Raw genomic sequence first — 44452 nt, 5'->3', positions numbered from 1 at the left:
TAGTTACAGTTCCTAAACCACACTCATCTAAGTCTGAGCTATCCACATATGTTAAGCTAACTTGGCTGTCACATGCATCAGAAGCACTTGGTGTGCTGAATACTGCTGCTGTTGGACATTCTACTGTATAAGCTGCTCCAACTCCTGAAATTGCAGGTGCTGTAGTATCTTGAAATGTAATCACTTGTTTGTGGTACACATGATTTGTACAACGGTCAGATATTTTCCAAGTTCTTTGTAAAAGATAAACACCCGGACAGTCACCCGGATATTCGAAATCACCTAAAAATTGAACAAAAACAGTCCCACAATTGTCAGTAGCCACAATTTCACCCGGAGGTGGAATAGGCATACCACATTCTAAAATTAAATCAGTTGGTCCTGAAACTACTACCGGATCTTCTTTATCCACAATTGTTACTTGATAAGAACAATTTGACACACAACCTTCCGGCGTTGTTACCGTTAGTTTCACTGTATATGAAGTTCCACAAGATAGCCCAGCATTTACTGAAACTTGTTGTTGATTGGAAGGCCCAACTATTGTTCCGTTCCCTACGATAGACCAACTATATTGATATCCGTTTCCACTAGGAGCACTGTAAATATTTCCTTGAGAACCAGGACAAACGGCTAAATCTCCTTTAATTGCACATTCTGATTGCGTCACCTTAATGGTTTGTGAACATTGGGTAACGATACCAGAATTATTTGTCATTGTTAAGTGAATCGTATAGGTACCCGCTGAAGTGGCTACTACCCCAACATTTTGTGATGTTGAAGATCCAGAAATTGTTGCACCGGTTGTTCCAGGCTCAATTTTCCAAGAAAAACTAGTAGCACCTGAACCATTTGGAACACCAAAATAATTGATTGAACCAGCACAAACTGATTCCGGACATGGAATAGGTTGATTGGCTTGGTTAGTACATAAAGAAACCGGTGTTGGAAAATCTCCCGGACAAATTGGTGCAGATAATGCAATTTGCAATGATCTGTCTTGATTTCCCAGATTACCAATATTCCAATTGATTGTTCTCATGTGATAAGGAGAACCATTTATACCCCCTGCAGAAAGAATTGGATCAATTCCCCAATTTTGTCTTAAAGCAATATGCCCACCCCACGCTAGAGTAGCTGTAGACTGGGTAGGTGTAAATTTAAAAGTAAACTGAACTTTTTTGTCATTTCCGGTTAAGCTCAAAACGTCAGCTGCTGTGACCAAGCTATTCCCTTCAAAATATTGATAAGTTACACCATAAGCTTGGTTGAAACTTCCGCCCCAAATAGAAATGAACGTTTTGTTTGCGGCTTGAAGTGCTAAAAATTCGTTTCTAGCATTTGCAACACCCAAAATGCCATCATTTGCAGGACTTAAATAAGCCGGCATTGTAACAGGCAAAGTACTGGAAGGCGGTGCTAATGCACCAGGCAATAATGGATTAACCACTTCGTCGCCATTGTGACTCTGAAAAGTATGCGGTTCTAATTGTTGGTAATGCGTAATGAAGTCTAACGCATATTTACTACCATTTACAAAGTCATAGCCTAAAGTAATTTCTACTTCTTGGCCAACCGGCAAACCTGTCATAACAAGTCTGTAAGGTATTGAATGACCTTCAATATAATGCGATTGTTGCGCATTTAAATTTCCGTTTCGCCATGCCATCGGATTGAGTACGTTATTCAACGGACCATTTTCTCCTTGACTAAGACTCGCACCCGGATTTTGTGCGGTTATACTACTTGTGACAAGTATTAAAAAAAAGCTTAAAATTAATACAAACGATTTTTTACTCGACTCAATTACATATTGAATCTTATTACTTTTTTCACTTGACTTCCTACAACAACTGTAAGAAAGCAGATAACTCGGATTAAAAAAAATAGTTTTTTTCATGAGTATAGTGTTAAGTTAACACCATACATTAATGGGAAAATTAGAGCAGATAGGGTTTAGGGACGTAGAGAATAATTACTTTTTCAAATGCACAGTTTTTTTTAAAAATTACACGATTAAGATTGGTTTAATACACTTTCAGATGCTCAATAATTCTTGGTAAACAAATTATTAAACAAATTTAAATTTCAATAATATATCTTTGGAAATTGAATTTTTTCTACATTAACGAGTACTAAATTCATAATATTTTATTAAAGAAAAGCCAAAAATCGTTAAACTGCACATAAAATCGATAAAAACAAAAAAAGAGGCTAATCGCCTCTTTTAAAAAATAATATCAATTAATTCTTATAATTTTTTCACAACATTTCGTTCACTTAAACCTAACGTTGTCATTACATCTTCATAGTTTGAAAAATCCATTCTAGCTGAACCGAAATATCCCGGAACTAAAACAATTCTGAACGTTTGGTTTTGTGTCCATTGCGGACCAAGTATATCTAAATTGAAATCGGCTGAATCTAAAAACAAGTTTACATCAAAGCGAGTAAAATCATAATTATACTGTAAATCACCCTCAATTAACTGCACTGTTTGAGGCATTAATCGCCAAATAGGGGTATTTCCATCAACATCCCATAACAGATAAACTAAAACTACATCTGAATCTAAAATAGGTGGATTTAACGGAATTAAGCTACTGTAATTGTTTGAAGCAGAAAAATTTCTTGTTACTTCAAAAACCTCAGCTTCGACTGAATAACCATCTCTTCCCGGAATTCCTTGCGGACCTTCACAACTTTGTAACGTTATCATCCCGATAACAGTTAAAATCAACGTAATTCTTTTCATACTTTTTTTCTTTATGATTCTTACTAAATTTACTTTTTCAATACTCATGCCAAAGTTATCTTTTTTGAATGATTTCTACTCAATTTATTTTTCTACTTTTGGTTTATGGAAGAAAAACACAATTTATTTATGGTAATGCTAGGAGCTAAACCAACAGGTAGAGTAACTGAACAACACGATATTTTTTTTGGAATTGGAAAATCTCTTACTGATTTAATTCCTGAAATGAATTCTTTTTGGCCTGAGGCTAAAGGAAATATTCACATAGATGCTTGGAGAAGAATTTCAAAAGTTGAAAATTACAGTGTTAAAATCTCACCCCGAAATGAAGGTGTTACGATGAATGAAAAATTATTCTTCATCAACCTTGGTGGTTACAAGCCGAATGAATTTGAAGAGTTTCATTATAAAGTTGTTACTATTGCAACCAATAAAGCTACAGCAATTAAAAAAGCAAAACAAACTTCTTTTTACAAGCATTGTGGCTTTACAGGAGCTACCTCTCACATTGATGACAAATATGGTATTGATGTAGATGATATTTATAACATTGAAGAACTTTTATCACACGAAACAAAAAACAAGTTTCAACTAGTTTTTAAATTGAATGAATCGCGAGAAGAAGACATTCTCAACATAGGCTATCTAAAAATAAAGAAGCCGTCAATATAAAAATTGACGGCTCCTTCCTGCAAAACCAACCTTACTTTCTGGCTTTAATTATTGTTTTTGTTGTTGATTCTTTGTCTGTGGTCACACGCACCATAAACAATTGTCCTTCGTTTCGAGCAAAATGCATATTTATACTTTCCTCTTTATTAGTATAACCATTACTATCTTGGTATTTATAAACCAAAATACCTCTATAATCAAAAATCTCAATGGTTACTTTTGATTTATAATCAAAATTATATTTGATTGAAATCTCTTCTTGGAAAGGAACCGGATAAATATCAAACAAATCTCTTCCTATAGTTGCCTCAGTTCTAAATTGAATTGGATCTATAGGATTGTTATGTGCATCTATTGAACAACCTGCATTGTTTAAATCATCTAATGCTGTAGCTAAATTTCCTGTAGCATTTCCGTTGGAAGCAAATGCATTGTTTACTGTGGTAATCAATAACTGTGTATTATTTAAATAAGGTTCTCCATAATTCACAAATGCATGACAAATATTAAGTAAAGCCGCTACTGATTGTCTTCCCAGATTAGCTGGACCTCCCCCACCTAAATTTAACACTTCCATAAAGGTTTTGTTTTTGATATTATTAGGTGCACTTGTAAATACCGTTCCATATTTTGTACCAGGACTATAATTACCGCACCAGCTACCCGGATGATTTTTCCAGTAACCAATAGTACAACCATCAAAGAATTCACATTCCGGTCTTGTAACCACTACCTCATCTTGTGTCGTACATCCATTTGATAAATCGGTAACTGTAAGAACATATGTTCCTTCCATATCCACAGTTGGAGTCGCTGTATCTGCACCGGAAACTATGTTTCCATCTAATGTAGACCAAGAGAAACTAACATTCACAGTAGTTGAAGATCCTGATAACTGTACTGTAGAAGTATCACACGAAATTTGAGCATCATCTCCCGCATTTGCATTTGGTGGTGTGTTATTTAAAGTAACCAATGCAACATCAGTAGCGGTACATCCATTATCAGGATTAGTAACTGTTAATGTATACGTTCCAGCTGCATCTACGGTAGGCGTTGCCGTATCAGCTCCAAAAGCGATATTACCTCCATTACTTGCTACCCATGCAAACGTTGCACCAGGTGTTGTTGAAGAGCCACTTAAACTTACTGATTTTGAAGTACAATTCAATTCCTTATCCGCTCCTGCATTTGCGTTTGGCGGTGTGTTATTTAAAGTAACTAAGGCTACATCAGTAGCTGTACATCCATTTGCAGGGTTTGTTACTGTTAAAGTATATGTACCTGCTGCATTCACTGTTGGTGTAGCTGTGTTAGCTCCTGAAACAATGTTTCCTCCGTTACTAGCCACCCAAGCAAAAGTTGCTCCCGGTGTTGTTGAAGAACCGCTTAATGCAATTGAGGTTACTGTACATGTTAGTTCTTTATCCGCTCCTGCATTTGCGTTTGGCGGTGTGTTATTTATAGTAACCAAAGCTACATCTGTAGCTGTACAACCATTTGCCGGGTTTGTTACCGTTAAAGTATAGGTTCCAGCTGCATTCACTGTTGGTGTAGCTGTGTTAGCTCCTGAAACAATGTTTCCGCCATTGCTGGCTATCCAAGCAAATGTTGCTCCCGGTGTAGTTGAAGAACCGCTTAATGCAATTGATGCAACTGTACAAGTAAGTTCTTTATCAGCTCCCGCATTAGCGTTTGGTGGTGTGTTATCTAGGGTAACTAATGCCACATCAGTAGCCGTACATCCATTTGCAGGGTTTGTTACTGTTAAAGTATATGTACCTGCCCCATTCACGGTTGGTGTAGCTGTATTAGCTCCTGAAACGATATTCCCTCCATTACTAGCCACCCAAGCAAAAGTTGCTCCCGGCGTAGTTGAAGAACCGCTTAATGCAATTGAGGTTACTGTACAAGTAAGTTCCTTATCCGCTCCAGCATTTGCATTAGGAAGATTACCATCAAGTGTTACCAATGCTACATCTGTAGCCGTACAACCGTTAGCCGGATTTGTTACTGTTAAAGTATATGTACCCGCCGCATTCACTGTTGGTGTCGCTGTATTTGCTCCTGAAACAATGTTTCCGCCATTGCTAGCTATCCAAGCAAATGTTGCTCCAGGCGTGGTTGAAGAACCGCTTAATGCAATTGAAGTTACTATACAAGTTAGTTCTTTGTCCGCACCCGCATTTGCGTTTGGTGGTGTGTTATTTAAAGTAACTAGAGCTATATCAGTAGCCGTACATCCATTTGCCGGGTTTGTTACTGTTAAAGTATAGGTTCCTGCTGCATTCACGGTTGGTGTAGCTGTATTTGCACCTGAAACAATGTTTCCTCCGTTACTAGCCACCCAAGCAAAAGTTGCTCCCGGTGTTGTTGAAGAACCGCTTAGTGCAATTGATGTTACTGTACAAGTAAGTTCTTTATCCGCTCCAGCATTTGCGTTTGGCGGTGTGTTGTTCAAAGTAACTAATGCCACATCAGTAGCCGTACATCCATTTGCCGGGTTTGTTACCGTTAAAGTATAGGTTCCAGCTGCATTCACGGTTGGTGTAGCCGTATTAGCTCCTGAAACAATGTTTCCTCCATTACTAGCCACCCAAGCAAATGTTGCTCCCGGTGTGGTTGAAGAACCGCTTAGTGCAATTGACGTTACTGTACACGTTAGTTCTTTATCCGCTCCTGCATTTGCGTTAGGAGGTGTGTTATCTAGGGTAACTAATGCTACATCAGTAGCCGTACATCCATTTGCAGGGTTTGTTACCGTTAAAGTATATGTACCTGCTGCATTCACGGTTGGTGTAGCTGTATTAGCTCCTGAAACAATGTTTCCACCATTACTTGCTACCCAAGCAAATGTTGCTCCAGGGGTTGTTGAAGAACCGCTTAATGCAATTGAGGTTACTGTACATGTTAGTTCTTTATCCGCTCCTGCATTTGCATTAGGAAGATTACCATCAAATGTTACCAATGCAACATCTGTAGCCGTACAACCGTTAGCCGGATTTGTTACCGTTAAGGTATAGGTACCCGCCGCATTCACTGTTGGTGTCGCTGTATTTGCTCCTGAAACAATGTTTCCGCCATTGCTAGCTATCCAAGCAAATGTTGCTCCCGGTGTGGTTGAAGAACCACTCAATGCAATTGAAGTTACTATACAAGTTAGTTCTTTGTCAGCACCCGCATTAGCGTTTGGTGGTGTGTTATTTAAAGTAACTAGAGCTATATCAGTAGCCGTACATCCATTTGCAGGGTTTGTTACTGTTAAAGTATATGTTCCCGCTGCATTCACAGTTGGTGTAGCTGTATTTGCACCAGAAACAATGTTTCCTCCGTTACTAGCCACCCAAGCAAAAGTTGCTCCCGGTGTGGTTGAAGCACCGCTTAATGCAATTGAGGTTACTGTACATGTTAGTTCTTTATCCGCTCCAGCATTTGCGTTTGGTGGTGTGTTATTTAAAGTAACTAGAGCTATATCAGTAGTCGTACATCCATTTGCAGGGTTTGTTACTGTTAAAGTATAGGTTCCTGCTGCATTCACGGTTGGTGTAGCTGTATTAGCTCCTGAAACAATGTTTCCGCCATCGCTAGCTACCCAAGCAAATGTTGCTCCAGGGGTTGTTGAAGAACCACTCAATGCAATTGAAGTTACAGTACAAGTAAGTTCTTTATCAGCTCCCGCATTAGCGTTTGGCGGTGTGTTATTCATAGTAACCAAAGCTACATCTGTAGCTGTACAACCATTTGCAGGGTTTGTTACCGTTAAGGTATACGTTCCAGCCGCATTTACTGTTGGCGTAGCTGTGTTAGCTCCTGAAACAATGTTTCCGCCATTGCTGGCTATCCAAGCAAATGTTGCTCCCGGTGTGGTTGAAGCACCACTCAGTGCAATTGATGTCACTGTACATGTTAGTTCTTTATCCGCTCCTGCATTTGCGTTTGGCGGTGTGTTATCTAAGGTAACTAATGCCACATCAGTAGCCGTACAACCGTTTGCTGGGTTTGTTACTGTTAAAGTATAGGTTCCCGCTGCATTCACGGTTGGTGTAGCTGTATTAGCTCCTGAAACAATGTTTCCGCCATTGCTAGCCACCCAAGCAAAAGTTGCTCCAGGGGTTGTTGAAGCACCGCTTAATGCAATTGAGGTTACTGTACAAGTTAGTTCTTTATCCGCTCCTGCATTTGCGTTTGGCGGTGTCTTATTTTCTGTAACCGTCACTGTATCTTCTGCAAAACAGCCAACAGGACCTGCACTTGCTCTAACCGTATAAACTCCGGGATTAGAAACTACAGGAGCATTTCCAACTAATTCAGGTCCTAATTGACCCGGACCAGGTGAAGGCCCATACCACTTAATAGAAGCTCCCGGCGGAGTAACATTTGTTGCTGTTAAAGTAGCCGTTGGATTGGTACACGTTACTTCATTACTTGCGTTTGCCGTAACATCAACATCCGTTATGTTTCCAAATAAAAATGGTCCGGAAAAGTCTTTTAATTCTGCCGTAAAAGAAGCAGAAGATCTCGTTTTCACTAATAAACTACCTAGTAAATTATTACAAGGTCCATCATCGTTTGATCTACTATCAAGACCTAAAGCAGTTAAGTTAATTCCAAATTCCGCAAACTGTAACGCTTTCATGTCATCAAAATAAGCTGCATTTCCTTCTTGGCTTCCCCAAGGAGCTCCGAGCGTTGGAGCGGTTACATTTACAACAGCAAATACTGTAGCTTCTGCTGTTGGATCTTTTGTGGTTATACCTGCGTATCCAAATACACCTGAACCATTCCCTTGATCAAAAGTTCCTGTAAGACTAAATGGTCGATTTGGTCGTGAATTAAAATTTGCAATATCTGCACTCGACATCCAAATTCGTACACTTGCTTGTGGATTAGCCCCCCCATTTGCAAAATCAACGGCAACTAAAATATCACCCGGAATATCGATACTTCCATCAGGTTCAAAAACCCAAGCTGTATGACCGGCATTTGGACCTGCGTTAACTAAAGCGTTCCCATTATAAGTAACTTCTCTTCTAAAAAATTCAAAATCTGTATGCGAATTACCATCTGCAGATACTGTTGTTGCACCACCAAACCCCCATAAAATTCCGGTAGGTGATTGAGCCAATGCTGCCGGAGAGATGTCTCTTCTCAAATAACCAAACACATCGATTAAGTCATTTTTTGGAGGAGATCCACCACTACCTAGTGACCAAGTTGTAGGATCATCGCCATTTTTATTTGAGTTACCACTAAAAGAGGTCGCATCACTATTACCTTGCGATGAATTATTATCTCTAGCATAAACGGCATCAATCCATATGTTGGTACCCAGAATTGTATTATAAGGTACTGACATTCTTTTCTCAAAAGAGAAATTGTTATTTGCAAGAATAGATGCTTTAATACCTGCGGCATTTGTGACATCAATTACTCCGAGACCTGAACCAGGCCATAATGAAGGGTTCGCAAACCAGTCATCTGTTCCAATCGGACCGGCTAAATTTCCAAATTGAAGCCTGTTGGCATAGACGTCAGCATCAATACCGAAATTGGCTTTTAAAGCTGCTCCCGAAACAATTTGTGCTTTTGTTTCATGAGTTGCCATGAGTGTAATAACTACAATAAGTGTAGTACAAATTGTTTTCATCGTTAAGAAAGCCGATTGAAAACGAGAATTAGTTGTTAACCAATTTTTTATTGGTATCACATGACGTAATTCATTCTGAAATTGTCTTTTTTGTTTCATAATAATAGGGTTTAGATACACCATATTATTAGTGGAAATAATAAGTAGGAGAGGCAGTAAATTTTTAATTCTTTTGATTAAAAATTTTAAATTAAACAATAGTTAAATACAGAAGTTTTCACTTAATAAAGTGAGAATTATCTAATAATTTGTTAAATTGTTTCAGGAAAGGGCAATAAAATTAACAAATAAATTAACATACGCAAATAAATTTGTTATTTTTTAGCATTATTTATAATTAAAATTGAATTTTTCTTACGAAATTATATTTATATTTATATCCAATTAAACACTTCACAAATGGGAAGAAATAATCCGAAAAATATCAAAATACACAACGACAAGTTGCACAAGGAACAAGCCAAAAAGAAACAAAAGGAAATGGCGAGAAAAGAGAAATTGAAAGCCATTGTTCGGAAGTTTACTAGTGATGAGAATGAAACCACTAACTAATTAAATCATTGCTATGAAAAATTTACTTTTGATTACGTTTGTATTCTTCAGTGTATCTTATGCTGTAGCCCAAGACAAATCCTCCATAGAAAAAGAAGCCACTGCCCTAGCCCAAGAACAATTGGATGGTTACAACAAACGTGACATTGAAGCTTTTTTGAAACCTTACAGTGAAAATGTAAAAGTATATACTTTTCCCGATCAACTTTTGTATGAAGGAAAGGCGAAGATGCGAGAAGAATATACGGCGATGTTCAATCAATTACCCGATTTGCATTGTAAATTAGTAAACCGAATTGTGTTGAACAACAAAGTCATCGACCATGAAGAAGTTGTCTTTATGAAATCGGAACCCAAACTGTATGCGATTGCGGTTTATACCATTACGGATGGTAAGATTAGTGAGGTGCGGTTTATGCAGTAGAAATTAATAATTGGTTTTATTAACATAACTCTTTAGGTGGAATAAAACAAATTTGATTGTTTTCATAATCGTAATAATTTAACCACATAGATACATAGATTTTCATAGTTCTTTAAAGACGCTTCGCTCAATTAAAGAAACACATAGCTATGTTTCCTAAAACTAAGCGAAGCGTCTCCTGTAAGTTTATAAAACTATGTGTCTATGTGGTAAAAAAAATCTAGTTTTATTAAGCTTTTACAATCATTTACTAATTCCCCCACAACCTCACCCATAATTTCCCCAACAATTTCTTAGCTTGTTCTCGATTTTTATTTGGTAATTCCATCGCTTTGACCTCCCCTTTTTCTTCAGTAATTTGATAACTGAATGAAAATTGAAAATCAGTTGAATCTGTATTCATCACACCAAACCGCAAATCATTGAAAAGGAGTTGGTTTTCTTTTTGGGTGATGCAGTACCAACCTTCTGAGATTCGTTTTAATTGTTTGATAACGGCGGCATCTTCGATGTTGTCAATCATTTCTTTTTGCGTAGGGATGAATTGAAATTGGATGGGTTTTGTATCAAAAAACGAATAATCGCCAATGTAATAACCGTTAGTAACTTTGACATTGGTTGTCCACAAAATAATGTTGAATGGCGATGGTTTCACCACAATTTCCTGATAACTAATCTTGTTTTGCTCTAGTTGTTTTTCAAATTTTTGCAAGACAATGGATTGTACTATTAAGGTCAAAAACAGATAGGATGTACTCACAATTAATCCCGTTCTATTCCAAAACATTCTTTTTGTGTCTTGTTTCTTTTTCTTCATCGAAAGAATTAGAAAGAACAAAAACGGTAAGGTATAAAGCGGATCTATCACAAAAATAGATTGCAATGAAAATCGTGTTTCCAACGGCCAAAGTAGCTGGGTCCCCCATGTAGTAAACAAATCCAGCAATGCATGTGTCTGTAAAATTAAATAGGAGAACAACGTTGCTTCTTTGAAATTCACTTTCTGTTTATGTTCTACTTTTTGTAAAATCCATCCTAAAATGGGTGAAAGAATTAGAAAAAACACTAGTGAATGACTAAATCCACGATGAATATCAGTAGCGGTCAACGGATCTATAAACTTACCATAAAGCACATCTAAATCAGGTATCGTTCCAATGATGGCACCGTATAGAATGGCTTTGTTGCCCATCTTTTTGCCGAGCAATTGGTTTCCGACTGCGGCACCGAGAACGATTTGACTGAGTGAATCCATTTAAAAAAGTTTACACAAAAATAGGCATTCTGATTGTGTAAATTATGTAATGATATCACTTAATCTTATAACACAAAAGTTAAAATTTAATCGAACTTTATAGTTATAATTTTAAATTTATTTATAATGGAAAAGTCTCATTCAACTCTCAATAGCACAATCGAAGTGAACAGCATCAATTTATCGTATAACGATGTTGGAATTGGAAAAATTCCGGTTGTTTTTTTACATGGTTTTCCTTTCAATAAATCAATGTGGGATAATCAATTAGCAACTTTTAAGGATACGCATCGCTTTATCTCTTTAGATTTTAGAAGTTTCGGACAGTCGTCGAATGATGGTTCGGAATTGAGCATGGATTTATTGGCAGATGATTTGATTGGTTTTTTGAATGCGTTGCGATTGCGAAAAGTGATTATTTGCGGTCTTTCAATGGGTGGATTTGTGACCTTGAATGCTGTTAAACGTTTTCCGGAACGCTTTGCTGCTTTGATTTTGTGTGATACCAATTGTGTTGCCGACACTTCAGAGCAAAGAGAAAAAAGGGATGAAGTTATCGAAGAAATTGAGAAAAACGATACGTCGAAATTCTCGGCTACGTTTTTGGATTCGCTTTTTTATGATGATACCTATTCGACGAAAAAACAATTAGTAGGAAAAATAAATTCTGATATTTTGGCCAATACACCGGAAGTCATAACAGCCGGTTTGAAAGCGTTGGCAACCCGAACGGAAACATGTTCTTCTTTGGAAAAAATTGCTGTTCCTACGTTAATCATTTGTGGTCGTGAAGATGAGGTGACTCCGTTGGAACAATCGGAATTTATGAATAAACACATTAAAGATTCGACGTTGAAAGTGATTAATAATGCCGGACATTTATCCAATATGGAGCAACCTCAAGACTTTAACACAGAGCTTTTAGAGTTTTTATCTTCGGAACCGATTATCACGATGGTGAATTCGATTAAAGAACCGAATGCGAATTTGTTTGTGTAGGTTTATTGGTAAACGTTCTTACCTTTTATATATAGCCCCTTTATTAAGTTTTATGACTTGGTGAAGGGGTTTTTACTTTCATCTTTGCACAGAGCATTAAGCTTCCTTTGAGATAACCTAAATAAAGAGTGACTAAAGGGTTTCTTTGCCCTATTCTTTTATTTAGCGATTACTGAAAGGAAACACAGTGTATGGTTTAATTTAAGAAGACTATAGTTGAAGAGCAAATGAGGTTCTAGAAAATCTGTCACGTTTGATGCTTTATCCATACACTATCTATACTCTATCTATACTTTATCTATGCTTTATCTATACAGTTGTTGGTTGTCTGACCCGTCCTAAAATAACTTTACATATTATTAAATAAATCCTATTATAGTTATACAAATATAATTCTTAATCCTAAACTTGCTATACAGTTGTTTTTCATTTTAAAAAATGACTTGACTTATGAAAGTATTTAAGGCAAATCTTTAAGGGTTTTGTCTTCGGAACCGATTATCACGATGGTGAATTCGATTAAAGAACCGAATGCGAATTTGTTTGTGTGAAAAAAGAGGCAAAAATTAAAATTTGCCTCTCTTTCTTATTTATGGTATCTACATATTCCTCCTATACTGCCCACCCACTTCAAACAACGCACTCGTAATTTGACCAAGCGAACAATATTTAGTGGCTTCCATCAAACGTTCAAAGATATTTTGGTTGTTGATGGCGGCTTCTTGTAAACCGTTTAGTTGTTCGTTCACTTTTTGCTCATGCAATTGGTGTAAGGTTTCTAAGGTTTTAATTTGAAATTGTTTTTCGTCTTCGGTGGCACGAATTACTTCTCTTGGCACAACCGTTGGCGAACCTTTTGAACTTAAAAACGTGTTTACCCCAATAATCGGGAAATCGCCATTGTGTTTTAAGGTTTCATAATACAACGATTCTTCTTGAATTTTGGAACGTTGGTACATGGTTTCCATTGCACCTAAAACGCCGCCACGTTCTGTGATTCGGTCGAATTCTTGTAAAACGGCTTCTTCCACTAAATCGGTTAATTCTTCGATGATGAACGAACCTTGAATTGGATTTTCGTTTTTGGCTAAACCTAATTCTTTGTTGATAATCAATTGAATGGCCATCGCACGACGAACGGATTCTTCGGTTGGTGTGGTAATGGCTTCGTCATACGCATTCGTATGCAACGAGTTACAGTTATCGTAAATGGCATACAAAGCTTGCAGCGTAGTTCGGATGTCATTGAAATCAATTTCCTGAGCGTGCAACGAACGTCCCGACGTTTGAATATGGTATTTCAACATCTGAGCTCTTTCGTTTGCTCCGTATTTATTTTTTAATGCTTTAGCCCAAATTTTTCTTGCCACACGACCAATCACGGCATATTCCGGATCGATTCCGTTCGAGAAAAAGAAGGATAAATTAGGTCCGAAATCGTTGATGTTCATTCCGCGACTCAAATAATATTCCACGTAAGTGAAACCATTGGCCAACGTAAACGCTAATTGCGTGATTGGGTTTGCCCCTGCTTCCGCAATATGATAACCCGAAATGGAAACCGAATAGAAGTTACGAACGTTCTTTTTAATGAAATATTCTTGTACGTCGCCCATTAATCGGAGAGCGAATTCGGTGGAGAAAATACAGGTGTTTTGTGCCTGATCTTCTTTTAAAATATCGGCTTGAACAGTTCCGCGAACTTGTGCTAATGTTTTAATTTTAATGTCTTGGTACACGTCTTGCGGTAGCACTTGGTCTCCGGTAACGCCTAACAACATCAAACCTAAACCGTTATTTCCTTTTGGAAGTTCGCCGTTGTAAGTTGGACGAACGAAACCGTTTTTCTTATAGATTTCGTTGATTTTTTCTTCTACCTCAACTTGTAAATTATTTTCGATGATGTATTTTTCACAATTCTGATCGATGGCGGCATTCATAAAAAAGCCAAGCAACATCGGAGCCGGACCGTTGATGGTCATACTCACAGACGTTAACGGATGACTTAAATCGAAACCGGAATATAATTTTTTAGCATCGTCTAAACAGCAAATAGAAACTCCGGCATTACCGATTTTCCCGTAAATATCCGGACGTAAATCAGGGTCGTTTCCGTATAACGTTACCGAGTCAAACGCCGTTGACAAACGTTTTGCGGGTAAACCTGCACTCACGTAGTGAAAACGTTTGTTGGTTCGCTCCGGTCCGCCTTCTCCGGCAAACATTCTGGATGGATCTTCGCCTTCTCGTTTGAACGGGTACAATCCAGATGCAAAAGGGAATTCTCCGGGAACGTTTTCCTGTAAATTCCACTTTAAAATATCACCCCACGCTTGGTATTTTGGTAACGCTACTTTTGGTATTTGCGAGTGCGAAAGTGATTCGGTATGGGTTTGAATTTTGATTTCTTTGTCGCGAACTTTGAACGAATAAATCGGGTTTTTGTATTTATTTACTTTTTCGTCCCACGTTAAAATGATTTCCCAGTTGAATGGGTCGAGGTTCATTTTTACACGGTCGAATTCTTTAGTTAATAAATTTAAAAACTCTTTATTGGTGGTTGATTCTGCGTTGGAAAGTTCTTCTTCGTTGATTCCGAATTTGGTTAAACCTAATTTGTTAATATGTCCAACTGATTCAATGGTTTTGTAAATTCCGTATAATTTTTGAGCGACATCTACTTGTGATAAAACGGTTTCGTCGTACTTGCGGTTATTCTCTGAAATTTCAGAAAGATAACGAGTTCGGTGTGGTGGAATGACGAAAATTTTCTCGCTCATTTCACGCGTGATTTCGAAGGTAGATTGCAAATCCGCTTCTGTTTTTTCGACGATTTTGTCCATCACTTTTTTGTAAAGTGTGTTCATTCCGGGATCATTAAATTGTGAAGCAATTGTTCCGAAAACGGGTAGCGAATCTAAATCGGCATCCCAAAGGTTATGATTGCGTTGGTATTGTTTTTTCACATCACGAAGAGCATCAAGTGAACCTCTTTTGTCGAATTTGTTGATGGCAACTAAATCGGCAAAATCAAGCATATCGATTTTTTCCAATTGGGTTGCCGCTCCGAATTCAGGTGTCATTACGTATAATGAAACATCGGAATGTTCGATGATTTCGGTATCACTTTGACCAATTCCGGAGGTTTCCAGAATAATGATGTCATATTTTGCTGCTTTAAGTACTTGAATCGCTTCGGCAACATATTTTGATAAGGCTAAATTGGATTGACGAGTGGCCAACGAACGCATATAAACGCGAGGATTATTAATGGCATTCATTCGGATTCTGTCACCTAACAAAGCTCCGCCCGTTTTTCTTTTGGATGGATCGACGGAAATTAAACCGATTGTTTTTTCAGGGAAATCGATTAGAAAACGACGCACTAATTCATCTACTAACGATGATTTTCCTGCTCCGCCTGTTCCGGTGATTCCGAGAACTGGAATTTTGGAGGTTTCATTTTCTTTGTGAATAGTGTCTAACGTTTCTTTAGCAATATCCGGAAAATTCTCTGCTGCAGAAATTACGCGAGCGATTGAACGTGGATTTTTTTTGTATAATTCTTTGGCTTCACCGTTCAAATTATCGCCAATTGGGTAATCGGATTGTTGCACCAAATCATTAATCATTCCTTGTAAGCCCATTGCACGACCGTCATCGGGCGAATAAATTCTGGTGATTCCGTAGTCGTGAAGGTCTTTAATTTCTTCGGGAAGGATTACGCCTCCTCCACCGCCAAATATTTTGATGTGACCGGCTCCTTTTTCTTTGAGCAAATCGTGCATGTATTTGAAATATTCGTTGTGACCCCCTTGGTAGGATGTCATTGCAATTGCATTGGCGTCTTCTTGAATGGCTGTATTTACGACCTCTTCAACGCTTCTGTCGTGGCCGAGGTGAATGACTTCCACACCGGTTGATTGGATGATGCGACGCATGATGTTGATGGCGGCATCGTGTCCGTCAAAAAGGGATGCGGCTGTTACAATTCTTACTTTATTTTTAGGAATATAAGGAGTTGCTTGTTCCATTGATAAAAAAATGATGTTTTTGAGGGTGCAATTTACGGAATTAATAAAAATATCTTGGTTTTTTTTTGTTGTGGTTTTTGGTTTTCTGTTGTTGGTTTTCTGTTGCTGAATATTTTGAACACGGATTTTAAAAATTGGAGAAATTTTAATATTATAAGTTTTGAAAAAATAGGACTCTTAACTTGAAAGAATATTTTTTTGCCACAAAGATTGAAAGGCACAAAGCTTTTGAAACTGAAACTTTTAACTTGTAGCAAATTAATCTTTTTTGCTACGAAGAAAAAAGCACGAAGTTTTTGAAACTTGAAACCCAAAACTTTTAGTTAATAGAAACAAAAAGGCATGCTATTTGTTTACTTTTGAACCATTAAATTTATTCTACTATGAAAAAAACTATTTTATTTTTGTGTGCCTTTTCTTTTTTCAGTTGTGCCGAGATGCAACAAATTGCCAATCAATTTCCTCAAACCGGAGGGATGTTAGGAAATGCTGACATTTCAAACGGACTGAAAGAAGCGTTAAACAATGGTATTGACAAACAAGTTTCTACGTTAACCAAAGTGGATGGTTTTTTTAAAAATGAAGCGGTAAAGATTTTGTTGCCGGACGAATTGAAAGTAGTCGATACGAGATTACGAGCAATTGGCTTATCAAGTTTGGCGGATGAAGGTTTAAAAGTATTGAATCGTGCTGCTGAAGATGCCGTAAAAGAAGCTACACCAATTTTTGTTGATGCTGTGAGACAAATGTCTTTTAATGATGCCAAAAATATTTTGATGGGCAATCAAACTGCTGCAACTTCTTATTTGCAGAACACCACCTCCAATGCGTTGTATTCTAAATTTAATCCCGTGATTAAAAATTCTTTTGCGAAAGTTGGTGCAGATCAAGTTTGGACTAACATCATTACTAAATACAATGCCATTCCATTGGTTACTAAAGTGAATCCTGATTTAACTGATTATACTACTAACAAAGCGATGGAAGGGGTTTTTAAAATGATTGCTGTGGAGGAAAAAGAGATTCGTACGAATTTGAATGCCAGAAGTTCTGATTTGTTGAAAAGGGTTTTTGCGATGCAGGATGTTAAGTAAGGTGATAGGTTAAAGGTACTAGGTGATAGGTTTTCACTTCATGCTAAAATTTTAATAATCAATAACATATATATAACAAATGCTTAACACAACAAACTGAAAATTCTGCCGATATTTGCAGTATAAATTTAAGGTTTGTTTGGTTAGAGTTAGTTAGTAAAAAGAAAGTCAGTGTTTGAGACCACTGACTTTCTTATTTTTTAGCCTTTAGAAACGCAATTACCGCTGCATTAAAATGAGCTGCTTTTTCTACATTTACAACATGTCCGCAGTTTTTTATCACAAACAATTCGGATGATTTATAGTGTTTTTCCACTACTTGACGAACCGATGGTAAAAACATATAATCTTCTTCTCCCATAACATATAAGGTTGGAATATTAATTTCCACTTGTCGGAACCATCTTAAAACAGGATTGATTTCGGCGGTAAGTTTAAACCATTTTATAAATTCTTTTTGGTATAATTTTTTAGCTTCATTGATAAAAAGCAGACGTGACTGTTTGTGGTTTTTCTTTGGCATAATTACGAAAGCAAAAAAGCGGTACAACACTAAATACGGTAAAACGTATTTGAAAATGTTTCCTAATTTCATTAAAATCTGCGAGCGGAAATTCATTTTCAGAATGGCACCACCCATAATCATTGATTTAACTCTGGTGGGATGCATTTCTGCTAATTGTCTGATAACGATGGTTCCGAGTGAGATGCCTACAAAATGTGACGTTTCAATTTTTAAATAGTCGATTACTTCGTAAACATCTTGTGCGATGGATTGAAAAGTGTATTTTTTTTGAAAACCGTTTTTTAACGTTGGTTTCGAATTACCGTGACCCCTCAAATCCAATAACAACACATTAAAATGTTTTTGAAATTCTCGAATTTGTTTGAACCAAATGGATGAACTCCCTCCTGCTCCATGAACAAAAGTTACCCATTCTGAGCTTGATTCATTTTTATAAATTGTGTAGGCTATCACGTAAATTTGGTTTTCAACAAAAGTACTCTTTTTATCAACATTAGCAATCTTAACAATTCTTAATGAAAATTTAATGTTTCAATAATGTATCTTTGCCAAAACAAAATTTCACCCCAATGAAAGGCGTATTTAAAGAAAACAAAGATTTGATTTTTATTAAAGAAGAATTCAATACTTTTTTGAAAAAGAAAAAACAACCTATTGCTGAAAAGCAGGAAGAAGCTCAAACAGAAAACCAAGAAACGCTGATTTTGGAAGAAGTTGAACTATAACTTTTCGTGCATCTTCGTGAAATAATCAAAAGCTTTTAAAAGTCGGCTTCCGTACCAAGAGAACATTTCCCCATCTACAAAAATGGTTTTGGCATGATGTGTACATCGTCCAATTTCAAAAGCATGATTGTCTTTAAACGGAAAAGGTTCGGAAGATAAAAAAACTATTTCTGGATCACCTTCTTGTCTGATTTTTTCCAATTCAATTTCGGGATATCTTCCTTTTGCTTCATATATATTTTGAAAATGATTCAATTGTAGCATTTCGTTGATAAAAGTATCTTTCCCAGCTACCATATATGGATTTGCCCAAATAAAATAAGCTACTTTTCGAATGGGTTTATCTTTGATACATTTTTGAAAATCGAGGTAAGCAAAATTGATTTTATCGATCCATTTTTGAGCAGTTGTTCGCTTGTTGAACAACTTTCCAAAATCGGAAATCATTTGCAAATTATCTTCAACAGTTATTATGTTGGTTACCCAAACCGGACAAATTTGGCTCAATTCTTCAACAATTTCTTTGGTATTTTCTTCTTTATTTGCAATAATGATATTGGGTTGTAGTTCCTTAATTTTATCAAAATTAACTTGTTTTGTTCCGCCAACTATTTTTTTGGTGGCTTTCAAATGAATGGGATGAACACAAAATTTTGTGATACCAACCAGTTCCTCCTCCAAACCTAAATCATATATCAATTCGGTTTGTGAGGGAACGAGTGATACAATTCTTCTTGGAGTGGTAGTAAAAGAATGTATTATTCCGAGTTGGTCTTGAAGCTGAATCATTTTTTTAAACTATCATTTTCCCAAATTCCTTCTTTCTTCAATTTATTGCTTTTTGTATATAATTTACCTTCGCCGTTTCGTTGATCATTTTTCCAATAGCCTTTATAAACTTCACCGTTTTTCCATTGGTATATGCCATAACCTTCTCTTTTATCGGCAACAAATTCTCCTTCGTATTGCTCGTTGTCTTTCCAAGTGAAAATTCCTTTTCCATGGCGGAGATTGTTTTGCCAGTATCCTTTATAAATACTTCCAGTTTCAAAAATTCCCACACCAAAACCTTCTGCAACTCCATTTTTGGTTTGTCCTATGTATTGAAATTTTTTACCTTTTGAGCTGGTTAGATTTAAAATACCACTTGCCATTTGAAGTTCGTTCAACTTCGATTTAGCCACTTCTAAATCACTTTTAGTTTTTACTAAATCCATAGCTGTAGCTTCATCAAAGGCAATTATAGTATCATGTACTATCTTTTCTTTTTGACTTAAAACCATTTTTGAGGAAGCCATATTCATTCTGTTTTGCAACAAATCGAATGTATTAACAAAGAGGGAATCTGAGAACGGAATTGCTTCAAACAATGCATTGGCTTCCTCTTCAAATCCTTCCAAATATAAATGTTGGGCCTGAAAATATTTTTTAAAAATTGCTAAAGAATCTGATTTTTCAGTGTGACTTTCTTTCCACTTTTCTAATTCCCTAGTTTGTTTCTCCATTTTAGCGTTATACATAAAATAGAAACAAATCCCCGTTAAAAAGATGCTACCTAGAATTGCTATATAATTTACTTTTTTAGTCATACTATTTTCTTTTAATCGGAGTATCTTACTTGCTGTTCATCTGATTTCCAAAGACCACTTAACTGATCGATATACAATCCAACCATAAATCCTCTTCCGTGGTCAAACTCAAATCCGGTTGCTCCACGAGTTCGAAATCGATCCACATATCTTAATTCAACTCGGGCAACATCTAAGAATCGATAACCTAAACCAACATATAATCTATTTTGATTAAAGGTGTTGTAGACCACATTTTTACCAATATTTAAACCAATTTCATTTGAGACTGCGGCATAAAGTGTTTTGTTCTCATAAAAATCATTGGAATTAATCATGTATCTAATTCTATATCGAAATCGAAAACGAGTGAAGAAACGATAATCCTCTGAATTGGCTTGTTCTTGCCAACGCAATTCGTATCGATATCGCCAGGTATGCATCCATTTTCCGTTGTCGTGTTTGTAATGGTGGAAAAACTGAAAAGTTGTTCTTAATTCATGATAGGAAGGTCGTTCCAAATCTTCCGGTTTTCCAATATATTCATTGGTATACATATATCCGATAGGTGAAACTGAAAGCCGGGAATTTTTAGTAAATTGATAATTCACCCAAGGTCGGATGCTTGTTCGCAGATGACTATCGAACATGCTCCCTGAGTTTAATTCATTTTTACTACGATATACATAATCAACACCAACGCCCCAATTTTCATTGAAAAACTCATTAATTTCTGTTTTATGCCAAAAAACAGCATGCGGATAAACAATTTTACTCTCTTGAGAATAATTTAGGAGTGGAGCAATTAATAAAAGGGCTAATACTAATTTATTTTTCAAATCTTTGTCATTTATCAAAAAAACAAAAATAGGTTTCTCCCTAAAAATTAAAAAATTAAACTCGTTAATTTCCTGCTAATTTTTAACATTCTCGAAGGATTTCTTCCATCTCCATTTGTAATTTCAACGCTTCTTCTCTTGCTTTTTCAGCAAAATCTTCTCCATTGGAAGCATAAATAATTCCGCGTGAAGAATTGATTAACAATCCAACATTGGCATTTAATCCATATTTGCAAACTTCCTGCAAACTTCCACCTTGTGCTCCAACTCCGGGAACCAAAAGAAAACTATCGGGAACAATCTTTCTGATTTCCGTAAAATATTCTGCTTTGGTTGCTCCAACTACGTACATTAAATTCTCGCTGTTTTTCCACTTTTTGGAAGTTTCTAAAACGTGTTTATAGATTTCTGTTTCACCGGAAAGTTTTGTTTGAAAATCAAAAGCACCTTCGTTGGAAGTTAATGCCAGCAAAATGGTGTGTTTATTATCAAAAGCCAAAAATGGTTCCACGGAATCTTTCCCCATGTAAGGTGCAACGGTAACTGAATCAAAATTTAAATCTTCCAAAAAAGCTTTGGCATACATGGATGAAGTGTTGCCAATATCACCCCGTTTGGCGTCGGCAATGGTAAATAGTTCAGGAAAGTTTTGATTGATATAATCAATGGTTTTTTGAAGCGATTGCCAACCTTTTAATCCGTAGGCTTCATAAAAGGCAGTATTGGGTTTATAGGAAACACATAAATCATGAGTAGCATCTATAATGGCTTTGTTGAATTCAAATATCGGGTCTTCCGTTGTTAAAAAATGTTGTGGAACTTTGTTTAAATCCACATCCAAACCAATACATAAAAACGATTTTTTCAGATGAATTTGTTCAATAAGTTGTGTTGTAGTCAAAGCGATAGTTATTTGTTGTTGGCAAATTTACAAAGATGATTCTACACTTTTTGTAGAATTATATAACAATCTCAAAAAATTGTATAACTCCTTTATAATGCTTACTAGTTAACTTTGTACATATAAAAATAGTATTAATTTAAAAATCAAACTATCATGGACACGAAAGAAATGAAAGGTAAATGGAATGAGTTAAAAGGTAAGTTAAAACAAAAATATGCGGATTTAACGGATGATGATTTACTTTATATTGAAGGAAAAGAAGAAGAACTTTATGGGAGAATTCAACAAAGAGTTGGTAAATCAAAAGAAGAAGTTAAAGATTTAATCGATAAACTTTAAAAAAAAACAATATCTTTAAAAGAGGAATTATAGCGATTCCTCTTTTTTTAACTAACCAATAATTTTTGTATGATAACCAGTGCAAAAAAAGAAAATTCTAATGCCCTAAACCTAATTTATATAATAAGTTTGGTTTTTGTTTTATATGTGCTTAAACCCGTTGTTGTTCCAATAATTATTGCAATAATTTTGAGTGTTTCTGTATTTCCTTTTGTCAATCTGTTGGAAAAAAAATTTCATTTTAATAGAGTAGTTTCAGCAATTTTTGCTGTATTCCTGCTCTCCTTTTTGGTGTTTTTATTAATTACTTTTATAGGATTTCAACTTTCAGATATACTAGAAAAAGGCGAATTATATGCCACCAAGTTAAGTGAAGTTTACAACAAGCTTGCCGGAAATTTTGAAAAATATTTAGGCATAAGTAAGAATGAATTATCACTAAAAAAAATCAATCTTGGTGACACTTTAAAAGATAATTTTTCTAGTGTTATTGGATTTTTATCTTTATCAGGTAGTTTTTTTACTGATGTTGTCCTAATTCCGCTTTATATATTTTTCTTTCTGATTTACCGTAAATTTTTTAAAAGTTTCATTTATAGAGCATTTTCAAAAGATGGTAACACTTTAAAAGCAAAAGAAGTATTATTCAAACTCTATGAAGTACAACAAAACTATTTATTAGGATTATTTACTGTAATGGGTATTGTGGGTATTCTGAATTCCATTGGACTATTGCTTCTCGGAATTGACAATGCCATTTTCTTTGGTTTTTTGGCTGCTTTATTACTTTTAATACCGTACATCGGAATTATTATTGGTTCGTTACTTCCGGCTTTAGTTGCTTTGGCTACAAAAGATTCGCTACTATATCCTTTAGGTGTAATTGCGATTTTTGGTTTCATTCAGTTTATAGAAGGAAATTTCATCACTCCAAAAATTACCGGCTCAAAAGTAAGCATCAATGCATTTGTTGCCATTTTATCAATCATTCTATTTTCTATGCTTTGGGGAACCGCCGGAATGATTATTGCACTTCCTGTTATTGCTAGTTTAAAGGTTATTTTTGATGCAAATCCGGCACTTAAACACTACGGGTTTTTGATTGGCGAACCTCTTGATGAACATTTGAGAAGTGATGCAAGAATCCGATTGAAAATTTGGAAAGAAATCAGAAAAGAAAAACAGAGAAAAAGATATATAAAATTCTAGTATAGATAAATTTTAAAGAACACTTTTAAAAAAGAATTAATTACTTTTACTGAATAAATTACCTCTAATGAAAGCAATTTTAAAATTTGATTATCCTGTTTTTACCAAGAAAATTATTGAAGAAAAACTTGCTCCATTTGGTTTTAAATTCTCGGTTGTTGGCTTTGGTGAAATTGAGTTTCATGAAGATTTACCTTCTGAAAAATATGAAGAAATAACCTCTATGCTTACTGACCTTGGAATTGAAGTTCTTGAAAATCAAAAAAATATTTTAGTTCAAAAAATAAAAGATACAATAATTGAAATGGTATCAAATGAAGAACCTCTGAATGTGAAAAGTTCGGTTTACCTAACTGAAAAATTAGATCACAGTTATGGTTATCTATCCAACTTATTTTCTGAAGTCACTTATACATCAGTTGAAAATTTTATTATTATTCAGAAAATCGAAATTGCCAAACAATTAATTATCAATGACCAATTATCATTAACTGAAATTGCTTATAAACTTAATTACTCCAGTGTGGCTCATTTGAGTACTCAGTTTAAAAACTGCACCGGAATTACCCCATCTGCCTTTCATCGAATAATTACTAAACGAAAAAACAAAACATTAAACAATTAAATCCTTTATGCAAAAAGAATATATCTCGATAGCCCTAGCCGATGATGATGTAGATGACCGCCTTTTTTTTAAAGATGCTTTTGACGAATTGAAAATCAATACTATTGTTGACACCTATTGTGATGGTGAAGAATTGATGACTTTTTTGAACAATGAAAATTCAAAATTACCAAACATTATTTTTTTGGATTTAAATATGCCTAGAAAAAATGGCTTTGAATGTTTATTAGAAATCAAAAAAAATAAAAAATTTGATTCTATTGCAATTGCCATTTATTCGACCTCTTCATCTGAAGAAGACATTGAAAATACTTTTATAAATGGAGCCAATATTTATATAAAAAAACCAAGTGATTTTGCTACTTTAAAAAAGATAATTAGTGAAGTTGTGACGCTAAATTGGCAATACCACACATCGGGTTTAAACAAAGAAAATTTCTTGTTGCGACTATAACACATGACATCAAACAGTTTACATAAATCAACTTTATTACTGCGAATAGCCTTTGTTATTTCGTTAGCAGTTATATTGTTTACCGCTTCAATTTCCTATAAACATATCATAACCCTTAATAAATCAAGAGCTTTAGTAATTCATTCTTATGAAGTGCAAATTGAACTCGAGCGAATTATATCCTATATAAAAGATGCAGAAACTGGCTATAGAGGTTATTTGCTTTATGGCGATACTTCTTTTTTAGATTCTTATACCAATTCGAGAGAAAAAGTGAATAATTCTTTTTTCAACCTTAAAAAATTAACGGAAGACAATCAATCACAACAAAAAAAACTAAAGGAACTCTACCATTTAATTGTTTTGCGATATACTTATTTTAATAAAAGTTATGAAGATAAAGATCTTTATAAAAAATATTATGAAGCCAATGGCAAAAAAGTTATGGATGATATAAGAAGTAAAGTAGATGAAATGACTTCTTTAGAAAATAGCATTTTGAAAGAAAGGGAATATACTTTTCAAGACAATGTTTCCTACACTCCAATTTATACATTATTAGTCATTTTCATCACGTTGCTATTTATGATTTTAGCTTATTTGAAAATAAATAGTGATTTCAATAAAATTCAACTTTCAAACTCAAGATTAAAAGTCTCTCAAGAATCTTTGCGTCAAGCAGAAATATTAGGAAACTACAGCAGTTGGTTTTGGAATTTAGAAAAAAAAGAAGCACAATATTCTGATAACCAATTTCTGATGCACGGTTTAGAACCGCAAGTTTTTGAAGCTACACAAGATAGTTTCTTAAAATTTGTTCATCCTGATGATTTAGAAATTGTTACTAAAGCAATGGAGGATATTCTGACAAAAGAGAGTTTACCGACCATTAATTACAGAATTATCAGAAATGATGATGAAATGAGACATTTGCGTTCAGTTGGAAAACTATTCATTAATCGTTTTGATGAAAAAATTATAATAGGAACAACACAAGACATAACTTCCGATGTTCAAAAAGAGCAAATACTAAGACAAAAAAACACTGACTTAGAACGAAGCAATAAAGAATTAACCGAATTCAACTATGCTGCAAGTCACGATTTACAGGAACCATTGAGAAAAATTCAAACCTTTATTTCAAGAATTGATGAAAAGGAAAAAGATAATCTTTCCCCTTTAGGAAAAGAATATTTAGATCGAATTGTAGTTGCTGCAACAAGAATGCGGGTTTTGATTGACGATTTATTGCAATATTCAAGAACAAATAAAACCGAAAACAGTTTTGAAGAAGTTAACTTAAATGAAACAGCATCTGCGGCTGTTCAAGAATTATCGCAATTGATTGAAGAAACCAATGCTACGATTGATTTTGAAGAATTACCCACTATTGATGGAATCCCATTTCAACTTCGACAATTGTTTATCAACTTGATTAACAATTCTATTAAGTATAAAAAATTGAATTGTGATCCCGTTATTAAGGTTTCCTATGAAAAAATTAAAGCGAAAGATGACGATCTAATTGATGACAACTCCAATAGAATTTATCATAAAATTTCAGTATTAGATAACGGAATTGGTTTTCAACCTGACGATTCTAAAAAAATATTCCAACTTTTTAATCGTCTTCATGCCAAAGACAGTTATCCGGGGACGGGTGTAGGATTAGCAATTTGTAAAAAAATTGTCAAAAACCATTATGGTTTTATTTGTGCCCATGGACAACCTGATGAAGGTGCACTTATCACTGTTTATTTGCCAACAGAATACTAATACATTACTAATGCCTCTAATTCAGCCCTATATTAAATCCTTTTATGAAGTTGTCAAAGATACAATTGATGGCTTTTCTGAATTCAAAATACTTAAAATGAGTGCCTCCTTGGCCTATATAACAGTATTTGCTTTAGCACCACTCCTACTGGTTATTCTTTTCATTTGTGATGTTTTTTTGGGCAGAGAAGCCATTGAAGGTGCAATTTATTCTCAAATGAAAGATTTTCTTGGACCCTCGGCAGCTACACAAATTCAATCGATGATTCAAAATTTGGCATTATCACCAAACAGCACCATTGCTGCTATTGTTGGAATTGGAACCTTAATTTTTGCAGCAACATCCGTTTTTGCAGAAATTCAAGATTCTATAAATACCATTTGGAGTTTAAGACCAAAAAAGAGATCGGGTATTTGGCTTTTTATCAAAGCTAGATTATTGTCGTTTGGTGTGATTGGAAGTCTTGGTTTTATTATGTTAGTGGCTCTTGGTTTTTCTACATTACTTGACGGAATTAGCTATCAATTAACTCAAACTTATCCTGCACTCAACCTTGAATTTATCTATTTTTCAAATATTTTAGTAACATTTTTAATTACATCTTTGCTTTTTGGTGCCATTTTTACAATTCTTCCTGATGCGGAAATTTCTTGGAAACAAGTTCGTGTAGCTGCATTTACTACAACAATCCTGTTTATGTTTGGAAAATTTTTAATTACATTTTATATCTCCAATTCAAATATTGGTGATGTTTATGGTGCTGCAGGTTCTATTGTAGTTTTAATGGTTTGGGTGTATTATTCTTCTGTTATTCTCTATTTAGGAGCAACATTTGCTAAATGTTATGCCCTAAAATTTGCTGAACCTATCAAACCTTCTAAATATGCAGAAATTGTTCAATATATAGCTGTAACCACAGAAGCAGAAACAATTCAATTGGCAGATAATGAAATAAAAGAACTTAAAAAGGAAGATGAAATCTCTGTTAATAACATAAAAACTTAATTATTAGAATATAATTTACCATTTATAAATTAAAAAATCTCATGTAATAATGAGATTTTTTTTTTGCTAAAAACGATTTAAAACCTTCAAAATCAATGAATGTGGTAATTCTGTAACAAATCAAAAATATCTTGTAAGGAACGAGCTGTTTGATTTTTGCAACTTTGTAATGTTAAATAAAACTAACAAATGAACCAAACTGTTACAAGTCGAATTTTTAAAACAATGCTTATTTCAATTTTTGTATTATGCTTTACTACAGATTGTACCGAAAAGAAAAGCACAAATAAAAGTGATAGTAAGATAGACTTAAAAAACATAAGTAATATCAATAATATAAGTCTAAGAGTTGCAGTAGTAAGAAATGAATTAATTGAAAAAAGTAACGACAGTATGATTGTTGAGCTTTTAGTAAAGCAACAAAAAAATCACAATCAAATTGATTCTATTTTAAAATCTGTAGCCCAAAATAATTTAATTGTTCTTTCCGATACTGTATTCCAAAAACAAAATATTATAAAGACTATTTCAGAAAATCAATTGGAATTTTTTTTAGAATATATTAAGAATCAAAAAAGAGAATTAGAAGCAACAAGAAAATTAAATCGTAACTCTCAAATGAATGCTTACTATCAACTTAAAATTGACGAATTAAAAAAGAACATAAATGAAATTAATGAATTAATTAAATCTCGAAATATAAATCTACCACAAACCTACTAAAAATTACACCATGAAAAAATTAGCTTTTATTATTTTATTAAGTGCTGCATTTGCTACTTCAAATGCACAAACAAATGATTCTTCAACTTCAGGAGCGAGTTTTGGTTTCAAAGGAGGCGTTAACTTCTCTAATCTTTACACGGATGATGTTGATGACAACAATGTACTGACAGGTTTTAACGCAGGTCTTTTTATATCGCTGCCATTAACTGAAATGTTTTCCATACAACCTGAGTTTTTATACTCAACAAAAGGAGCTGAGTTGGTTTATGACAATGCTTTTGCTCAAGGAACCGGTAAATTCAGATTAAATTATATTGAAGTGCCTGTTTTATTAAAAATCAATTTGACTGACAATTTGAATCTGCATGCCGGACCTTATTTTGCCTATTTGATTGATGCAAAAATCAGCAATGAATCCTCAACCGGAAATTTTGACTTTGAAGACAATCTTGACAATGATGATTTCAACAAATTTGATTATGGATTATCTGCCGGAATTGGATTTGATTTTGATTCATTCGGAATTGGAGCCAGATATAATTATGGTTTAGCAACTGTTGGAAAAGAAAGAGAATATTTAGGAACAAGTTACACTTTTCCTGATGCCAAAAACAGCAATTTAAGCATATATGCTGCAATTAAATTTTAATTAATAACCTTAAAAAAATAGTCATTATGTCAAACTTATTATACACCATCGCAATAATATTAGTGATACTTTGGGCTCTAGGATTTTTTGTCTACAGCATAGGATCAATTATACACATATTATTAGTTATAGCAGTCATTGCTATATTATTCAGACTTATTAAAGGAAGTAAAATATAAACCATTTAAATATAATTATTATGAAATCAGGAAATGTAGTATTAGGAGTTTTAGGCGGTTTGGCCGCAGGAGCAATTTTAGGTGTATTATTTGCACCGGATAAAGGTGTAAACACCAGAAAAAAAATTGCAGACAAAAGCAACGATTTAAAAAACAATGTAAAACATAGTTTTAATGATTTTTTAAGTTCTGTTGAAGATCAATATCACAATCTATCTTCAAAAGCAGGAGAAATTGTGGATGAAGGAAAAGCAAATTTGGAAAAATTTAATCGCGAGTTAAACAAATAATAAAACCTTATGGAGAATATAGCCACAAATATTGAAAAACTTTATGATAAAGCAGAACAGTATTCAAGAACAAGTGTTGAACTTCTTAAATTGAATGCTATAGACAAATCTTCTGATGTAATTTCATCACTAGCTGTTGTTGCTTCATTGGCTTTCATTGTGGCTATATTTACCTTATTTGTTAATATCGGAATTGCTCTTGTTATTGGAAATATGTTAGATGACATTGCTCTAGGTTTTTTTATCATTTCGGGTTTTTATGTTGTGTTGGGAATAGTAGTTTATGTTTTCAGAAAATCATTGATAAAAATTCCAATTGATAACTTAGTTGTTGGAAAATTGATGAAGAAGCGATACCAAAAAAATCTTGAAACTCAAATCAATAATTCAAAATAGACAACTATGAAAAAGTTAAATCAAACCGAATTATTAGATCAGAGAATTGCAGAATTAACTCTTCAACACAATCAAGAATTAGTTGAACTAAAACAACAATTTCATGCTGTTAAATACAGTATGTCACCCACCAATATAGTTCAAGAAGGTCTAAATGGATTCTATCAAACTTTTATTAATAAAGAAAACCTGATGTCCACTATACTAAGTATTATTGGCGGCTATGTCTCAAAAAAAGTGGTCATTGGAAAATCAGATAGTTCAATAAAAAAAATAATTGGAAATGTTTTACAGTTTATCGTAACCAGTTATTTAACAAAGAAAAACACAAAAACTCAAACCGAATTATAACCAAAAATTAAAAAAAATGAAAAATTTAAAAACTCTTTTTGTAGCATCAATAGTTGCTGTTACATTTGGCTCGTGTACTGATGAAAAGAAAACACAAGCTGACAAAGCCGTAAACAATTTTACAAGCTATGTTGACTCGCTTAGCGGTGTTGCTGCTGAAAACATGTCAGAAAGCTGGGAATCTGTTGAAAACACTTATATTGATAAAAAAATACAAGCAGAAACCGCATTAGAAAATGTAGAAGACAGAATGGAATGGGATAATAAAGTTGATGAATCTTCAAAAAAATATGAAGAATACAAAATGAACTATCTAGCCATAAGACAAACTATGGAAGCTCAGAATGCTAAAGCAAAATTGAGAAGTTCACTTTTTAATGGTAGAGAAATTGGTAACGATATGGACTTTAGCTGGGTTAACAAAGATAACATTCTTAACACGTTTGATACTTTTGTAAATACAGTTGCAGATAATAAGGATAAGTATTCAAGAGAAGATTGGGATGAAATCAAAATGCTTTATGAAGCATTAGGTACTCGAAAAAATACCGTTGAAAAAGAAGGTTTAACTTCATCTGATAATATGAAAATTGCAGGTCTTAAAATTAAATTTGCACCAATGTATACCGTAAACAGAATGGGAGCAAAAGCTGAAGAAAACGCTGAAGCAAAAGAATAACCTACTCTTTTGTGAAAGAAAAACGGAGCCAAATTGGCTCCGTTTTTTTTATTTAAAATACTTCCGATTCTTTTAATTTTTCGGTGTTGCTCACTAATTGCAACTCTTCGATCATCTTCTGAATATTTCCGTTCATAAATCCGTCTAAGTCAAAAATACTCAACCCAATTCGGTGATCGGTAATTCTTCCTTGAGCATAATTGTATGTTCTAATTTTTGCTGAACGGTCGCCACTACTTACTTGCGAAGTACGTTTGGTTGCATCTTCCGCTTGCTTTTTAGCCAATTCCATTTCATACAAACGCGAACGCAAAACCGTTAATGCTTTATCTTTATTTTTGTGTTGAGATTTTTCATCCTGACATTGAGCCACCAATCCGGTTGGAATATGCGTCATCCGTACAGCCGACTTTGTCGTATTCACAGATTGACCTCCTGGACCTGACGAACAGAAATAATCAATACGAACATCATTCATGTCAATTTGAACGTCGAACTCTTCCGCTTCCGGTAAAACCATTACAGTTGCTGCAGACGTGTGAACTCGACCTTGTGTTTCCGTTTGCGGAACACGTTGCACACGATGAACTCCGGCTTCAAATTTCAATGTTCCGTAAACATCTTCTCCGGTTACTTCAAAAATCACCTCTTTAAAACCTCCTGCAGTTCCTTCGTTCATGTCTACTAAAGAAGTTCTCCAACCACGACCTTCGCAATATTTAGTGTACATTCTGTATAAATCTCCGGCAAAAATAGAAGCTTCATCCCCACCCGTTCCGGCACGAATTTCAACCATCACATTTTTGGCATCTTCGGGATCTTTCGGAATCAACATAAACTTGATTTCTTCTTCCAATTGTGGCATGCGTTCTTTAGCATCATCCAATTCCATTTTGGCCATTTCAACCATTTCAGCATCCGAACCATCGGCAATAATTTCGTTGGCTTCTTCAATGCTTTGTGTCAAACGGATGTATTCTTCACGCTTATCCACAAGACCTTTTAAGGTTTTATATTCTTGGTTCAATTGCACATAACGCTTCTGATCGGCAATCACATCAGGCTGAATAATCAAATCTGATATCTCGTCGAAACGTTGTTTTACATATTGTAATCTGTCTAACATAGTTGTAGTACTCTATTTTGGAGTGCAAAAGTACGATATTTTGTTTCAAGTTGAAAACAAAATATTCAGTAGGTCAATGCAACTTTATAAACTCAAAAATTGTTTGATTGAAAAATATAAATCAAATTTAGTACTTTAGTAAAATGTAGCACCCATTTATTCAAACAATAATTATATTTTGAAAGAAAAAATAAAAACAAACTATAAAGTAGGTGATTTAATTTATGGCCCCAACATTTATGACGGAATGAATACGGGTTTGAATGATTTACCATTTTACACCAAATGGTTTCCTAAAGACAAAGAAGCAAAAATTCTGGAACTTTGTTGCGGAACAGGACGACTAACACTTCAAATTGCAAAGCAAGGATATAACATAACCGGGGTAGATATCATGCCTTCCATGCTAGAACAAGCCAAAGTTAATGCCGCCCAAGCTAATGAAGTAATAACCTATATTGAAGCAGATATCAGACATTTGGATTTACATGAAAAATTTGACATCATTTTTATTCCCTTTAATTCCATTCATCATCTCTATCAAAATGAGGATTTATTTGCGGTTTTTGATGTTGTAAAAAAACATATCAAAAAAGATGGCTTATTTTTGTTTGACTGCTACAATCCAAATATTCAATATATTGTTGAACATGAAAAAGAATTGAATGAAATTGCAACCTTTTCCACCAAAGATGATAGAGCTATTTTGATAAAACAGCGGATGCAGTATGAAAAAGGCACACAAATCAATCGGATAGAATGGCATTATTTTATAAATGGTTTGTTCGATTCGATTCAAAATTTAGATATGAGAATGTATTATCCACAAGAATTGGATGCGTATCTTCGATGGAAAAAATTTATCATTTTGCACAAATTTGGTTCATTTGAAGAAGATATTTTTCATTCTGAATCAGAAAAGCAAATTTTTGTTTGCCAAACTATTTGACTATAAAATGAAATTAACCAAACTATGAAAATAAATTATCTCCTTTTTATGTTGTTTTGTTGCATTTCCTGTCAACAAGAAACCACTTTCAACGAACTCGAAAAGGCCAATTGGTTTTTAGGTCGATGGGAAAGCAACACGCCTGACGGTGTTTTTTCAGAAGAATGGAAAACCGAAAATGACTCTGTTTTTGCTGCTAAAAGTTTTTTTATCAAAGAAAATGATACGTTATTTTCAGAAACCATTCGATTAGTTCAACATGAAAATGATTTATTTTATATTGTTACCGTTCCTAATCAAAATGAAGAAAAACCGGTTGCTTTTAAATTAACTTCTTCCACTCCCGATTATTTAGTTTTTGAAAATCCTGAACACGATTTTCCAAAAAAAATAACGTATAAATTAGTAAAGAAAGACAGTTTGTATGCGGAGATTAGTGGTAATGGGAAGAGTCAAGGGTTTCCGTTTAAGAGAGTGAATTGATGAAAAAGCCGCTGATTCGCTGATTTTTTTTTAATCTGTGCTTTTATTTTGGAAACAGAAGTTGTAATTATTTCTTTATATTTGGAAAACAAAAAAATTGATTATATCTGACATATACACCTAAATTGGTTAGGCAAGTCTGATTTTTCAATCACATAGAAGTTGTGCGACATAATTTGACCCCCATTTAAAATGACAAAACTCATTAACATATTACTCCTTCTTTCATTTGGAATAGTTAGTGCACATAAAAATGTGATTTTCCAAAAATCATATGGAAATGTGAATCTTATTTCTTCTACTTCCTATTACACAGAAGATATAAACAAAAATATAATAGCTGCAAAATATGTGGAATTACTACTGAAAGAACTTCATTATAAGGACAGCATTTATTTGTGGTTTTGGCCAGACAGAGATAAAATATTCAAAGCTTATTTCGGAAAAGAAGAAAGTAAACTAAAAGGTTTGAATATATTTATACCAGAATATGAAACTGACATATCCAAAACTTTAAGTTTAGTGGAGAATGTCATTTTAAATCAAAAGTCACTTGACAAAGAACGAGATAGACTTTTATCTTGGTACAATTCAACTCCTTCAAAACTTGTAAAAGACATTCATCTAAACAAAATATATCGACCAAAAGATGTCCCAGAATTAGAACATCATACGGATCAATATTACACATTCGATTATTTTTATGAAAATGGAACCTTTCACATTTTAAGTCTTCAAAATCGTGAAGTTATTGAAGCTGCACAAGTAGGCAAAATTCTTCAATTCAAGATAGTAACTTCTAGTTTGCTTTTTATTTTCACAGAAACGAACTCTTTAACCATCATAAGTGCGGATTATAAATATGACGGAACTAGGTACAACGCAACATCAGAAACTTTGAAATTTGATTTTCAGCCAGAATGGGAATATTCATTTAGACCTTATAAAATTAGATTATTAGGCCAAAAATATATTACTATAGAAAGTATATTTGGAGATAAAGTTTCTCTTTATAACATCCCTAAAAAGAAGTTAATGCAAGATTTGCTCGCAATGTTTGAGGAATAATTAAGTCGCACGACAGCAGTTTTGCGAAATTGTCTGGTTTAGTGCAAAATAGAACTAGTTTTTTAATAACTTAGTTTTAGTTCACCTATTTCCATTCGGAAAAATATGAATTTAATTTGAGATGCAAACGAAAGACACTACGTTAAAAAGTTTATTTACAGTAACTCACCATTTTTAGAATACAAAAAATCCCGACTTTCATCGGGATTTCATCTTTATTCTATTTTCTTACTTCTTCACCGGAATACTCTCCAAAATTTTCAACACAAATTTCCAATATTTTTGTGCAGATGAAATCGAAGCTCTTTCATCCGGAGAGTGAGCACCGTGAATCGTTGGTCCAAACGAAATCATATCCATATTGGGGTAATTCGTTCCTAAAATCCCACATTCTAATCCGGCGTGACAAGCCACAACGTTTGGTTTTGCACCATTTTGTTTTTCGTAAATATTCACTAAAACATCTAAAATTGGAGAATTAACATTAGGAGTCCAACCCGGATAACTTCCGCCAAAAGTCACTTCGCAACCCATTAATTCAAACGCAGAACGCAAGGCATTCGCTAAATCAAATTTGGATGTTTCAACAGAGGAACGAGTCAAACATTGAACAGTTATAGTTCCTTCTTTTACGGTTACTTTTGCAATATTATTGGAAGTTTCAACCAAATCTTCCATGTCGGCACTCATTCGGTAAACGCCGTTATGAGCCGCATAAATCGCACGAATTAATCCTTCTTGAATGCCTAAATCCATTACTTTTTCCGGTAATTCGGTTTCGGTAATTTCAATAGTTAAATTAGGTTCAGTGGTTTTGAATTCAGTTTTAATATTATCAATTATATTTTGCATATCCAATTGAAAAGCTCCTTCATAAATAGCCGAAATAATCACTTTTGCCACACTCTCTCTCGGAATGGCATTTCGTAAACTTCCACCATTAATTTCAGCAATTTGCAAACCAAAATTTTCAAAACCGTCAAATAACAAACGGTTCATAATTTTGTTGGCATTTCCCAATCCTTTGTGAATATCCATACCGGAATGACCTCCTTTTAAACCTTTTACCGTAATGATAAAAGCTAATGAATTTTCGGGAGTTGGTTCTTCTTCGTATGATCTTGTAGCAGTTACATCTACTCCACCCGCACAACCGATGTCGATTTCATCGTCTTCTTCTGTATCTAAATTCAAGAGAATTTCTCCGTTTAACAAACCGCCTTTCAAACCCATTGCTCCGGTCATTCCGGTTTCTTCATCAATGGTAAAAAGAGCTTCAATTGCCGGATGCGGAATGTCTTTACTTTCTAAAACCGCCATAATGGTTGCTACTCCCAAACCGTTGTCGGCTCCAAGCGTAGTTCCTTTGGCACGAACCCAATCGCCATCCACATACATTTCGATTCCTTGCGTATCAAAGTCGAACGTAGTGTCGTTATTTTTTTGATGCACCATATCTAAATGCGATTGCATCACAATGGTTTTTCTATTTTCTAATCCTGCAGTTGCCGGTTTTTTGATGATGACGTTTCCGACAGCATCTTTACTAGTTTCTAAGCCTAATTGCTTTCCGAAATCCATCATAAATGCAATCACACGTTCTTCTTTTTTAGAAGGTCGTGGAACAGCGTTTAAGTCGGCAAATTTATTCCAAAGTGCTTTGGGTTCTAGGTTTCTGATTTCTTGATTCATTTCTTTATAAGGTTCTAAGTTTCTGAGGTACTAAGGCTCTAAGGTTTTTTAGTGGCACAAAGTTACAAAGAAATTGAAGGATTTTTGAATTAACAAAAGTGAAAGTTTTTGAAATAGTACTATAGAATAGTGCTCCGGTTATATTGTTTTAGCTAGTTCAGATTTGGAAATTTTGTATTTGAAACTAAACTTTTAGAAGTAAATACAAGAGCTTGAAGTACGATTAATATGATAACAATGATAACAAAAACAAACTGTGAAGATGTTTTTCCTGAGAGATACAATTCTTCAGCATGAGCCATGATTTGTTTAGACTCGGCTAACTGAATTGCAGAAAGTTCATTAAGAATTACTAACGCCTTGTTCGAATGTTCTAATTTTGCTTGAAGAGTATGTTGACTGGATTCAAACTCTTTGAGTATAAGTAACAGTTCATCTGCTTTGCTTGTTTCAACAGCCGTAAATTTAGTTTTTTGATAGGCATTGCTTGCTGATACAACTTCACAATTAAATTATTTACACTGTTAATTTTAATAACATCAGTCGAATCAGAATTTATTGCTTCTTTAATTTGATAAAAACCACTAATCATTTTTAAAATAAATTCCTCAGCAATTAATCGGTCTTCATACAAAGTGCTGATTGCCTTTTTTACGTTTTCTGTATGAGTTCTGTCAATGTAATTGCTGAACAACACCAATACACAAAGTGAAAAAAGTGCACCGGAAGCTGTCAATTTATTTTTTATACTGTAGGTCCATTTCATAGTTCTAAAGAATTTAAGACTTACAGATGTTTTTGTAAGTAACTCAAATATATAACATTTTAAACCTATTAAAAAACAAGTTGGTATTTTAGAACTTTTAATTTAGTTTAGTAAAAAATGAATAATAACTTCAATTAAATTATAAAAAAAAGTTAAGCGATATGCTTTTCGAAGAGTTTTTTAGCATCCTTAGTCGATACTTTGCCCACACATTCATTTTTGTGAATGCACAAAACGGGAGCTTGTTTGCACATTCCTTGGCATTTCATTTTTTCAAAGGCAACCTTTTCTTTCAAGCCATTGTCTTTGACTAAGTCTTTCAGACAATCTTTGATTTCTTTGTTATATTTACAGCATTTTTTGCCGTCGCAGAAATAAATTACTTTTTCAGCTTTTTTTGCTTTTCCCATGATTGAAAAATGATGTTACAAATGTAAAATATAATTTTTATTTATTCTAAATAAAGAAGTTAATTTTATTAAAATTCTCCCAAACCATTTACCGATTACCAATTACCCATCACCTTTTCATATATTTGACCCAACAATGATTCAAAAAAAATACATACTTCCACTATTCCTTTTGATACAAATTGTTGTATTAAAAATCGCTTCTTTATTTCCCAAGTTTATAGAAGATTATTATAGTAACAGAATATATCTAATTATCTCAAAAATTTCGAGAACTACTTTTGGATTTACGTCTATTTCCATTGGAGACATTATTTACGGTATCGTTTTGCTTTTGGTTTTCAGATGGTTTTGGAGAGTGCGAAAAACGTGGAAGATTGCTTGGAAAAATAATGTATTGAAGATTCTCGGTTTTGCTTCCGTATTTTATTTTCTGTTTCATTTGTTGTGGGCAACTAATTACCATCGCATTCCGATGTATGAAAAGCTGGAAATTGACAAAGAATATTCAACAGAAGAATTAGAAGCTTTTACGATAAAATTGATTGAAAAAACGAATGCTATTCACAAACAAATCACGCAAAATGATTCGATAAAAGTGGTTGTTCCCTACTCTACTGAAGAAATTTTTAATTTGAGTGTAAAAAGTTATACTTCTGTTCAAAAAGAATTTCCTTTTCTATTATATGAAAAACCAAGCATCAAACCATCGTTAATTAGTGTACCGTTGAGTTATATGGGATTTGGCGGTTATTTGAACCCGTTTACCAATGAAGCACAAGTGAATGATCGATTGCCAAAATATAATTTTCCAACGACCACTTTACACGAAATGGCTCATCAAATTGGGTATGCCAGCGAAAGTGAAGCCAATTTTATTGGATTTTTAGCTTCCATAAAAAGTGATGATATCTATTTTCAATATTCCGGTTATAGTTTTGCTGTGAAACATTGTCTGCGAAATTTAGAACGCATTGAAGAAGGCAGCAGTGAAAAATTTTTACCGTTAATCAATTCGGGAATTATCAAAAACTTTGAAGAAAGCAAACAATTTCACGAAGAATACAAAACGTTTTTGGAACCAATTTTCAAAACCTTTTACGACAATTTTTTAAAACTCAACAAACAAAAAGACGGTTTGGAAGGTTATAGCAAATTTGTGGGATTAATGATTGGAATGGAGAAAAATAAAAACTAATTTCTTTTGACAGGTAACCTTATAGTTCTATCTCTTAAATCCATTTCTTCTGCACCATCAAAATTAATCAAAATATCGAGAGTGTCTGATTTACTATTTTTTAATGGATAATTTATTTCAACGTACATAATAGAATCTTTAATTCTCTTGAGACTAATACCCCGTCCTAATATAACGCTACTTTTTACATCAATATTTGTAAAAATAAGTTGTGCATCATTCATAACATCATATTTTATAAATTTATTTTCATCTTGAAGTTTTAACTCAACTTTTTTATCACCAATTTCAATACTCATTGGATCATTTTTCTTTTCATTCGAACAATTTAAAAAGATGAAGAAAATTGAAATTATAAATAGATGTTGCAAAAGTTTCATATTGTATTTTTTGGTTTTACTAAACTTCATCTGCCACAAAAGAAGTCAAATTTTTCTTTTTAAAAGGTCGGATAATCAATCGTCCTTCGCGATCTAAACGGATGTAATTGTAAATCCAATTGGTCAATACTACTGCTTTGTTTTTAAATCCGATTAAAGAAAATAAGTGCACAAAAATCCACACAAACCAAGCAAAAACACCGTGAAAATGAAGTTTTGGTAAATCAACCACCGCTTTGTTTCTACCAATCGTTGCCATTGACCCTTTGTCGTTGTAAACAAATGGTTTTAGAGGCTTTTTATTTATTTTTTTGACGATGTTTTCACCTAACCACTTTCCTTGTTGCATGGCCGGCTGTGCCATCATCGGATGACCTTGTGGATTTTCTTCTGAAATCATGGCTGCAATATCGCCAACGGCAAAGATGTTATCATAGCCTTCTACTTGGTTGAATTCATTTACTTTTACGCGATCAGCTCTTGGAATTATGGCTTTTGCATCAATTCCGGAAGGTAATGCTCCTTGCACTCCGGCTGTCCAAATTACGGTAGCCGTTTCAAAAGTTAAATCGGTGTTGGTTGTAACGGTGCTTCCATCGTAGCCAGTGACACGAACATTTTTCCATACATTTACGCCTAATTTAATCAGGAAATCTTCGGCTGCATCTGACGATTTTTCACTCATTGTGTTGAGGATTCTATCACCGGATTGAATGAGATTGATTTGCATTTTTCGTACATCCAAATCCGGATAATCTTTAGGAAGAATTGCTTTTTTCATTTCGGCTAAAGCTCCGGCTAATTCCACTCCGGTTGGTCCACCACCTACAAGGACGAAGTTTATTAAACTATGTCGGTCGTGAATATCGTTCGTCAACAAAGCTTGCTCAAAGTTTTCAAGAATCAGACTTCTTATGTTGAGTGATTGCGGAATGGTTTTCATTGCCACACTATTTCGTTCGATTTCTTTATTGCCAAAAAAATTGGTTTTGGAACCGGTGGCCAATACCAAATAATCGTAATGCAATTCACCAATGTCGGCTTTTACTTTTTGATTTTGTGTATCAATTTCGTTGACAAAAGCTAAACGAAAATAAAAGTTTTGGTATTCCTGCACCACTTTTCTGATTGGGTAAGCAATGGAACCGGCTTCGAGTCCGCCAGTGGCTACTTGATATAAAAGTGGTTGAAATGTGTGGTAATTATGTTTGTCGAGTAAAACAACTTGTACGCGTTGATTTTTTAATTTTTTTGCGAGAGCAATTCCGGCAAATCCTCCACCAATGATGACGATTCTGGGAAGATTGGTATTTGGGATATTCATATTTTTTTAAGGTACTAAGGTTCTGAGACACTAAGACTCTGAGGTTTTGTATTGCAAAGATAAGGAGATTTTGGATTGATTTTAATTCTTGGTTCAGAGGAATTTTGAGGGTTTGTTTCTCAAAGAAAGCAATGAAAATACAGAAATTTTGCTTTACCTCCGTTTAGACAAAAAGTTACAAAACAAAAAAGCTTTATCTTGTAACAAATTTTACCATCCGACTACTAACACAACATGAGCAATTCACTGGAGCAATCTTTTGTTAAGCAATTAAAGGAGAATCAGAACATTATTCACAAGATTTGTCGTTTGTACACATCGGGTGAAGATGCTCACAATGATTTGTTCCAAGAAATTACGATTCAGTTATGGAAAGCGTTTCCGAAGTTTCGTGGCGACTCGAAATTTTCGACTTGGGCCTATCGAGTCGCTTTAAACACTGCAATAACTTTATATAGAAAAAGTACGCGATCAATTGCTACAATCGAATTTGAAACCACACGGCATTTTATTAAACAAGAAGATTATAACTTTGAAGAAGAAGAACAAATCAAACTTTTATATAAAGCCGTTCATCAATTAAATGACATTGAAAAAGCATTGGTTTTTATGTATTTAGAAGATAAAGATTATGAAGAGATATCGGAAACTTTAGGAATTAGTGAAGTGAATGCAAGAGTAAAAATGAACAGAATTAAAGGAAAATTAAAAAAAATATTAAATCCGTAAGATTATGATGGAGGAATTGGATTTATTGAAAAAAGATTGGAAAAAAAGCGAGACTAATTTCCAACAAAAAACAGAAGGTGATATTTATAGAATGCTTCAACAAAAATCAACTTCTATTGTGAAGTGGATATTTTATATAAGTTTAATTGAACTAAGTTTAGGAATACTGCTTAGTTTGATGCTATCTTTTACAAAATATGACAAAGACAATGTTGAGTTTATAAAAGAAATTGGAGCTTATTCCTATTATGTAGCAATTTCAATTATTTTGTATGCTGTAGTACTCTATTTTATCTATAAATTTTACAGTATGTTTAAAAAGATTGCGGTTGATGATAACACAAAAAAATTAATGTCAACAATTCTTAAAACCCGAAAAGTAGTAAAACAATATATTGCCTTCAATTTAAGTGCTTTTGCTTTTATTTTTATTGCAGCCGGATCTTATGGCTTTTACAAAGGCTATAGCACCGGTATTGTCACAAACGGTGAGCTAACTAAAATACCTATGGAGGTTACAATTATTGGAATTATTATATTGATTGTAGTAACGGCAGTACTTACATGTATTTTTTGGCTTATTTATAAATTAATTTATGGTTGGCTTTTAAAACGGTTATATGTAAATTATGAAGAATTGAAAAAAATTGACTTTTAATATTCCCACATTCTTTTTTTATCAAATTCTTTTTGTTCTTCTAAAATTTCAACCGGAATTACTTTAAGTAAAGAAGCATGTTGTTCAATGGCAAATTCTATTTTTTCAACGATTTCTTCAATACTCTCATTATCATAATCAATTTGCAATGGCTCTTTGATAACCATAGATTGCAGAATCCCTTTCTTTTTAATACGAAGTCCTTTTCTGTCAAACGAACGACGGAATCCATCAATTACAATAGGCACAACAATCGGCTTGTGTTGCTTTATAATATGAGCAGTTCCTTTTCTAACGGGTTTAAATGAACGTGTTGTGCCTTGAGGAAATGTAATAACCCATCCATCTTCAAGAGCTAATTTTATATTCTCAGTATCATTAGGATTCACCTCTCTTTGAACATCTTTTCCTTTTGCTCGCCAGGTTCTTTCTACTGTAATAGCTCCTGCATAGGCTAAAATTCTTGGTAATAAACCTTCTTTCATGGTCTCACTGGCAGCCACATAATAAATATTTAATTTTGGTTGCCACAAATAACCAACATTCTTAATTGAATCTTGTCTTCCACTTAAACTTGCATTAAACACATGAAACATAGCAACAACATCCGCAAAGTAGGTTTGATGATTTGATATAAATAAAACATTAGTTTCGGGTAATTCTTTTATAATTTCAGATCCTTCAATATGAAGTTCATTAAAACCTCTATATCGTTGATGTGTCATAACACCAAAAACGCGGATTAACCATTTTTTTAAAAAGAGTAAATGTCCAAAAGGATTTCTTTTGAATAATGCCATAGGATTTAAATTGAAAATCAATTAGCGAAATTACAAAAACAAAAATTAAATTTTCAACTATAAAGATAGTAAAATATCATATTACAAAACCTTTTTAATCGTTTCCTTCAACTCACTCAACATCATAGCAGTTGCACCCCAAACAATGTGCTCTTTTACTAAAAAAGCAGGAACATCAATTGCAATTGAATAAGAAGTTTTCAATCTTCGGGTGACAATGATATTCTCATCCAAAAAATCCTTTAAAGGAAATTCAATAATTCCGGCCACTTCATCTTCTTGCAATACAAACTCTAAATTACTTTGAGAAATTCCCAAAAATGGAGAAACTAAAAAATTACTTGGCGGAATATAAATTTCTGTGAAGGCTCTTACCACTTCAATTTGATGTTTCTTTACGCCAATTTCTTCTTCTGTTTCTCTTAATGCAGTTTCTTGTAAGTCTTTATCAGAAATCTCAACCTTGCCGCCCGGAAAAGCAATTTGTGATGAATGAACCCCCGGATAGGAATTTCTAACAATCAAAACCAAATGTGTTTCATTGTCTTTCGGATAAAACAGCATCATAACGGCAGCTCTCTTCGGCTCATTCTTTTCCAAAGTTAGCTTTTCTAAAATATCCATTCTCCCAATTGGAGCCATTTTTGCATGAGCAATGGTAGCAGGAAGATTTTCTTTTGCTATTTTTGGTATAAATTTTAAAAAGTTATGAAAATCCACCTTTTAATCCTTTTTGCTATTATTTTTTTAATTAGTTCATGCGATAATAAGACTAAAGATAAGTCAGAAAAAAATAACGAACAAATTATTACAAAAATTGAAGACACAATTTCAGTTAACAAACCAAAATTTGATTTGGAAACCATTGTCTTATCAGATGAAAATGTAGTTGAATTTTTAACTTGGTATGGCAACAAAAATCCTGAAAACAAAGTTCTTATTGAAACAAAATTTGGAAATATAGAAGTAGAATTGTTTGAAGAAACAAAATTACATCGAGCTAATTTTATTTACTTGGTAAAAAAAGAATATTTTAACACAACGTTTTTTCATAGAGTTGTAAAAGGATTTATTATTCAAGGCGGTAGTTCCGACGAAAGTATTACAAAAAAAGAACGGAAAGCAATTGGAAGATATCTAATTCCAGCCGAATTCAATAAAAAGCACAAACATCATTATGGAGCTTTAGCTGCAGCAAGAAGTTGGGATGATAATCCTGAAAAAATGAGTACTCCATTTGAATTCTATTTCATTCAAAACAAAAATGGTTCCTATCACTTAGATGGCGAACATACTGTTTTTGGTAAAATTACAAAAGGCCATGAAGTGATGGATATCATCGCTAATCAAGAAACAGATGAAGGTGAATTTCCATTGTTAAACATTTTAATAAAAGTTTCAATAATCTAATGTACAGTAAAGAAGAAGCACAAAAAATTAAACGTGAATTTTGGATCAAATTCGCAGAAGAATATCCCAGAAAATGGCTGTTATACAATACTAAAATCAAAGATTTTACTTTTAAATTTCATGTAGATAACAAAAAAGCAATGGTTTCATTAGACATCGAATCAAAAGATGATGATCTACGCAACATCTATTTTGAAAAAATAGAATCATTAAAAACCATCCTTATCGAAGAATATCTTGAAGATGTGATTTTTGAAAAAAACTACCAATTAGAAAACGGAAAAACTATCAGTAGAATTTGGGTAGAAACACACGGTATAAGTGTAAATAACAAAGCAACCTGGAAAACCATATTTGACTTTTTTTCACAAAAAATGGAAGCATTTGAGTGTTTTTTCTATGAATACCAAGAATACATTAGTGATTTAGAAATAAATACTTAAATTTTATATGGCGGCGTGTCCATTCGTAAAATTCGGGACGGGCTATCTGCTTCAAGTCCTCGTTCGTTATACCTCCTCACAGTGGGCTTTCCGATACTATCCCTCACGCAAGTTTAACCATCATCCTTTTTAAAAAAAATTTATCTACCCCTAAAAACCTTGATATTATTTTTGAAAAAAAATCTTCATGTAATTAAAACAAAAAACCCCTCATCGATAGATGAAGGGTTTTAAAAAGAAGGCGGTGACATACTCTCCCACAAATTGCAGTACCATCTGCGCAGGCGGGCTTAACTTCTCTGTTCGGAATGGGAAGAGGTGAGCCCCGCCGCAATAACCACCT

Annotated in this window: 45 protein-coding genes and 1 rRNA gene; 27 read left to right on the top strand and 19 right to left on the bottom strand. The window is 33.9% G+C overall.

All coding sequences use genetic code 11. The features are described 5' to 3' along the window. Together IEV15_RS13850 and IEV15_RS13845 are read right to left on the bottom strand one after the other, a co-directional pair. Positions 1-1900 (bottom strand): PKD-like domain-containing protein (locus tag IEV15_RS13850; protein WP_188363135.1); only part of this gene is annotated, 1900 nt, incomplete at its 3' end. Positions 1901-2251: 351 nt separating this feature from the next. Then, positions 2252-2755, bottom strand: a complete 504-nt coding sequence (locus IEV15_RS13845; RefSeq protein ID WP_188363134.1) for a hypothetical protein — start codon at positions 2753-2755, stop codon at positions 2252-2254. Positions 2756-2860: 105 nt separating this feature from the next. On the opposite strand from IEV15_RS13845, the gene IEV15_RS13840 reads away from it, so the two are divergent. Then, a complete protein-coding gene (locus IEV15_RS13840) occupies positions 2861-3427 on the top strand; it encodes a DUF1543 domain-containing protein (protein ID WP_188363133.1) in 567 nt (188 codons plus the stop codon). A 31-nt stretch (positions 3428-3458) separates the two neighbouring features. Here the strand turns inward: IEV15_RS13840 and IEV15_RS13835 are convergent, their stop codons facing one another. Further along, the gene (locus IEV15_RS13835; RefSeq protein WP_188363132.1) at positions 3459-9173 is read right to left on the bottom strand and encodes a T9SS type A sorting domain-containing protein; all 5715 of its coding nucleotides are present in this window, start codon (positions 9171-9173) and stop codon (positions 3459-3461) included. Positions 9174-9473: 300 nt separating this feature from the next. Between IEV15_RS13835 and IEV15_RS13830 the strand changes: the two genes are divergently transcribed. Together IEV15_RS13830 and IEV15_RS13825 are read left to right on the top strand one after the other, a co-directional pair. Beyond that, on the top strand, positions 9474-9626 hold the full coding sequence (locus IEV15_RS13830) for a hypothetical protein (protein ID WP_188363131.1): 153 nt from the start codon (positions 9474-9476) through the stop codon (positions 9624-9626). Positions 9627-9639: 13 nt separating this feature from the next. Next, positions 9640-10050 carry a nuclear transport factor 2 family protein gene (locus IEV15_RS13825; protein ID WP_188363130.1) on the top strand — a complete coding sequence of 137 codons (411 nt, stop codon included), beginning with the start codon at positions 9640-9642 and terminating at the stop codon, positions 10048-10050. A gap of 250 nt (positions 10051-10300) precedes the next feature. Here IEV15_RS13825 and IEV15_RS13820 read toward each other — a convergent pair whose 3' ends face one another. Then, positions 10301-11305, bottom strand: a complete 1005-nt coding sequence (locus tag IEV15_RS13820; protein ID WP_188363129.1) for a metal-dependent hydrolase — start codon at positions 11303-11305, stop codon at positions 10301-10303. Between the two features lie 126 nt (positions 11306-11431). Between IEV15_RS13820 and IEV15_RS13815 the strand changes: the two genes are divergently transcribed. Beyond that, a complete protein-coding gene (locus IEV15_RS13815; RefSeq protein ID WP_188363128.1) occupies positions 11432-12304 on the top strand; it encodes an alpha/beta fold hydrolase in 873 nt (290 codons plus the stop codon). Between the two features lie 599 nt (positions 12305-12903). Here the strand turns inward: IEV15_RS13815 and IEV15_RS13810 are convergent. Then, a complete protein-coding gene (locus IEV15_RS13810; protein WP_188363127.1) occupies positions 12904-16338 on the bottom strand; it encodes a methylmalonyl-CoA mutase family protein in 3435 nt (1144 codons plus the stop codon). A 383-nt stretch (positions 16339-16721) separates the two neighbouring features. Here IEV15_RS13810 and IEV15_RS13805 point away from each other — a divergent pair, with 383 nt between their 5' ends. Next, a complete protein-coding gene (locus tag IEV15_RS13805) occupies positions 16722-17432 on the top strand; it encodes a DUF4197 domain-containing protein (protein ID WP_188363126.1) in 711 nt (236 codons plus the stop codon). A 193-nt stretch (positions 17433-17625) separates the two neighbouring features. Here the strand turns inward: IEV15_RS13805 and IEV15_RS13800 are convergent, their stop codons facing one another. Then, a complete protein-coding gene (locus IEV15_RS13800; protein WP_188363125.1) occupies positions 17626-18411 on the bottom strand; it encodes an alpha/beta fold hydrolase in 786 nt (261 codons plus the stop codon). 116 nt (positions 18412-18527) lie between these two features. Between IEV15_RS13800 and IEV15_RS13795 the strand changes: the two genes are divergently transcribed. Further along, the gene (locus IEV15_RS13795) at positions 18528-18683 is read left to right on the top strand and encodes a hypothetical protein (protein WP_188363124.1); all 156 of its coding nucleotides are present in this window, start codon (positions 18528-18530) and stop codon (positions 18681-18683) included. On the opposite strand, the gene IEV15_RS13790 is transcribed toward IEV15_RS13795, so the two are convergent. The 4 genes from IEV15_RS13790 to pyrF form a co-directional block, all read right to left on the bottom strand. Then, complete coding sequence (locus IEV15_RS13790; RefSeq protein WP_188363123.1) at positions 18678-19472, bottom strand: ABC transporter substrate-binding protein; 795 nt, start codon at positions 19470-19472, stop codon at positions 18678-18680. The two genes, IEV15_RS13795 and IEV15_RS13790, sit on opposite strands and share 6 nt — an antisense overlap. Then, entirely contained in the window at positions 19469-20272 is an 804-nt protein-coding gene (locus IEV15_RS13785; RefSeq protein ID WP_188363122.1) for an MORN repeat-containing protein, read from the bottom strand. Before IEV15_RS13785 ends, IEV15_RS13790 begins: the two co-directional genes overlap by 4 nt. An 11-nt stretch (positions 20273-20283) precedes the next feature. Further along, complete coding sequence (locus IEV15_RS13780; RefSeq protein WP_188363121.1) at positions 20284-21090, bottom strand: DUF2490 domain-containing protein; 807 nt, start codon at positions 21088-21090, stop codon at positions 20284-20286. A gap of 82 nt (positions 21091-21172) precedes the next feature. Next, positions 21173-21991, bottom strand: coding sequence for an orotidine-5'-phosphate decarboxylase (gene pyrF / locus IEV15_RS13775; protein ID WP_188363120.1), 819 nt, complete (start codon positions 21989-21991; stop codon positions 21173-21175). A 156-nt stretch (positions 21992-22147) separates the two neighbouring features. On the opposite strand from pyrF, the gene IEV15_RS13770 reads away from it, so the two are divergent. From IEV15_RS13770 to IEV15_RS13710, 13 genes are all read left to right on the top strand, one after another. Beyond that, positions 22148-22333, top strand: coding sequence for a CsbD family protein (locus tag IEV15_RS13770; protein WP_188363119.1), 186 nt, complete (start codon positions 22148-22150; stop codon positions 22331-22333). 69 nt (positions 22334-22402) lie between these two features. Next, positions 22403-23542, top strand: coding sequence for an AI-2E family transporter (locus IEV15_RS13765; protein WP_188363118.1), 1140 nt, complete (start codon positions 22403-22405; stop codon positions 23540-23542). A gap of 67 nt (positions 23543-23609) precedes the next feature. Next, entirely contained in the window at positions 23610-24167 is a 558-nt protein-coding gene (locus IEV15_RS13760; RefSeq protein WP_188363117.1) for a helix-turn-helix domain-containing protein, read from the top strand. A 7-nt stretch (positions 24168-24174) separates the two neighbouring features. Then, positions 24175-24621: a response regulator gene (locus IEV15_RS13755; protein ID WP_188363116.1), complete on the top strand. Its 447-nt coding sequence runs from the start codon at positions 24175-24177 to the stop codon at positions 24619-24621. A 3-nt stretch (positions 24622-24624) separates the two neighbouring features. After that, the gene (locus IEV15_RS13750) at positions 24625-26397 is read left to right on the top strand and encodes a sensor histidine kinase (protein ID WP_188363115.1); all 1773 of its coding nucleotides are present in this window, start codon (positions 24625-24627) and stop codon (positions 26395-26397) included. 10 nt (positions 26398-26407) lie between these two features. Next, complete coding sequence (locus IEV15_RS13745) at positions 26408-27403, top strand: YihY/virulence factor BrkB family protein (RefSeq protein WP_188363114.1); 996 nt, start codon at positions 26408-26410, stop codon at positions 27401-27403. 189 nt (positions 27404-27592) lie between these two features. Beyond that, a complete protein-coding gene (locus tag IEV15_RS13740) occupies positions 27593-28126 on the top strand; it encodes a hypothetical protein (protein ID WP_188363113.1) in 534 nt (177 codons plus the stop codon). A gap of 10 nt (positions 28127-28136) precedes the next feature. Further along, entirely contained in the window at positions 28137-28778 is a 642-nt protein-coding gene (locus tag IEV15_RS13735; RefSeq protein WP_188363112.1) for a porin family protein, read from the top strand. A gap of 26 nt (positions 28779-28804) precedes the next feature. Continuing rightward, positions 28805-28957 carry a lmo0937 family membrane protein gene (locus IEV15_RS13730; RefSeq protein ID WP_188363111.1) on the top strand — a complete coding sequence of 51 codons (153 nt, stop codon included), beginning with the start codon at positions 28805-28807 and terminating at the stop codon, positions 28955-28957. A 20-nt stretch (positions 28958-28977) separates the two neighbouring features. Continuing rightward, on the top strand, positions 28978-29247 hold the full coding sequence (locus IEV15_RS13725; protein ID WP_188363110.1) for a YtxH domain-containing protein: 270 nt from the start codon (positions 28978-28980) through the stop codon (positions 29245-29247). A gap of 9 nt (positions 29248-29256) precedes the next feature. After that, positions 29257-29643: a hypothetical protein gene (locus IEV15_RS13720; protein WP_188363109.1), complete on the top strand. Its 387-nt coding sequence runs from the start codon at positions 29257-29259 to the stop codon at positions 29641-29643. A 6-nt stretch (positions 29644-29649) separates the two neighbouring features. Then, complete coding sequence (locus tag IEV15_RS13715) at positions 29650-29994, top strand: hypothetical protein (RefSeq protein WP_188363108.1); 345 nt, start codon at positions 29650-29652, stop codon at positions 29992-29994. A gap of 16 nt (positions 29995-30010) precedes the next feature. Further along, a complete protein-coding gene (locus tag IEV15_RS13710; RefSeq protein WP_188363107.1) occupies positions 30011-30673 on the top strand; it encodes a DUF6565 domain-containing protein in 663 nt (220 codons plus the stop codon). 52 nt (positions 30674-30725) lie between these two features. Here the strand turns inward: IEV15_RS13710 and prfA are convergent, their stop codons facing one another. Then, positions 30726-31799, bottom strand: coding sequence for a peptide chain release factor 1 (prfA, locus tag IEV15_RS13705; protein ID WP_188363106.1), 1074 nt, complete (start codon positions 31797-31799; stop codon positions 30726-30728). Between the two features lie 178 nt (positions 31800-31977). On the opposite strand from prfA, the gene IEV15_RS13700 reads away from it, so the two are divergent. The 3 genes from IEV15_RS13700 (at position 31978) to IEV15_RS13690 (ending at position 34299) form a co-directional block, all read left to right on the top strand. After that, positions 31978-32748: a class I SAM-dependent methyltransferase gene (locus IEV15_RS13700; RefSeq protein ID WP_229734166.1), complete on the top strand. Its 771-nt coding sequence runs from the start codon at positions 31978-31980 to the stop codon at positions 32746-32748. A 24-nt stretch (positions 32749-32772) separates the two neighbouring features. Beyond that, positions 32773-33231: a DUF6265 family protein gene (locus IEV15_RS13695; protein ID WP_188363105.1), complete on the top strand. Its 459-nt coding sequence runs from the start codon at positions 32773-32775 to the stop codon at positions 33229-33231. A 192-nt stretch (positions 33232-33423) separates the two neighbouring features. Continuing rightward, on the top strand, positions 33424-34299 hold the full coding sequence (locus tag IEV15_RS13690; protein ID WP_188363104.1) for a hypothetical protein: 876 nt from the start codon (positions 33424-33426) through the stop codon (positions 34297-34299). Positions 34300-34527: 228 nt separating this feature from the next. Here the strand turns inward: IEV15_RS13690 and IEV15_RS13685 are convergent, their stop codons facing one another. From IEV15_RS13685 to IEV15_RS13675, 3 genes are all read right to left on the bottom strand, one after another. Beyond that, complete coding sequence (locus IEV15_RS13685) at positions 34528-35991, bottom strand: aminoacyl-histidine dipeptidase (RefSeq protein WP_188363103.1); 1464 nt, start codon at positions 35989-35991, stop codon at positions 34528-34530. Positions 35992-36364: 373 nt separating this feature from the next. Next, positions 36365-36757, bottom strand: a complete 393-nt coding sequence (locus tag IEV15_RS13680; protein ID WP_188363102.1) for a hypothetical protein — start codon at positions 36755-36757, stop codon at positions 36365-36367. Between the two features lie 152 nt (positions 36758-36909). Beyond that, positions 36910-37167 carry a (2Fe-2S) ferredoxin domain-containing protein gene (locus IEV15_RS13675; RefSeq protein WP_188363101.1) on the bottom strand — a complete coding sequence of 86 codons (258 nt, stop codon included), beginning with the start codon at positions 37165-37167 and terminating at the stop codon, positions 36910-36912. A 136-nt stretch (positions 37168-37303) separates the two neighbouring features. On the opposite strand from IEV15_RS13675, the gene IEV15_RS13670 reads away from it, so the two are divergent. Continuing rightward, on the top strand, positions 37304-38365 hold the full coding sequence (locus IEV15_RS13670) for a DUF3810 domain-containing protein (protein ID WP_308418853.1): 1062 nt from the start codon (positions 37304-37306) through the stop codon (positions 38363-38365). Here the strand turns inward: IEV15_RS13670 and IEV15_RS13665 are convergent. Both IEV15_RS13665 and IEV15_RS13660 read right to left on the bottom strand, forming a co-directional pair. Then, positions 38362-38745, bottom strand: coding sequence for a hypothetical protein (locus IEV15_RS13665; protein WP_188363100.1), 384 nt, complete (start codon positions 38743-38745; stop codon positions 38362-38364). The two genes, IEV15_RS13670 and IEV15_RS13665, sit on opposite strands and share 4 nt — an antisense overlap. A 19-nt stretch (positions 38746-38764) precedes the next feature. Next, positions 38765-40069: an NAD(P)/FAD-dependent oxidoreductase gene (locus tag IEV15_RS13660; RefSeq protein WP_188363099.1), complete on the bottom strand. Its 1305-nt coding sequence runs from the start codon at positions 40067-40069 to the stop codon at positions 38765-38767. Between the two features lie 234 nt (positions 40070-40303). Here IEV15_RS13660 and IEV15_RS13655 point away from each other — a divergent pair, with 234 nt between their 5' ends. Both IEV15_RS13655 and IEV15_RS13650 read left to right on the top strand, forming a co-directional pair. Further along, the gene (locus tag IEV15_RS13655) at positions 40304-40798 is read left to right on the top strand and encodes an RNA polymerase sigma factor (protein ID WP_188363098.1); all 495 of its coding nucleotides are present in this window, start codon (positions 40304-40306) and stop codon (positions 40796-40798) included. A 4-nt stretch (positions 40799-40802) separates the two neighbouring features. Continuing rightward, entirely contained in the window at positions 40803-41456 is a 654-nt protein-coding gene (locus IEV15_RS13650) for a DUF8845 family protein (RefSeq protein WP_188363097.1), read from the top strand. Here IEV15_RS13650 and IEV15_RS13645 read toward each other — a convergent pair. Together IEV15_RS13645 and IEV15_RS13640 are read right to left on the bottom strand one after the other, a co-directional pair. Then, positions 41453-42256, bottom strand: a complete 804-nt coding sequence (locus IEV15_RS13645; protein WP_188363096.1) for a lysophospholipid acyltransferase family protein — start codon at positions 42254-42256, stop codon at positions 41453-41455. The two genes, IEV15_RS13650 and IEV15_RS13645, sit on opposite strands and share 4 nt — an antisense overlap. An 81-nt stretch (positions 42257-42337) precedes the next feature. Beyond that, the gene (locus tag IEV15_RS13640) at positions 42338-42976 is read right to left on the bottom strand and encodes an NUDIX hydrolase (protein ID WP_188363095.1); all 639 of its coding nucleotides are present in this window, start codon (positions 42974-42976) and stop codon (positions 42338-42340) included. Here IEV15_RS13640 and IEV15_RS13635 point away from each other — a divergent pair. Further along, positions 42965-43666, top strand: a complete 702-nt coding sequence (locus IEV15_RS13635; RefSeq protein ID WP_188363094.1) for a peptidylprolyl isomerase — start codon at positions 42965-42967, stop codon at positions 43664-43666. The two genes, IEV15_RS13640 and IEV15_RS13635, sit on opposite strands and share 12 nt — an antisense overlap. After that, entirely contained in the window at positions 43666-44109 is a 444-nt protein-coding gene (locus tag IEV15_RS13630) for a DUF4268 domain-containing protein (RefSeq protein WP_188363093.1), read from the top strand. The genes IEV15_RS13635 and IEV15_RS13630 overlap by 1 nt, the downstream gene beginning before the upstream one ends. A 236-nt stretch (positions 44110-44345) precedes the next feature. Here IEV15_RS13630 and rrf read toward each other — a convergent pair. Beyond that, positions 44346-44452, bottom strand: a 5S ribosomal RNA gene (gene rrf / locus IEV15_RS13625); the annotation flags it as partial.

Origin of the sequence: Flavobacterium orientale, from assembly GCF_014638005.1 — a bacterium.
GTDB classification, from domain to species: domain Bacteria; phylum Bacteroidota; class Bacteroidia; order Flavobacteriales; family Flavobacteriaceae; genus Flavobacterium; species Flavobacterium orientale.
The sequence above is the reverse complement of the archived record's forward strand: the minus strand, read 5'-3'. Positions and strand labels throughout refer to the sequence as shown.

Bases quoted from the DNA above. Each gene is read 5' to 3' on its own strand.
- IEV15_RS13740 (WP_188363113.1), top strand. From the start codon at position 27,593: ATGAACCAAACTGTTACAAGTCGAATTTTTAAAACAATGCTTATTTCA.
- IEV15_RS13795 (WP_188363124.1), top strand. From the start codon at position 18,528: ATGAAAGGCGTATTTAAAGAAAACAAAGATTTGATTTTTATTAAAGAA.
- IEV15_RS13840 (WP_188363133.1), top strand. From the start codon at position 2,861: ATGGAAGAAAAACACAATTTATTTATGGTAATGCTAGGAGCTAAACCA.
- IEV15_RS13810 (WP_188363127.1), bottom strand. From the start codon at position 16,338: ATGGAACAAGCAACTCCTTATATTCCTAAAAATAAAGTAAGAATTGTA.
- IEV15_RS13650 (WP_188363097.1), top strand. From the start codon at position 40,803: ATGATGGAGGAATTGGATTTATTGAAAAAAGATTGGAAAAAAAGCGAG.
- IEV15_RS13645 (WP_188363096.1), bottom strand. From the start codon at position 42,256: ATGGCATTATTCAAAAGAAATCCTTTTGGACATTTACTCTTTTTAAAA.
- IEV15_RS13725 (WP_188363110.1), top strand. From the start codon at position 28,978: ATGAAATCAGGAAATGTAGTATTAGGAGTTTTAGGCGGTTTGGCCGCA.
- IEV15_RS13655 (WP_188363098.1), top strand. From the start codon at position 40,304: ATGAGCAATTCACTGGAGCAATCTTTTGTTAAGCAATTAAAGGAGAAT.
- IEV15_RS13660 (WP_188363099.1), bottom strand. From the start codon at position 40,069: ATGAATATCCCAAATACCAATCTTCCCAGAATCGTCATCATTGGTGGA.
- IEV15_RS13755 (WP_188363116.1), top strand. From the start codon at position 24,175: ATGCAAAAAGAATATATCTCGATAGCCCTAGCCGATGATGATGTAGAT.
- IEV15_RS13635 (WP_188363094.1), top strand. From the start codon at position 42,965: ATGAAAATCCACCTTTTAATCCTTTTTGCTATTATTTTTTTAATTAGT.
- IEV15_RS13845 (WP_188363134.1), bottom strand. From the start codon at position 2,755: ATGAAAAGAATTACGTTGATTTTAACTGTTATCGGGATGATAACGTTA.
- IEV15_RS13630 (WP_188363093.1), top strand. From the start codon at position 43,666: ATGTACAGTAAAGAAGAAGCACAAAAAATTAAACGTGAATTTTGGATC.
- IEV15_RS13770 (WP_188363119.1), top strand. From the start codon at position 22,148: ATGGACACGAAAGAAATGAAAGGTAAATGGAATGAGTTAAAAGGTAAG.
- IEV15_RS13735 (WP_188363112.1), top strand. From the start codon at position 28,137: ATGAAAAAATTAGCTTTTATTATTTTATTAAGTGCTGCATTTGCTACT.
- IEV15_RS13820 (WP_188363129.1), bottom strand. From the start codon at position 11,305: ATGGATTCACTCAGTCAAATCGTTCTCGGTGCCGCAGTCGGAAACCAA.
- IEV15_RS13675 (WP_188363101.1), bottom strand. From the start codon at position 37,167: ATGGGAAAAGCAAAAAAAGCTGAAAAAGTAATTTATTTCTGCGACGGC.
- IEV15_RS13685 (WP_188363103.1), bottom strand. From the start codon at position 35,991: ATGAATCAAGAAATCAGAAACCTAGAACCCAAAGCACTTTGGAATAAA.
- IEV15_RS13765 (WP_188363118.1), top strand. From the start codon at position 22,403: ATGATAACCAGTGCAAAAAAAGAAAATTCTAATGCCCTAAACCTAATT.
- IEV15_RS13745 (WP_188363114.1), top strand. From the start codon at position 26,408: ATGCCTCTAATTCAGCCCTATATTAAATCCTTTTATGAAGTTGTCAAA.
- IEV15_RS13670 (WP_308418853.1), top strand. From the start codon at position 37,304: ATGATTCAAAAAAAATACATACTTCCACTATTCCTTTTGATACAAATT.
- IEV15_RS13730 (WP_188363111.1), top strand. From the start codon at position 28,805: ATGTCAAACTTATTATACACCATCGCAATAATATTAGTGATACTTTGG.
- IEV15_RS13720 (WP_188363109.1), top strand. From the start codon at position 29,257: ATGGAGAATATAGCCACAAATATTGAAAAACTTTATGATAAAGCAGAA.
- IEV15_RS13790 (WP_188363123.1), bottom strand. From the start codon at position 19,472: ATGATTCAGCTTCAAGACCAACTCGGAATAATACATTCTTTTACTACC.
- IEV15_RS13710 (WP_188363107.1), top strand. From the start codon at position 30,011: ATGAAAAATTTAAAAACTCTTTTTGTAGCATCAATAGTTGCTGTTACA.
- IEV15_RS13750 (WP_188363115.1), top strand. From the start codon at position 24,625: ATGACATCAAACAGTTTACATAAATCAACTTTATTACTGCGAATAGCC.
- IEV15_RS13665 (WP_188363100.1), bottom strand. From the start codon at position 38,745: ATGAAACTTTTGCAACATCTATTTATAATTTCAATTTTCTTCATCTTT.
- IEV15_RS13690 (WP_188363104.1), top strand. From the start codon at position 33,424: ATGACAAAACTCATTAACATATTACTCCTTCTTTCATTTGGAATAGTT.
- IEV15_RS13805 (WP_188363126.1), top strand. From the start codon at position 16,722: ATGAAAAAAACTATTTTATTTTTGTGTGCCTTTTCTTTTTTCAGTTGT.
- IEV15_RS13680 (WP_188363102.1), bottom strand. From the start codon at position 36,757: ATGAAATGGACCTACAGTATAAAAAATAAATTGACAGCTTCCGGTGCA.
- IEV15_RS13815 (WP_188363128.1), top strand. From the start codon at position 11,432: ATGGAAAAGTCTCATTCAACTCTCAATAGCACAATCGAAGTGAACAGC.
- IEV15_RS13785 (WP_188363122.1), bottom strand. From the start codon at position 20,272: ATGACTAAAAAAGTAAATTATATAGCAATTCTAGGTAGCATCTTTTTA.
- IEV15_RS13825 (WP_188363130.1), top strand. From the start codon at position 9,640: ATGAAAAATTTACTTTTGATTACGTTTGTATTCTTCAGTGTATCTTAT.
- IEV15_RS13830 (WP_188363131.1), top strand. From the start codon at position 9,474: ATGGGAAGAAATAATCCGAAAAATATCAAAATACACAACGACAAGTTG.
- IEV15_RS13715 (WP_188363108.1), top strand. From the start codon at position 29,650: ATGAAAAAGTTAAATCAAACCGAATTATTAGATCAGAGAATTGCAGAA.
- IEV15_RS13695 (WP_188363105.1), top strand. From the start codon at position 32,773: ATGAAAATAAATTATCTCCTTTTTATGTTGTTTTGTTGCATTTCCTGT.
- IEV15_RS13835 (WP_188363132.1), bottom strand. From the start codon at position 9,173: ATGAAACAAAAAAGACAATTTCAGAATGAATTACGTCATGTGATACCA.
- IEV15_RS13760 (WP_188363117.1), top strand. From the start codon at position 23,610: ATGAAAGCAATTTTAAAATTTGATTATCCTGTTTTTACCAAGAAAATT.
- prfA (WP_188363106.1), bottom strand. From the start codon at position 31,799: ATGTTAGACAGATTACAATATGTAAAACAACGTTTCGACGAGATATCA.